Source organism: Rhodobacter maris (genome assembly GCF_900217815.1).
In the GTDB taxonomy this organism is placed as follows: Bacteria; Pseudomonadota; Alphaproteobacteria; order Rhodobacterales; family Rhodobacteraceae; genus Rhodobacter; species Rhodobacter maris.
Genome location: NZ_OBMT01000002.1, coordinates 338894 through 386672, shown reverse-complemented (window position 1 = coordinate 386672; position 47779 = coordinate 338894). Strand labels below are relative to the sequence as shown.

General features: G+C 65.6%; 40 protein-coding genes and 1 tRNA gene (1 of these 41 only partly in view). 18 read left to right on the top strand and 23 right to left on the bottom strand.

The window, feature by feature from the left end; genetic code table 11:
* Positions 1–134 precede the first annotated feature (134 nt).
* The 4 genes from CRO22_RS05960 to CRO22_RS05945 all read right to left on the bottom strand — a co-directional run bounded on the left by CRO22_RS05960 (position 135) and on the right by CRO22_RS05945 (position 1925).
* Positions 135–425, bottom strand: a complete 291-nt coding sequence (locus CRO22_RS05960; protein ID WP_097069199.1) for a HigA family addiction module antitoxin — start codon at positions 423–425, stop codon at positions 135–137.
* Positions 426–438: 13 nt separating this feature from the next.
* Positions 439–720, bottom strand: coding sequence for a type II toxin-antitoxin system RelE/ParE family toxin (locus tag CRO22_RS05955; RefSeq protein WP_097069198.1), 282 nt, complete (start codon positions 718–720; stop codon positions 439–441).
* 172 nt (positions 721–892) lie between these two features.
* Positions 893–967, bottom strand: a tRNA-Asn gene (locus tag CRO22_RS05950).
* 70 nt (positions 968–1037) lie between these two features.
* Positions 1038–1925, bottom strand: a complete 888-nt coding sequence (locus tag CRO22_RS05945) for an MBL fold metallo-hydrolase (protein WP_176518555.1) — start codon at positions 1923–1925, stop codon at positions 1038–1040.
* Between the two features lie 40 nt (positions 1926–1965).
* Here CRO22_RS05945 and CRO22_RS05940 point away from each other — a divergent pair, with 40 nt between their 5' ends.
* The 6 genes from CRO22_RS05940 to CRO22_RS05910 all read left to right on the top strand — a co-directional run bounded on the left by CRO22_RS05940 (position 1966) and on the right by CRO22_RS05910 (position 11992).
* Positions 1966–3306, top strand: coding sequence for an ATP-binding protein (locus CRO22_RS05940; RefSeq protein WP_097069197.1), 1341 nt, complete (start codon positions 1966–1968; stop codon positions 3304–3306).
* Between the two features lie 891 nt (positions 3307–4197).
* Entirely contained in the window at positions 4198–6621 is a 2424-nt protein-coding gene (lon, locus tag CRO22_RS05930; protein ID WP_097069195.1) for an endopeptidase La, read from the top strand.
* A 392-nt stretch (positions 6622–7013) separates the two neighbouring features.
* Positions 7014–8072 (top strand): hypothetical protein, encoded by a 1059-nt coding sequence (locus tag CRO22_RS05925; protein ID WP_141399417.1) that lies wholly within the window; start codon positions 7014–7016, stop codon positions 8070–8072.
* A 154-nt stretch (positions 8073–8226) separates the two neighbouring features.
* Positions 8227–9369 carry an ABC transporter ATP-binding protein gene (locus tag CRO22_RS05920; RefSeq protein WP_217991875.1) on the top strand — a complete coding sequence of 381 codons (1143 nt, stop codon included), beginning with the start codon at positions 8227–8229 and terminating at the stop codon, positions 9367–9369.
* The gene (locus CRO22_RS05915) at positions 9366–10316 is read left to right on the top strand and encodes an ABC transporter substrate-binding protein (RefSeq protein WP_097069193.1); all 951 of its coding nucleotides are present in this window, start codon (positions 9366–9368) and stop codon (positions 10314–10316) included. The genes CRO22_RS05920 and CRO22_RS05915 overlap by 4 nt, the downstream gene beginning before the upstream one ends.
* Positions 10316–11992 (top strand): ABC transporter permease, encoded by a 1677-nt coding sequence (locus tag CRO22_RS05910; protein ID WP_097069192.1) that lies wholly within the window; start codon positions 10316–10318, stop codon positions 11990–11992. Before CRO22_RS05915 ends, CRO22_RS05910 begins: the two co-directional genes overlap by 1 nt.
* Before the next feature lie 3 nt (positions 11993–11995).
* Here the strand turns inward: CRO22_RS05910 and CRO22_RS05905 are convergent, their stop codons facing one another.
* Both CRO22_RS05905 and hisA read right to left on the bottom strand, forming a co-directional pair.
* A complete protein-coding gene (locus CRO22_RS05905) occupies positions 11996–13447 on the bottom strand; it encodes an endonuclease (protein ID WP_141399416.1) in 1452 nt (483 codons plus the stop codon).
* A gap of 229 nt (positions 13448–13676) precedes the next feature.
* Entirely contained in the window at positions 13677–14396 is a 720-nt protein-coding gene (gene hisA / locus CRO22_RS05900) for a 1-(5-phosphoribosyl)-5-[(5-phosphoribosylamino)methylideneamino]imidazole-4-carboxamide isomerase (protein ID WP_097069190.1), read from the bottom strand.
* 137 nt (positions 14397–14533) lie between these two features.
* Here hisA and CRO22_RS05895 point away from each other — a divergent pair, with 137 nt between their 5' ends.
* The 5 genes from CRO22_RS05895 (at position 14534) to CRO22_RS05875 (ending at position 18202) form a co-directional block, all read left to right on the top strand.
* Positions 14534–14917, top strand: coding sequence for a DUF2147 domain-containing protein (locus CRO22_RS05895; RefSeq protein WP_097069189.1), 384 nt, complete (start codon positions 14534–14536; stop codon positions 14915–14917).
* Between the two features lie 121 nt (positions 14918–15038).
* Complete coding sequence (locus CRO22_RS05890) at positions 15039–16685, top strand: FMN-binding glutamate synthase family protein (protein ID WP_176518554.1); 1647 nt, start codon at positions 15039–15041, stop codon at positions 16683–16685.
* A gap of 65 nt (positions 16686–16750) precedes the next feature.
* Positions 16751–17512, top strand: a complete 762-nt coding sequence (gene hisF, locus CRO22_RS05885; protein ID WP_097069188.1) for an imidazole glycerol phosphate synthase subunit HisF — start codon at positions 16751–16753, stop codon at positions 17510–17512.
* Positions 17509–17820, top strand: coding sequence for a phosphoribosyl-ATP diphosphatase (locus CRO22_RS05880; RefSeq protein WP_097069187.1), 312 nt, complete (start codon positions 17509–17511; stop codon positions 17818–17820). The genes hisF and CRO22_RS05880 overlap by 4 nt, the downstream gene beginning before the upstream one ends.
* 79 nt (positions 17821–17899) lie before the next feature.
* Entirely contained in the window at positions 17900–18202 is a 303-nt protein-coding gene (locus CRO22_RS05875) for a DUF1330 domain-containing protein (RefSeq protein ID WP_394341482.1), read from the top strand.
* A gap of 7 nt (positions 18203–18209) precedes the next feature.
* Here the strand turns inward: CRO22_RS05875 and aroC are convergent, their stop codons facing one another.
* The 8 genes from aroC to CRO22_RS05835 all read right to left on the bottom strand — a co-directional run bounded on the left by aroC (position 18210) and on the right by CRO22_RS05835 (position 28036).
* On the bottom strand, positions 18210–19310 hold the full coding sequence (gene aroC / locus CRO22_RS05870) for a chorismate synthase (protein ID WP_097069186.1): 1101 nt from the start codon (positions 19308–19310) through the stop codon (positions 18210–18212).
* A gap of 129 nt (positions 19311–19439) precedes the next feature.
* Entirely contained in the window at positions 19440–20420 is a 981-nt protein-coding gene (locus CRO22_RS05865) for an ABC transporter substrate-binding protein (protein WP_097069185.1), read from the bottom strand.
* A gap of 56 nt (positions 20421–20476) precedes the next feature.
* Positions 20477–21322 (bottom strand): ABC transporter permease, encoded by an 846-nt coding sequence (locus tag CRO22_RS05860; RefSeq protein WP_097069184.1) that lies wholly within the window; start codon positions 21320–21322, stop codon positions 20477–20479.
* Positions 21319–22182, bottom strand: a complete 864-nt coding sequence (locus CRO22_RS05855) for an ABC transporter permease (protein ID WP_097069183.1) — start codon at positions 22180–22182, stop codon at positions 21319–21321. Before CRO22_RS05855 ends, CRO22_RS05860 begins: the two co-directional genes overlap by 4 nt.
* Before the next feature lie 162 nt (positions 22183–22344).
* Positions 22345–23124, bottom strand: a complete 780-nt coding sequence (locus CRO22_RS05850) for an ABC transporter ATP-binding protein (RefSeq protein WP_097069182.1) — start codon at positions 23122–23124, stop codon at positions 22345–22347.
* A gap of 15 nt (positions 23125–23139) precedes the next feature.
* Entirely contained in the window at positions 23140–24591 is a 1452-nt protein-coding gene (gene hydA, locus CRO22_RS05845) for a dihydropyrimidinase (protein WP_097069181.1), read from the bottom strand.
* A gap of 632 nt (positions 24592–25223) precedes the next feature.
* Positions 25224–26474 carry a Zn-dependent hydrolase gene (locus tag CRO22_RS05840; protein WP_097069180.1) on the bottom strand — a complete coding sequence of 417 codons (1251 nt, stop codon included), beginning with the start codon at positions 26472–26474 and terminating at the stop codon, positions 25224–25226.
* 236 nt (positions 26475–26710) lie between these two features.
* The gene (locus CRO22_RS05835; RefSeq protein ID WP_097069179.1) at positions 26711–28036 is read right to left on the bottom strand and encodes an aspartate aminotransferase family protein; all 1326 of its coding nucleotides are present in this window, start codon (positions 28034–28036) and stop codon (positions 26711–26713) included.
* A 172-nt stretch (positions 28037–28208) separates the two neighbouring features.
* Between CRO22_RS05835 and CRO22_RS05830 the strand changes: the two genes are divergently transcribed.
* On the top strand, positions 28209–28889 hold the full coding sequence (locus tag CRO22_RS05830) for a TetR family transcriptional regulator C-terminal domain-containing protein (protein ID WP_097069178.1): 681 nt from the start codon (positions 28209–28211) through the stop codon (positions 28887–28889).
* A gap of 42 nt (positions 28890–28931) precedes the next feature.
* On the opposite strand, the gene CRO22_RS05825 is transcribed toward CRO22_RS05830, so the two are convergent.
* Positions 28932–29390, bottom strand: coding sequence for a GNAT family N-acetyltransferase (locus tag CRO22_RS05825; RefSeq protein ID WP_097069177.1), 459 nt, complete (start codon positions 29388–29390; stop codon positions 28932–28934).
* Positions 29391–29619: 229 nt separating this feature from the next.
* Here CRO22_RS05825 and CRO22_RS05820 point away from each other — a divergent pair, with 229 nt between their 5' ends.
* A complete protein-coding gene (locus CRO22_RS05820; RefSeq protein ID WP_097069176.1) occupies positions 29620–31383 on the top strand; it encodes a cation:proton antiporter domain-containing protein in 1764 nt (587 codons plus the stop codon).
* Here CRO22_RS05820 and CRO22_RS05815 read toward each other — a convergent pair.
* Complete coding sequence (locus CRO22_RS05815) at positions 31370–32110, bottom strand: hypothetical protein (protein WP_097069175.1); 741 nt, start codon at positions 32108–32110, stop codon at positions 31370–31372. The two genes, CRO22_RS05820 and CRO22_RS05815, sit on opposite strands and share 14 nt — an antisense overlap.
* 86 nt (positions 32111–32196) lie before the next feature.
* Here CRO22_RS05815 and CRO22_RS05810 point away from each other — a divergent pair, with 86 nt between their 5' ends.
* Together CRO22_RS05810 and CRO22_RS05805 are read left to right on the top strand one after the other, a co-directional pair.
* The gene (locus CRO22_RS05810; protein ID WP_097069174.1) at positions 32197–34542 is read left to right on the top strand and encodes a glycoside hydrolase family 3 N-terminal domain-containing protein; all 2346 of its coding nucleotides are present in this window, start codon (positions 32197–32199) and stop codon (positions 34540–34542) included.
* Positions 34539–35759, top strand: a complete 1221-nt coding sequence (locus CRO22_RS05805; RefSeq protein ID WP_097069173.1) for a glucoamylase family protein — start codon at positions 34539–34541, stop codon at positions 35757–35759. Before CRO22_RS05810 ends, CRO22_RS05805 begins: the two co-directional genes overlap by 4 nt.
* Here CRO22_RS05805 and CRO22_RS05800 read toward each other — a convergent pair.
* From CRO22_RS05800 to CRO22_RS05775, 6 genes are all read right to left on the bottom strand, one after another.
* Positions 35727–37520: an ABC transporter ATP-binding protein/permease gene (locus tag CRO22_RS05800; protein WP_176518553.1), complete on the bottom strand. Its 1794-nt coding sequence runs from the start codon at positions 37518–37520 to the stop codon at positions 35727–35729. The genes CRO22_RS05805 and CRO22_RS05800 overlap by 33 nt on opposite strands.
* Before the next feature lie 117 nt (positions 37521–37637).
* Positions 37638–38561 carry an FAD:protein FMN transferase gene (locus CRO22_RS05795; protein WP_097069171.1) on the bottom strand — a complete coding sequence of 308 codons (924 nt, stop codon included), beginning with the start codon at positions 38559–38561 and terminating at the stop codon, positions 37638–37640.
* The gene (locus CRO22_RS05790; protein WP_097069170.1) at positions 38542–40749 is read right to left on the bottom strand and encodes a PepSY domain-containing protein; all 2208 of its coding nucleotides are present in this window, start codon (positions 40747–40749) and stop codon (positions 38542–38544) included. Before CRO22_RS05790 ends, CRO22_RS05795 begins: the two co-directional genes overlap by 20 nt.
* A gap of 24 nt (positions 40750–40773) precedes the next feature.
* On the bottom strand, positions 40774–41241 hold the full coding sequence (locus tag CRO22_RS05785) for a DUF2271 domain-containing protein (RefSeq protein WP_097069169.1): 468 nt from the start codon (positions 41239–41241) through the stop codon (positions 40774–40776).
* 12 nt (positions 41242–41253) lie between these two features.
* Positions 41254–41712, bottom strand: a complete 459-nt coding sequence (locus CRO22_RS05780) for a hypothetical protein (protein WP_097069168.1) — start codon at positions 41710–41712, stop codon at positions 41254–41256.
* A gap of 145 nt (positions 41713–41857) precedes the next feature.
* On the bottom strand, positions 41858–42211 hold the full coding sequence (locus CRO22_RS05775; RefSeq protein ID WP_097069167.1) for a PepSY domain-containing protein: 354 nt from the start codon (positions 42209–42211) through the stop codon (positions 41858–41860).
* 129 nt (positions 42212–42340) lie between these two features.
* Between CRO22_RS05775 and CRO22_RS05770 the strand changes: the two genes are divergently transcribed.
* From CRO22_RS05770 to CRO22_RS05760, 3 genes are all read left to right on the top strand, one after another.
* Positions 42341–43000: a response regulator gene (locus CRO22_RS05770; RefSeq protein ID WP_097069166.1), complete on the top strand. Its 660-nt coding sequence runs from the start codon at positions 42341–42343 to the stop codon at positions 42998–43000.
* Positions 42997–44343, top strand: coding sequence for a sensor histidine kinase (locus tag CRO22_RS05765; RefSeq protein ID WP_097069165.1), 1347 nt, complete (start codon positions 42997–42999; stop codon positions 44341–44343). Before CRO22_RS05770 ends, CRO22_RS05765 begins: the two co-directional genes overlap by 4 nt.
* 184 nt (positions 44344–44527) lie before the next feature.
* Positions 44528–46807, top strand: a complete 2280-nt coding sequence (locus tag CRO22_RS05760) for a methyl-accepting chemotaxis protein (RefSeq protein ID WP_097069164.1) — start codon at positions 44528–44530, stop codon at positions 46805–46807.
* Positions 46808–46892: 85 nt separating this feature from the next.
* On the opposite strand, the gene serS is transcribed toward CRO22_RS05760, so the two are convergent.
* Positions 46893–47779, bottom strand: the 3' portion of a protein-coding gene (gene serS / locus CRO22_RS05755) for a serine--tRNA ligase (RefSeq protein WP_097069163.1). It continues 403 nt past the right edge of the window; 887 of the gene's 1290 nt are visible here — the last part of the coding sequence; its start codon lies beyond the right edge, outside the window; it ends in the stop codon at positions 46893–46895.

The window sequence follows — 47779 nt, the reverse complement described above, 5'->3', positions numbered from 1 at the left end:
TGACGCGGAAGCGTGGCGGCCCGGAGGGACACGCAGCCGCAGAAACTCCCGATCACGGAAGATCCTTCTCGTCGCCTGACTATTTCAGCAACCTGTTAACGATTGAGCGCCGATGCACACTTATGGCGATGTTCTCAAGCCGCCCGCATCGGCTGAATGAAAGACACATCGACCGTCTTGCGCGCGCGATCAAGATCATAGGCGCGCTGCAGGTTCATCCAGAACTCGGCGGTGTTGCCGAAGAACTTGGATAGGCGAAGCGCGGTGTCGGCGGTCAACGCTGTTTCGCCTTTCACAAGCCGTTCGATCCGCGTGCGAGGGACGCCGAGTTTTTTGGCAAGCGCGCCCGCGCTCAGATCGAGCGCAGACAGGAACAGTTCGTCCAGCACTTCGCCGGGATGCGACGGGTTCGCAAGTGTGATCATTTCTGTTCCCCTTTCAGTGGTAGTCCACAATCTCAACGTCTGCCGGGCCGGTCTCGGTCCACACAAAGCAAATGCGCCATTGCTTGTTGATTCGCACCGAGTGTTGTCCCGCCCGGTCGCCCTTGAGTTCTTCAAGGTTGTTTCCCGGCGGAAACCGCAAATCGTCAAGCACGGATGCCGCATGCAGTGCGGAAAGCATGGCGCGCGTTCGCTTCACCAGATCGCTTGGGAAGCCCTTGCCGTAGTGGCCATTCGCGGCATCTGTGGCCAGCTTTCCCTTGGTGCTCTGGATCATGCTGGAATGCGTATCATGGTATGATACATTTGTCAATGTTGGGGCACTATGCCTAACGAAACCGAACGCTCTAAAACGCGCAATCCGTTACCCCAGATGTTACCCCCGCGCAAAACGAGAGCAGCCCCCTTGCGGGGGCTTGCTCGTAAATCTCTGTATTTTCAGGGATTTTTGGCTCCGGCGGTAGGGATCGAACCTACGACCAATTGATTAACAGTCAACTGCTCTACCGCTGAGCTACGCCGGAACACGGGGCGGTGTATAGCGGGGGGGGCGGGGGGGCGCAAGAGGGGGGGGCGAACTTTTTTGCGCCCCGTTTACATCTCTGTCATGCGCCGGAACTGCGCCCTCGGGGCAAGCGCCGGGGCTGCGTTCACGCGGCCTGCGCGCGCCAGTTCCACCAGATGCGCGAAAACGTTGCGCTCGGCCGCCGCTCGCAGCGCAGCGGGTGTGTCGGTGTAGATCCGCGCGGTCAACTGCGCGGCATCGGCAGGCCCCTCAGCGAGCGCCGCGAGCACTTGTCGGGTGCGCAGATCCCGATGCGCGCGCAGCTCCGAAAGCCGTGCGGCTGGCGCCGTGACGGGATCGCCATGGCCGGGATAGAACACCTCCGCCCCCTCCGCCGCCAGCACATCGAGCGATTCGTAGTAATCGCCGAGGTCGCCGTCGGGGGGGGAGATGAGCGTGCTCGCCCAGCCCATCACCAGATCGCCGGTGAAGATCGCATCATTCATCCGGAAACTCAGATGGTTGCAGAAATGACCGGGCGTGAAGAGCGCGGTCACCGCCCAGTCGCCGATCGAGAGCCGCGCGCCGTGGCCAAGCGTCTGATCGGGGCGGAAGGCCGCATCCACCCCTTCGCCCCCCTCCGCGAGCCCCTGCGCGGCGAGCTGCTGCATCAGTTCCGAGCGGCCGGCATCGGCCGGGCCGAAGGCGAAGACGGGGGCCCCGGTTCCGAGAGCCAGCGCGCCGGCTGCGGCGGAATGGTCGAGATGGGCATGAGTGACAAGCACCGCCGCCACGCTTTCGCCCGGCGCAAGCCCTTCCATCAGGGCCGCAAGATGCGCCGGGTCATCCGGGCCGGGATCGAGCACCGCGACCCGACCGGTGCCGAGCACGTAGGTGTTGGTGCCGCGGAAGGTCAGCGGTGACGGATTGGGCGCCACGATGCGACGGATCCCTTCGGCCAGCGGCTCCAGTGCCATCTCTCTTCCCCTCGTCTTCTGCGCCCGCTAGGGTTCTGCCATGAAATTCGGCTGGCTGAAACATTTCCTGCCGCGCGGGCTTTATGGTCGCGCCGCGCTGATCCTCGTGCTGCCGGTCATCACGATCCAGCTCGTGGTTTCGGTTGTCTTCATCCAGCGTCATTTCGAACGGGTCACCCAGCAGATGACCAATTCGATGCTGCGCGAGATCGTGCTGGTGATCGAGCGCGCCGATGCCGCACCCGGGCTGATCGCGGCGCAGGCACAGATGGGCGAGCTCGAGCAGGCGCTCGACATGATGCTCGAACTACCCGCGCCGGGGCCGGTGCCTTCGGGGGATGCGCGCGATTTTACCGATTTCACCGGCAGGACGGTGACCACGACATTGCGGGCGGGGCTGCCGGGGCTGCGCGCGATCGACCTCACCGATGGGGGCCGGGTGCAGCTTTGGACCGAAACAAAGAACGGGTGGCTCTATATCCGCTTTCCGCGTGGCTGGGTTTCTGCCTCCAATCCGCATCAGCTCCTTGTGCTGATGGTGGCGGTCTCCGCCTTGATGACGGTGATCGCCTATCTCTTCCTGCGCAACCAGCTGCGCCCGATCCAGCGGCTGGCGCGCGCCGCAGAGGCTTTCGGCAAGGGGCAATCGTTGCCCTACCGCCCCACCGGCGCGCTGGAGGTGCGCGCGGCCGGGCGCGCCTTCATCGAAATGCGCGACCGGATCGAGCGGCAGATCGAGCAGCGGCGGCTGATGCTCTCGGGGATCAGCCACGATCTGCGCACGCCGCTCACAAGGCTCCGGCTCGGGCTCTCGATGTTGCCCGAGGAGGAGGAGACTCGCGACGAGATCACGGCGATGGCGCGCGATGTCACCGATATGGGCAAGCTGATCGACGCGTTTCTGAGCTACACCCGCGAGGAGGCGATTTCCGATGAGGCGGAGCGGATCGACATCGTGCCGCTGGTCGCGCAGGTGGTCGGGGACGCTGGACGTGCGGGCCATGACGTGCGTCTGAACGAGGCGCCGGAGAGGCCGATCCGGGTGACGGTGCGCCCAGATGCGCTGCGCCGCTCGCTTGAAAATCTGCTTGGCAATGCGGTGCGCTACGGCACCCGCGCCGAGGTGAGCCTGACAGTGCGCGCGCGCAGCCTGCGAATCGTGGTGGAGGATGACGGGCCGGGCATTCCGCCCGAGCGGCGCGAGGAGGCACTGCGTCCCTTTACCCGGCTTGATCCGGCGCGCAATCAGGATCGCGGGCAGGGGGTGGGGCTTGGTCTCGCGATCGCCGCCGATATCGCACGCGGCCATGGCGGCAGCCTGCAACTGGGGGAGAGTGACCGGCTGGGGGGGCTTGCGGCTGAATTGAGCCTTCCGCTCTAGCGGCTGCTCCGGCTAGTGGCGGCTTCGGCCGGTGACCGCGTGCTCGAGACGCCGGTTCAGAACAAAAGCACCAACAAACCGATCCAGAACGCCGCGCCCAGAGGGAGCGCGGGCAGGATCCACCATCCGCCCGGCCAGGCATTGTCCGCGTCGCGCTGAAGACTCTGCTCCCCGGCCTGGGAGGCAAACCCCCGTTGCCGGACAGATTGCGCCGCGGCGCTCGACAGGCCGAGGGGCGGGGTCAGGGGCGGGGTCAGGCTCGGAGGCATCTTTCTGGTTCCAGTTCTTGCAGCCCGGGCGATCCGCCAGGGAAAGTCTCGGGATCCGGCGGCGACCGCCGATGCAGGTCCAGCCGTGGCAAGCGCGGGAGAGGCGGCGCCATGGCTTCTGACAGGCCGGGCCGGGCTCGCGATACGCTCCGGCTCCAGAAGCTGGGGAGCATTGATTCGCAGACGCGATCCGATCCTGCGAGAATAACGCCATATTTCTTAATCAATCCTTGACATGCATCAGGAGCATGTCAATCGTTTTGATTGTGCTGATGGGGCCCATTGCATCTATAGGTGGTATTTTCTCCGCGCGCCGCTGCACTCCTTTGCGGCGGAGGCTGCACTTTTGACCTCTTGCGCGTTTCAGTCTCATCTGCAGTGCGCGAGGCGCCGGATCAACCGCTCGACCCTGCCTGGAGATCGACAGCATTGGAACGAAGCCGGGCTTGCGAGATGCGCATTTGTGCCGCACTTTGGGCTGGAATGTAACGCTCCGATGAAGCTCTGGCGAGCCGGCCGGGTCACTCCAGTTGAACTGCGCCTTTCCCCCTCCTAGATAGGGCAAAGGGAAAGAGCAGGCTGCCAAGGTGGGGTCCGTTCCTTTCGCCATAGAGGACAGAGAATGACCGACACCCTTCTGAAATCCCATCCGGTCCTGCCGCTGCGCGACATCGTCGTGTTTCCGCATATGATCGTGCCGCTGTTCGTCGGCCGCGAGAAATCCGTGCGTGCGCTCGAAGAGGTGATGGCGGACGACCGGCAGATCCTGCTGGCGAGCCAGCTCGATCCGTCTGTCGATGAACCGACGACCGAGGGCATTTTCCGCACCGGCGTTCTCGCCAATGTGCTGCAACTGCTCAAACTGCCCGATGGCACGGTGAAAGTGCTCGTCGAGGGAAAGACGCGGGTGAAGATCACCGAATTCATCGCCAATGAGGCGTTCTTCGAGGCCGAAGCCGAGCCGCTCGCAGAAACCGAGGGCGATGTGGCGACGATCCGCGCGCTTCTGCGCTCGGTCGCGGAAGAATTCGAGCGCTACGCCAAGATCAAGAAGAACATCCCCGAAGAGGCGATGACGGCGGTGGCAGAGACCACCCAGGCTGACAAGCTCGCCGATCTTGTCTCGGGGCATCTCGGCCTCGATGTGCGCCAGAAACAGGAACTGCTGGAAACGCTCGACATCTCCGCCCGGCTGGAAAAGGTCTACGGGCTGATGCAGGGCGAGGTCTCTGTCCTGCAGGTCGAGAAAAAGATCAAGAGCCGCGTCAAATCCCAGATGGAGAAGACGCAGCGCGAATATTACCTCAACGAGCAGATGAAGGCGATTCAGCGCGAGCTGGGCGACGGCGAGGACGGCCAGAACGAGATCAACGAGCTGGAAGAGAAAATCGCCGCCACGAAGCTCTCCAAAGAAGCGAAGGAAAAGGCCGAGGCGGAGCTGAAGAAGCTGCGCTCGATGAGCCCGATGTCGGCCGAAGCCACGGTGGTGCGCAACTACCTTGACTGGATGCTGAGCCTGCCCTGGGGCGTCAAGAGCCGGGTGAAAAAGGATCTGATCGCCGCCGAGAAGGTGCTCGATACCGATCATTACGGCCTCGAAAAGGTCAAGGAGCGGATCGTCGAATATCTCGCGGTGCAGGCGCGCTCGGACAAGCTCAAGGGCCCGATCCTCTGCCTCGTCGGCCCGCCCGGTGTCGGCAAGACCTCGCTTGGCCGCTCGGTCGCGCGGGCGACGGGGCGCGAATTCATCCGCATCTCGCTTGGCGGCGTGCGCGATGAAAGCGAGATCCGCGGCCACCGGCGCACCTATATCGGCTCGATGCCCGGCAAGATCATTCAGGCGCTGAAAAAAGCCAAAACCACGAACCCGCTGATCTTGCTCGATGAAATCGACAAGATGGGGCAGGATTTCCGCGGCGACCCGGCCTCGGCGATGCTTGAGGTGCTCGACCCGGAACAGAATGCGACCTTCGTTGATCACTATCTGGAGGTCGAATACGACCTCTCGAACGTGATGTTCCTCACCACGGCGAACAGCTACAACATGCCGGGCCCGCTGCTGGACCGGATGGAGATCATCAGCCTCGCCGGCTACACCGAGGACGAAAAACGCGAGATCGCGAAGCAGCACCTGATCCCCAAGCAGATCAAGGCGCATGGGCTGAAAAAGGGCGAGTTCACGCTCACCGATGACGGGCTCAATGACATCATCCGCTACTACACCCGCGAGGCCGGGGTGCGGAACCTTGAGCGCGAGATCGCCAAGCTCGCCCGCAAGGCGGTGACGGAGATCATCAAGGCGAAAGGCACGGTGAAGTCGATCACCGTCGATGCGGCCAAGGTGGGCGAGTATCTCGGCGTGAAACGGCACCGCTACGGGCTTGCGGAGGCCGAAGATCAGGTGGGCGTGGTCACGGGCCTCGCCTGGACCTCGGTCGGCGGGGATCTGTTGCACATCGAGGCGCTCAAGCTGCCCGGCAAGGGCCGGATGAAGACCACCGGCAAGCTCGGCGATGTGATGAAGGAATCGATCGAGGCGGCATCGTCCTATGTGCGCTCGATCGCGCCCGAAATCGGGGTGAAACCGCCGAAATTCGAAAAGGTGGACATCCACGTTCACGTGCCCGATGGCGCCACGCCGAAGGATGGCCCGAGTGCAGGCCTTGCCATGGTCACTTCGATCGTCTCGGTGCTCACCGGCATTCCGGTGCGCAAGGATATCGCGATGACGGGCGAGGTGAGCTTGCGCGGCAATGCCATGCCGATTGGCGGGTTGAAGGAGAAACTGCTCGCGGCGCTGCGGGGCGGGATCAAGACCGTGCTCATTCCCGAGGAGAACGAGAAGGATCTCGCTGACATCCCCGACAATGTGAAAGAGGGGATGGAGATCATCCCGGTGACCCATGTCCGCGAGGTGCTCAAACGCGCACTGGTGCGCATGCCTGAGCCCGTCGAATGGGATGAGGCCGCCGAGGAAGCCGCGGCTGCCGCCGCCGCCGCCGCGGCCGTGGCGCGGCCCGAAGGGCAGGGTGCCGCCGCGCATTGAGCGGGTGAAAGCGCAAACCAAATAAGGGCGTGTCCAGACCGGGCACGCCCTTTGCGTTGTTGCCGACGGAGAATATTCCGGCTCGCCCCGGGCCGCGCGCCTTTTCAGCCCTTGGGGCCGCGAGCAGGTTCCGGGGGAGTTCAACCTTGACGCGCATGTTGCGCCTCATGTTCCCGCAAAGGGCGATTGCGCCGGACACCAAGGGACAGTATAAAATTGGGCATGACTGACGACAGGGCTTTTTGCCCGCGGCGCGCATAATTTGGCGGTGTCGGGCTTTCCGTCAGAATTTCAAGCGGCTTCGCCTCTGTGAAGCGACACGGAAACCGGCCCCGACGCGAATACATGTTTGAGATGATTGAATACAGGTGCGAGGCGAGGGAAGGGGAGCCATGCAGAAGTATTTATTCCTTCATATCGGAATGCCGAAATGCGCATCGACGACTATTCAGGCGAATCTGGAGGAAAATGCGCCGGCCCTGTCCGAACGCGGCTATTTCTACGGCAAGCTCCCCGGTGACGAGACGGTGGGGCAGGGAAACGGTACGATTCTGAACTATTTTGCCGAGAGCCGGAAATATGCGCAATTCAATGCGGCGGTGGAATATTTTTTGACACCCGAGAGCCATGTCATCCTCAGCGGAGAAAGTCTGGTGGCTCTCGCGCGCTCCGCAGATGTTCTTGAAATGATTTCAAAAAAAGCACACAGCAAGGGATTTCTGCTGAAGGTTCTTTGCGTGCTGAAACGACAGGATCTCTGGATCGAATCCGATTTCAAGCAGCATGTCAAAGGCAAGACGGCCTGGACTGCCCCGATCGAGAAACTGGTCGAGAGACGCGCCGAGAAAAGGACGCTCGACTACGACTTCCTTCTCGGAAACTGGACGCGGGCTGTTCCCGAAGAGAACATTCGCGTCCGGCCAGTGCCCGCGAACGGAGAAAATATCGACGTCGTCGCTGAAATTGCGGATTGGCTGTCTGTCGAGCGCAGCCTTTTTCAAGGCGAGACGGGGAGCCGGAATGTCTCTCCCGCCACGGCGCTGGTCGAACCGGCGCGGCAATTGAAAAAGTTCTGGATCAGCGCCGGGGATGATGTCACGACCGCGGCGGAAAAAGTTGCCGCCTTTCTGGAGTTTGGCCGCACGCTGGATCTGCCGAAGCGACAGTATATCCTGAGCCACGCGGCACGGCGGGAGATCCTGGACCGGTACCAAGCTGCCAATAGCAAGGTCGAAAAACGGTTCAACGGCGGCCGCAGCCTGTTTGATGACGTGATCGAAGCCGAGGATCACGACGCCACTTCGCTGAGCGAGGAGGCGGCGCAGATCCTTATCGAATATTTTGTCCGCAAGGGGGAGGGCGAAGCCCTCGGCCCCGCGGGCCCCGCGCGTGAGGCGCGGACGCTCATGAGCAGCACCCGCCAGCGGGTCAAAACGCTCTTCGGCGGCTGAGGCGCAGGTCGAACCGTCCCGGCTGGCCCCCGGCCCTCTCCGTCCGGGCCTGCGGATCTAACCCTCTGTAGTCACGCCGCGATTTCCCGGGGTGCAGCGTCATGGCGACGCAATGTCACGCAAGCGTCATGCAACGCCATTAGGGTCCGCGGCGATGAACCTTCGTGCGCAAGACATTCCCGGGCTGCCCCCGCCCGAGGTGCAGCCCGCCGCCTTCGAAATGGCGGGGATCGGCCTGCATCTGGGCGGTACGGCGATCTTGCAAGATGTCGATCTGCAGCTCCCCCCCGGGCGGGTGATGGCGCTTCTTGGTCCTTCCGGCTCGGGCAAGACCACGCTTTTGCGCCTCGTGGCCGGGCTTCTCGCGCCGGATCGCGGCACGATCCGGCTGGGCGGCCAGCTCGTCGCGCAAGCGGGCAGGGCGTTGCCGCCCGAGGCGCGCGGGCTTGGCATGGTGTTTCAGGATTACGCGCTCTGGCCGCATATGAGCGTTGCGGGCAATGTCGGCTTTCCGCTTGAGATGCGCCGCCTGTCCGCGGCGGAGCGTTCCCTTCGGGTGGCGCGCGCACTCGAGCGGGTCGGGCTGGGCGCCTTTGCCGACCGCCGCCCGGCTGAACTGTCGGGCGGCCAGCAGCAGCGCGTTGCGATTGCGCGCGCGATCGTGGCCGAACCGGCGCTTGTGCTGTTCGACGAGCCGCTGTCCAACCTCGACCGCGAGTTGCGCGAGAGCATGGTGGAGGAGATTGCGGGGCTGGTTGCCGAACTCGGGCTTACCGCGCTCTACGTCACCCACGATCATGCCGAGGCGTTTTCGCTCGCGGATACGGTGGCGGTGATGGAGGCTGGCCGGATCGCCCAGATCGCGGCCCCCGAGACATTGGTCGCCGATCCTGCCTCGGCCTCGATCGCGCGATTTTTGCGGCTGGGCGCGCTTTTGCCCGCACGGCGCGGCCCCGGTGGCTGGCATCTGGAGCGCGGCGCGCGCCTTGCTCCCGCCGCCGTGGCGCCCGGCGAGGCCGCCACCGTGCTTTTGCCCGCAACCGCGATCTGCCCGGTCGCGCCGGGCCCGGCAGCGATCGGTGCGCGGGTGATCCGCACGCTGTTCCGTGGTGACGGGCATCTGGCGACCCTCGCGCTCGAGGGCGGACACGAGATCCAGCTCCTGCTGCCGCGTCGCCCGGTGCCGGGCGAGATGCTGGGGCTGCGGATCTCCGAGCCGCAGCTGCGCTGGTTTCCCCCCGCGCCGCATCGATCCTTTCCGCATCCGTCTTCCCCATCAGAGAGGCTCTCTCCATGAAAAAACTGTTTGTTGCCACTGTGGCGCTTGCCGCCGGGCTCTCGGCCAATGCGGCCAGCGCCGATATCACCGTTTACACCGCTGGTCCTGCGAAGCTGATCGAGAACCTCTCGGTCGGTTTCACCGCGAAGACCGGGATCAAGGTCGATGTGTTCCAGGCCACCACCGGCAAAGTGATGGCACGGCTTGAAGCCGAGGCGGCCAATCCGGTTGCCGATGTGGTGATTTCGGCGAGCTGGGATACGGCGACGACGATGGCCGAGGAGGGCAAACTTCTGCCCTATACTTCGCCCAATGCCGCGCATGTGCCCGATTTCCTGAAGACCGACACCGCAGTCGCGCAAGGCATCTCGGCGCTTGCCATCGCCTGGAACCCGGCATCGGGCCTACCGAAACCCACCGACTGGGAAGATCTCGCCGCGCCCGCTTACAAGGATATGGTCACGCTGCCCGACCCCGCGAAATCGGGCTCGATGTTCGAGCTTGTTGCCGCGCTCGACGGTGCGCTCGGCGCGAAGATCTTTGATGATCTGTCCGCCAATGGCGCGATCATCGCGGGCGCCAACGCCGATGCGCTCAACCCGGTGATGCAGGGCGCGAAAGCGGCGGTGTTCGGCGCGGTCGATTACATCTCGATGGCAGCGGCTGCGAAAGGGGAATCGGTCGAGGTGATCTTCCCGGCCTCGGGCACTGTGATTGCAGCGCGCCCGGCAATGATCCTGCAAAGCGCGAAACAGCCCGAAGAGGCGAAGCAGTTCATCGACTACATGCTCTCCGAGGAGGGGCAGGAAATGGTGGCCGCCACCTACCTCATGCCCGCGCGCACCGATGTGGCGGCGAAGCGGCCGCGGATCGACGAGCTGAAACTGCTCGCTTTCGATCAGGCCGCAGCCTATGGCGCGCGCGCCGAAACGCTCAAGGCTTTCGCCAAGAGCTTCGGCAACTGATGCGGGGGCAAGGGGGCACGGCACAGGGGGTTTTGACGGCGCTTGCGCTGGCCCTTCTGAGCGTGATTGTCGCCGCCCCCTTCCTCTTCATCCTCGCGCAGGCGATCTTCCCCAAAATCGGCGCGGGCTCGTTTGCCGGGCCATTTTCCGCCATGGCAGACGTGCTGGGCTCCGGGCAGTTGCCGCGCGCCACGCTTAATACGCTGATCATGGGGGTCGGCACGGTTGCCGTTTCGGCTGCGCTCGCCGTGCCGCTCGCGGCGATCCGCGCGCTTTACCGGCTGCCCGGCGCGGCGCTTTGGGATCTTGTCTTTCTTGTGCCCTTCATGATCCCGCCCTATATCGCCACGCTCGGCTGGGTGATGACGGGCCAGCCGCGCGGCTATCTGGAACAGCTCACCGGCCAGAATATTGCCGGGCTGCTGTTCTCGGTCCCCGGCATCGTGATCATTCTGGGACTGCATTGTTTTCCCGTGGTCTATTTTGCCCTGTCGCGGAGTTTTGCCACTATTGGCGGGCGCTTTGCCGATGTCAGCCGGGTCTTCGGTGCGGGGCCCTTGCGCGCCTTTTGGCGCGTGACGCTGCCGCTCGCGCTTCCGGGTCTCGCGGCCAGCCTGATCCTTGTTTTCGCCATGGCGATCGAGGAATACGGCACGCCCGCGGTGCTGGGGACGCGGATCGGCTTTCGCGTGCTCGTAACCGGGATTGACGAGGCGATCGGCGACTGGCCTGTCGATCTGCCCGGCGCCGCGACGCTCGCGCTCGTGCTCGTGGGGCTTGCAACAGTGGCCTATCTCGCGCAGCGCCGCTTCGTCGCGAAAGGCGGGTTTGAGACCACGGGCGCCCGCCCGCTTTCTGCCACGCGCCGCCCGCTTGGCCAGGCCACGGTTCCGGCGCTTCTTCTTTTCGCCTGCGTCGCCTTCGTCTCAACAGGGGTACCGCTGCTCGCCGTGCTCGCCACCGCGCTCGCAAAAACCGTCTCGGGCGGGCTCGCGCCGGGCAACCTCGGCTTGCAGAATTTTGCGGCCGTCTTCGCCGCGGGGTCGAGTGCGCGGGAGGCGCTGGTCACGAGCCTTTCGCTGGGTCTCGTGGCCGCGCTCGCAACCGGGGCGCTTGGCGCTTTTTCTGCCTTCGTGGTGGTGCGCACGCGCGCCCGCGGCCGGGTCGCGGTCGATCTCCTTGCCGCGCTTCCCAATGCCGCGCCGGGTGTGGTGGTGGCGCTGGGCATGATCCTTTTGTGGAACCAGCCCTGGTGGCCCGTCACCCCCTACAACACGCTTTCGATCCTCGTTCTGGCCTATGTGCTGCTCCTTCTGCCGCAACCGGTGCGCTACACCACGGCGGCGCTCGCCCAGATCGCCCCCTCGCTCGATGCCGCTGCGCGGGTTGCGGGCGCTTCAGAACTCGCCATGGCGCGCCGGATCCTCCTGCCGCTCATCTTCCCGCATCTGATGGTGGCGATGCTTTTGGTGTTTGTCGTGGCCGCGCGCGAGCTTGTCGCCTCGCTTCTGATCCTGCCCGTGGGGCACCAGACCATTGCCACCTATATCTGGCGCCAGTTCGATCAGGGCTCGGTCGGGCTCGGCATGGCGATGGCGCTCGTGACGATCGGCCTCACCACGCTCTTGCCGCTTGCGGTACTGGTCGCGGCGCGGCGTACCGAAGACATCGGCTGAAGCTCACGCCCCCCCGCGCAGCGATTGCAGATAAGCATCGGCGAAATCGGTCTCGATCTCGACCCACATCGGCAAATGATCCGAGATCTGATGCGTGCGCCAGTCGCGATAATTCGCGTAGGCCTTGCCGACATCGAGCATGCGGGAGCGAAAATAGGCCTCGTCCTCGCCGCCGGGATCATCCACCCCTTCGCGGAACACATGCTTGAACACATCGAACACGCCCGCATCGGAAACCGAAATCCGCGTATGCGGGCTGAATCCGGGCGCGCCCGGCTTGCCGGTCCAGAAGGCCATCTGATCGTAAAACATGTTCCGCTGGACGTTGGTGCCCTCGGGGATCTCGCGGATCCGTTCGGGCACCAGAAAACCGTTGTCTTCCAGCGCCGCCATCGTGCCATGGGCGCGCGACTTGATGTTGAAATCTCCGAGCACCATGAAATAGCTCTCTGCATCCGAATTGCCCTCGGACTGTGCCTTTTTGGCAAGCGCGCGGGTGAGTGCGGCAATCTCCGCGGTGCGGCGCGCCATCGCGGGGGAGCCGTCGTCATTGTCGCCAAAGTAGATATGTACGGTGCAGAGCGCGAGCTTCATCCAGTCGGACTGAAAGTAGACGACAAAGGGTGTGCGCGCGAATTGCTGCGCGCCCAGTTCCATCTGGCGCGCAGGCCAGCGCAGTCGCACCGGGGCGGAGAAAGTGCGCAAACGCCCTTGATGCAGATCGAGCCGTTTCTCGGCAATGCGCTCGTTGCGGAGCGCGAAGGAAAACTCCGCCGGTGCGCCCTTGAAGGCGAGTTGCCCGCCCTCGGGGAGCACGATCTTTGTGCCCGCGGGCAGGTCAACAACCGCGGCCGGGTCGATCTCGTAGCGCCCGGGCGCGCGTTTTTCGGTGGGGATTTTCGCGGGTGGGGTAAGCTCTGCCCCCTCCGGCAGCTCAAGCTTGATCCCTTCGGGAAAGGTCAGATCGAAACTGTCAGGCAAAAACAGCCGGTCCGCATCGGAGAGGCTGATCTCCCCCGCCGTACCCTGGAACCGCACGCAGCTCGTGTCGTAAAGAAACACCATCCGCTCGCCATGCGCGCTTTGCGCCGTGTCGGAATCGGTCATGATCGCCTGCCAGTCGGACCCGAGGATCCGCATCAGCCGTTTGAGCGCGTGAAGATCGGCTCGCACCTCCTGCAAGGCCACGATGTTGAAAGCGGAGATCACCTCGGCGATGCAATAAAGCGCCTCGGGGAGGCGGTAACCGTAGCGCTCGCTGTCGAATTCGCGCAGGTTCCAGGTTGCGATCCGCAGCCGCCGCCGCGCCGGGTCGGGCGCGCGCGATGCGATGCCGAGGCGGTTGGCCTGCCGCAAGGCGCCACGTAGCCGCAACAGATCCTCGACCGTGCGCGCTTTCCAGCGCCGCGTGGCCGCATCGTCTCCCTCGCCAATCCGCAGCCCTGCATAATGCATCAACGGCCTCCCGATCCCGGGGCCGCGCGGGAGCGGCCCGCTGTTGTGCAAGAGAAACTCCATCCAGCTTGCCAGAATGGGGCGGCTCGGGCAAGTGACCGGCGCGGCTTGGGGCGTCTGCCCCCTTTGGTTGTGCCGACTGGTCCCCCTTGAGGATATTTGCGCAACGTCGAGGCAGCAGGCCTCTTCTCGTCGACTTTGCCTAAATATCTTGGGGGCAGCGCTCTCCTTACCCGCGCAGGGCCGCAAGCGCCGCCGTCAGATCGAGCGCGCCATCATAGATCGCGCGGCCCGAAATCGCGCCCGCAATCACGCCGGTATCGCGTAGCGCGATGAGATCGGGCAGCGAGGAGACGCCCCCCGAGGCGATCACCGGGATCGAAACCGCACGGGCAAGCGCCTCGGTCGCCTCGATATTGGGGCCGGTCATCGCGCCGTCGCGCAGGATATCGGTGTAGATGATCGCCGCCACCCCCGCATCTTCGAAGCTTTTCGCGAGATCCGTCACCATCACGTCGGTTTCCTCGGCCCAGCCTTTTGTGGCCACGCGCCCGCCGCGCGCGTCGATCCCCACCGCGACCTGCCCCGGAAAGGCTTTCGCCGCCTCGCGCACGAGGGCCGGATTTTCCACGGCCACGGTGCCAAGGATCACCCGCGCAAGCCCTTTCGAGAGCCAGCCCTCGATCGTCGCCATGTCGCGGATGCCGCCGCCGAGCTGGGCGGGCACGGTGATGCGCGCCAAGATCGCCTCGACTGCGGCGCCATTGACGGGCGCCCCCGCGAAAGCGCCGTTGAGATCAACGAGATGCACCCATGTGCAGCCCGCTGCCTCGAATTTCGCCGCCTGCGCCGCCGGGTCGGAGCCGAAGACGGTGGCCTTGTCCATCTCGCCATGCAGGAGCCGCACGCAGTTGCCATCCTTGAGGTCGATTGCCGGGTAGAGGATCATCGCAGGGCTCCTTTGGTTTGCCGCCTCATGCCACGCGCGGGGCCGCACGACAAGGCTTCGGTCAACGTCACGTCAGGCTTGCCGGGAATCGGCGCCTGTGGCGCAATGCCACGCGAGGATTGAGGGAGGAGAAACCAATGAAATTCATGCTTATCGCTGCTGCGTTCAGCCTCGTTGCGGGGGCGGCTCTGGCGGACCCGATCGAGGGGATGTGGCAGACCCAGCCCGATGACGGCGCCTATGCCCATGTGAAGATCGCGCCCTGCGGCGCCGCCTTCTGCGGCACGATCGTAAAATCGTTCAACGCCGAGGGCGAATATGCCTCGCCCAATGTCGGAAAGGAGATCGTGATCGACATGGTGCCCGCGGGCGAGGGCAAATATCAGGGCCGGGTCTGGCGGCCCTCCAACGACAAGATTTATCTGGGCAAGATCGCGCTTGCGGGCACTGCGATGAAGCTTTCGGGCTGTGTTGCAGGCGGGCTGATCTGCGCCAAGCAGAACTGGACGAAGCTGCCCTGAGCCGGGCCGGGGGGGCGCGCGGCGCCCCCTTGGCGCGACTGCGTGCTTGTGTCGCGGGCGGGCTCATGCTTTCAAAGGGGGATATGGCCCTTTCCGGGGTGCCAGCGGGAGCCGCTTTTCCATGACCTTCATGCGCTTGAATGTCCGATTTGTCCCCTTTGCCGCGGCGCTGCTGCTCACGCTTGTCAGTGCCATCGGGCTTTTGCTCACCCTCTCGATCTGGTGGCTTGGCGCCTTTTTGCTTGCGGCCGCCTTTGTTGTGATCGGGGTCTATGACCTGCGCCAGCCCCGCCACGCGATCTTGCGCAACTATCCGATCATCGGCCATCTGCGCTACATGATCGAAAGCGTCGGCCCCGAATTCCGGCAATATTTCTTTGAATCGGATCGCGACGAGGTGCCCTTCAGCCGCGAGATTCGCGGCCTCGTCTACCAGCGCGCCAAGGGGGTGGAAGACAAGCGCCCTTTCGGCACGGTCGAATCCGTCTATGCTTCGGGGTTCAACTGGCTCACCCATTCGATGGTGCCGAAAACCATCCGCGACACCGATTTTCGGGTCCGCATCGGCGGCCCGGATTGCACCCAACCCTATGATGCCTCGGTCTACAACATCTCGGCGATGAGCTTTGGCGCGCTCTCGGCCCATGCGATCTCCGCGCTCAACCGCGGTGCCAGGGCGGGTGGCTTTGCCCATGACACCGGCGAAGGCGGGATCAGTCGCTATCACCGCGAGGGCGGCGGCGATCTGATCTATCAGGTCGCCTCGGGCTATTTTGGTTGCCGCAACGACGATGGCACCTTTTCGGCGGAAAAATTCGCCCTTCAGGCCCGCGACCCACAGATCAAGATGATCGAGATCAAGCTCAGCCAGGGCGCCAAACCGGGGCACGGCGGGATGTTGCCGGCGTCAAAAATCTCGCCCGAAATCGCTGCGGCGCGCGGCATCCCGATGGGGCGCGATTGCATTTCTCCCGCGGCGCATTCAGCCTTTTCCACGCCGCGCGAATTCATGGCCTTCATCGCAGAGCTGCGCGCGCTTTCGGGGGGCAAGCCGGTGGGTTTCAAGCTCTGCATCGGGCACCGGCGCGAATTCATGTGCCTTGTGAAGGCGATGCTCGCCACCGGCATCTCTCCCGATTTCATCGTTGTCGATGGCAAGGAGGGCGGCACCGGTGCCGCGCCGCTCGAATTCGTCAACCGGGTCGGCATGCCGATGCTTGAAGGGCTGCATTTCGTCCACAACACCCTGCGCGGCGCGGGGCTCCGCAGTCGGGTCCGGATCGGCGCCGCGGGCAAGATCGTCTCGGCCTATGACATCGCCCGCGCCATGGCTCTGGGCGCCGATTGGTGCAATTCGGCACGCGGCTACATGTTCGCGATCGGCTGCATTCAGGCGCAATCGTGCCACACGAACCGCTGCCCCGCCGGAATCGCCACACAGGATCCCCGCCGCATGGAAGCGCTCGACATCGACGACAAAAGCGCCCGGGTCGCGCGGTTTCACAAGAACACGCTCCATGCGCTTGCCGAACTCGTCGGCGCGGCCGGCCTCTCCCACCCGTCGCAATTCCTGCCCTATCACTTCATGTTCCGCAGCAAGGACAACGCCTTTCAGGATGGCAACGAAGTGTTCGAAGATCTGCCCGAGGGCGTGCTGCTGACCGGATCGGATCATCCCGAGCTTCAGGTCTGGCTTGACCGCTGGAGCCGGGCGAGCGAGGAGACCTTTGTGGCCGAACGGATGCCGAAGAGCCGTTACGCCTCCTGAACACGAAGCCTTTTTCTTGGCTTCCGGTCCGGTGCTCGCTAGTAAGCGTGCAGAAGGAGTCTGACATGCTCAAGACGCGCATCATTCCCTGCCTCGACGTGGCCGATGGCCGTGTGGTGAAAGGCGTGAACTTCGTCAACCTGATCGACGCGGGCGACCCGGTCGAGGCCGCCAAGGCCTATGATGCCGCGGGCGCCGACGAGCTTTGTTTCCTCGACATCCATGCCACGCATGAAAATCGCGGCACGATGTTCGACCTCGTCACCCGCACCGCAGAGCAATGCTTCATGCCGCTCACCGTGGGCGGGGGGGTGCGCACGCATGAGGATGTGCGCGCGCTTCTGCTTGCAGGCGCCGACAAGGTCAGCTTCAACTCCGCCGCCGTCGCGAACCCCGATGTGATCGCCGAGGCCGCCGACCGGTTCGGCGCGCAATGTATCGTCTGTGCGATCGATGCGAAAACCGTGGAACCGGGCCGCTGGGAGATCTTTACCCATGGCGGGCGCAAGCCCACCGGCATTGATGCGGTCGAATTTGCCCGCACCGTGGTGGCAAAGGGCGCGGGGGAGATCCTGCTCACCTCGATGGACCGCGATGGCACCAAGGCGGGCTTCAACCTGGCCCTCACCCGTGCGATTGCCGATGCGGTCGATGTGCCGGTGATCGCCTCGGGCGGCGTGGGCACGCTCGATCACCTTGTCGAAGGCGTCACCGAGGGGCATGCGAGCGCCGTGCTCGCCGCCTCGATCTTCCATTTCGGCACTTACACGATTGGCGAGGCCAAAGCGCATATGGCCGCCGCCGGCATCCCGATGAGGCTTTCATGACCACGCTTTCCCGCCTTGCCGCCACGATCGAGGCGCGCAAGGGCGCCGACCCCGACAGTTCCTGGACCGCGAAGCTGCTCTCCAAGGGCCCGGAGAAATGCGCGCAGAAATTTGGCGAGGAAGCAATCGAAGCCTGCATGGCCGCAGCGAAGAACGACCGCGCGAACCTGGTCTATGAATCGGCCGATGTTCTCTACCACCTGCTCGTGATGCTCGCCGCGCGCGATGTGACGCTTGCGGAGGTTCTGGCCGAGCTTGAGCGCCGCGAGGGCACTTCGGGCCTCGCCGAGAAGGCATCGCGCGGCTGAACCTCGCGTTGCAGGCCCTTCATAAGTCTTGCCGAATCCCCTTTTTCCCCGCCACGCTGCGAGAAATGGGGAGGGGCGCATGAGTGATATACCGAAGGGCTACTGGATCGGCCATGTGACGGTCGAGGATGAGCAGGGCTATCAGGCCTACCGCACGGCCAATGCCGCGGCATTCGAGAAATACGGCGGCAGGTTCCTCGTGCGGGGCGGCGCGATGGAGGTGGTCGAGGGGGATCTGCGTCCGCGCACCGTGGTGATCGAATTTCCCTCGGTCGCGGCGGCGCGGGCCTGCTATCTCAGTCCCGAATACCAGCATGCGCTGGCCTTGCGCACGCCGGTTTCCGTAGCGGATCTCTGCATCGTCGAGGGCTGGCCCGGCTGAGCCGCGCTCAGCCGATCTCGCCGCGGACCCCGTCGGTCTGGGCGCGGTCCAAGAGCAGATGGTCGAGGATCACGCAGGCCATCATCGCCTCGGCCACCGGCACGGCGCGGATGCCGACGCAGGGATCGTGGCGGCCCTTGGTCACAACATCGACGGGCTCGCCCGCGGCATTGATCGAGCGGCGCGGCGTGAGGATCGAGGAGGTGGGTTTGACGGCAAAGCGCACCACGATCGGCTGGCCCGTGGTGATGCCGCCCAAAATGCCGCCCGCGTGGTTGGAGAGAAACTCCGGCCCCTCGGGCCCCATCACGATCTCGTCGGCATTCTCGGTGCCCATCAGCGTCGCCGCCGCCATGCCCTCGCCGATCTCGACGCCCTTGACGGCATTGATCGTCATCATCGCCGCGGCAAGGTCGCTGTCCATCTTCGCATAGATCGGCGCGCCAAGGCCCGCGGGGCAGCCCGTCGCCACCACTTCAACCGCGGCGCCGACCGAGTTTTGCGCCTTGCGGAGGCCCTCAAGGTAGTCGGTCCAGTCGGCAACGGCAGTGGCATCGGGCAGAAAGAACGGGTTGTTGAGGATTTCGTCCGCGTCGAAATTGGCCCGGTTCAGGTGCTTGTCGCCCATCTGCACCATGTAGCCGGTGATCGTGAGCCCCGGCACCAGCGCTTTCAGCACCGCCTGCGCCACGCCGCCCGCCGCAACCCGCGCCGCAGTTTCGCGCGCCGAGGAGCGCCCGCCGCCGCGATAATCGCGAATGCCATATTTCAGATGATAAGTGATATCGGCATGGCCGGGGCGAAAGGCCTGCGCGATTGCGCCGTAATCTTTCGAGCGCTGATCGGTGTTTTCGATCATCAGCTGAATGGGCGTGCCGGTCGAGCGCCCCTCGAACACGCCCGAGAGGATGCGCACCCGGTCGGGCTCCTGTCGCTGGGTCGTCATTTTTGACTGGCCGGGGCGGCGGCGGTCCAGAAACACCTGGATGAACTCTTCCGAGATTTCGATGCCGGGCGGGCAGCCGTCCACCGTGGCGCCCAGCGCCGGCCCGTGGCTCTCGCCCCAGGTGGTGACGCGGAAGATGTGACCGAAGGTGTTCATGCTCATGACCGTCTCCCTTTGGCTTTGCCATAAGCCAAGGGGGGGCGCGGATAAAGGCGGAATTTGGCGCAGGCGCGCGCGAGGCACAAAGCAAAAGGGCGCCCGAAGGCGCCCCTCGCAGGTCTTTGGCCGGGCTTATTGCAGCGCGGCGTCGGTGATTTCGAGCGTATAGGCTCCCTCGGGTTCCTTGGTGATCACCGGGTCCGACCCGCCGCCAAGCAGCGTCGCCACGGTGCGTTCGTAATCGGCCGGATCAAGCGCGCCGTTCGAGCCCGCGGTCAACTTCGCCACTTCGCCCATCATCCGCTTTTGATGGAGTTCGGTCTGCGCCCCGGTCTCGTCATTGTCGAGCACGATCATCGCCGCTTCATCCGGGTTCGCCTCGGCGTATTTCCAGCCCTTCATTGCGGCGCGGACAAACTTGACCATGGTTTCCTTGAAGGCCGGATCGGCAAGGCGATCCTGCATCACATAAAGCCCGTCCTCAAGCGTGGCGACGCCCTCGTCTTCATATTTGAAGGTCACGAGATCCTCGGGTTTGATCCCCGCGTCGATCACCTGCCAGTATTCGTTATAGGTCATCGTCGAGATGCAGGCGGCCTGCTTTTGCAACAGTGGATCGACGTTGAAGCCCTGTTTGAGCACCGTCACGCCGCCTTCCGAGCCATCGGTCGGGATGCCAAGCTTCGACATCCAGCTCAGGAACGGATATTCATTGCCAAAGAACCACACGCCAAGCGTCTTGCCCTTGAAATCGTCGGGCGAGGTGATGCCGGTTTCCTTCAGGCAGGTCAGCATCATGCCCGAATGCTTGAAGGGCTGGGCGATGTTGACAAGCCCCAGCCCCTTTTCGCGCGCGGCAAGCGCGGCGGGCATCCAGTCCACGATCACATCGGCGCCGCCGCCTGCGATCACCTGCTCGGGCGCAATGTCCGGCCCGCCGGGCAGGATTGTGACATCAAGGCCCTCATCGGTGAAATAGCCCTTCTCGGCGGCGACGTAATAGCCCGCAAATTGCGCCTGCGTCACCCATTTGAGTTGCAGCTTGACCTCTTCGGCGGAAACGCCGCCCGCCATCAGCGCGAGCGCCGCCGCCCCCAGCATCAGTTTTTTCATTCTCTCTCTCCTGTTGATCCCGGACTTGCCGCCCGGTTGATAAAATTCGTTTGCCCTCAATGGCCCCGTTGCGAGGGGTGCCAGAAGGTCGCCGCCTTTTCGATCATGGCGATCAACCCGTAAAAGCCCGACCCCGCAAGCGCCGCCACGGTGATCTCGGCCCAGACAAGCGGCAGGTCGAGTTGCCCCACCGCGGTCGAGATGCGGAACCCCATGCCGCGGGTGGGCGAGCCGAAGAACTCCGCCACGATAGCACCGATGAGCGCGAGCGTGGTGGCGATCTTGAGCCCGTTGAACAGAAAGGGCAGGGCGGCGGGTAGGCGCAGCTTCAAAAGCGCCTGAGGGTAAGAGGCCGACCATGTCGCCATCAAATCGCGGCTGAGCGCATCGGTCGCGGCGAGCCCCGCCACCATGTTGACGAGCACCGGGAAGAACACCATCACAACGACGACCGCGGCTTTCGATTGCCAGTCAAAGCCGAACCACATCACGAGGATCGGCGCGATGCCAACGATCGGGAGGGCGGCCACGAAATTGCCCACCGGCAGCAGGCCGCGTTGCAAAAACGGCGAGCGATCCACGGCAATCGCGACCAGCACCGCGGCCCCGCAGCCGATCAGATAGCCGGCGAGCGCGCCTTTCAGGATCGTTTGTGCAAAATCGCCCCACAGGAGCGGAAGATTGGCGCCGATCGCGGTCGCAATATCGCTGGGCGCGGGCAGGATCACCGGGCTCACCTCGAGCCCGCGCACAAGGCCCTGCCACAGCACGAGCAAGGTCACCCCGAAAAGCGCGGGGACGATGGCCCGCACGAGGCGCGATTTCGGAAAGCGGTTTGCCAGCACGCCATTCGTGCCCCAGGCGACGCCCCAGAAGAGGATGGCAACGAGGGCTTCGTTCATCGCGCCATCCCCTTTGCCTTGAGGGTGATCCGCTCGATCACGCCCACCGCGAGCACAAGGAGCGCGGCGAGGATTGCCGCACCAAAGAGCGCCGACCAGATCTGGATCGTCTGCCCGTAATAGCTGCCCGAAAGGAGCCGCGCGCCAAGGCCCTGCGTCGCCCCCGCGGGCAGCTCGGCAACAATCGTGCCCACCAGCGCGGCGGCGATGCCCACTTTCAACGACGCAAAGAGGTAAGGCATCGAGGCGGGAAGACGCAGCTTCCAGAACCCCTGCGCCTGCGAGGCACTGTAGGTGCGCAGCAAATCAAGCTGCATCGCATCGGGCGCGCGCAGCCCCTTCACCATGCCCACAAGGACGGGGAAAAAGCTCAGATAAGCGGCGATGATCGCTTTGGGCACCATCCCCTTGATCCCGAGCGAGGCGAGCACCACGATCACCATCGGCGCAATCGCAAGGATCGGGATCGTCTGGCTCGCAATCGCCCAGGGCATCACGCTCATGTCCATGGCGCGGCTATGCACGATGCCGATGGCGAGGAGGATGCCCGCAAAGGTGCCAAGCCCGAACCCCGCCATGGTCGCGGAAAAAGTCACCCAGGCATGGAACACAAGGCTGCGTTTCGAGGTGATCGCTTGGCCCGCGACCCCCTGCCAGAGCCCCACGGCCACCTGATGGGGTGCCGGCAGCACCGGGCGGTCCTGGCGCAGCGTATCGACCACCATCTCGGAAAAACTGACCTCAACGCCCGCGCGCGCGGCCTGATCATAGGTCCATTGGCTGTTGAGCCAGACCGCGCCGCCATACCAAAGCACGACAATCGCCGCGAGCACGCTCAGAATCGGAAGAATGGATTTCATCGCAACGCCTGCCCTTCGATTTTGCTCAAATATCCTCGGGGGTGAGGCGGGAGCAGGCAAGCTTCCAGTGGAAGCTTGCCCCGCCGAACGGGTTGCCCGTGGCAACCTCGGACGGAGGGGGGAAGACAGCCCCTCTGCGCCGCCCGAACGCTCGCGCCGCCCTCAATCATAGGCATGCCCCGCGCGCAGCCCCTCGCGCACGCGGTGCGCGATGGCGAGAAATTCCGCGCTGTCGCGGATTTCGAGCGGGCGCTCTTTGGGGAGCGGGCTCTCGATCACATCGGTGATCCGGCCCGGGCGCGGCGACATCACCACGATCTTCGTCGAGAGATAGACCGCCTCCGGGATCGAATGCGTCACAAAGCCGATGGTCTTGCCGGTCGCGGCCCAGAGCCGCAACAGCTCTTCGTTCAGCCGGTCCCGCACAATTTCGTCGAGCGCGCCGAAGGGCTCGTCCATGAGCAGGATATCGGCGTCAAAGGCGAGCGCGCGGGCGATCGAGGCGCGCTGCTGCATCCCTCCCGAAAGCTGCCACGGGAACTTCTTGCCAAATCCCTCCAGATCCACCAGCGAGAGCACTTTGCGCACTCTCTCCGCTTGCTCGGCCTGCGTATAGCCCATGATTTCAAGCGGCAGGCGCACATTTCCGGCAATCGTGCGCCAAGGGTAGAGCCCCGCCGCCTGAAACACATAGCCATAGCTGCGCGCCTTGCGCGCCTCGTCGGGCGAGATGCCGTTCACGGTGAGGCTGCCCGAGGTCGGCTGTTCCAGCGCCGCGATGCAGCGCAGGAAGGTGGTCTTGCCGCAGCCCGAGGGGCCGATGAAAGACACGAAATCTCCCCGCTCGATGGAGAGGGTCACATCTTTCAGAGCCTGCACCGGCCCGTCATTGGTTTCAAAGACGAGGTTGAGGTTCTTCGCGTCGATTACCGGGCTGCGCATCTGTTCTGCCGCCTCTCACACGCCCGAGGCCGGAATGCCCGCGCGCACCACGGGGCGCGGCGCGGTGAGCGCCTTCCAGCTCGAAAGCGCGCGGTTTTCCGCCCCCATCGGCGTGCGGGCAACAAATTCGCCGTGCCCCTCGGGCGCGGTCACCTTGCCCTCGGCAAAGGCGACCAGCCCGCGCGAGAGCGTGTAGCGCGGCAGGCCCGTCACAACCTTGCCTTCGAAGACGTTGTAATCGCTCGCGGATTGGTGGCTCTTGGCCGAGATCGTCTTGCGCGCTTCCGGGTCCCAGATGATCAGGTCGGCATCCGCGCCAACGAGCACCGCGCCCTTCTTGGGATACATGCCCATGATCTTCGCGATATTGGTCGAGGTCACGGCGACAAATTCGTTCATCGTGAGGCGGCCCGTGGTCACCCCCTCGCTCCAGAGCATCGGCAGCCGGTCCTCAAGCCCGCCGGTGCCGTTCGGGATCTTGGTGAAATCGCCGAGCCCATAGCGCTTTTGCGCGGTGGTGAAGGCACAATGGTCGGTCGCCACGCAAGAAAGCGTGCCCGAGGCCAGGCCCGCCCAGAGGCTGTCTTGATGCTTTTTGTTGCGGAACGGCGGAGACATCACGCGGCGTGCCGCATGGTCCCAGTCCTCGCTGAAATATTCGCTCTCATCGAGCGTCAGGTGCTGGATGAGCGGCTCGCCCCAGACCCGCTTGCCGTTCATCTTGGCGCGGCGAATGGCTTCATGCGCCTCCTCGCATGAGGTATGCACCACATAAAGCGGTACCCCCGCCATATCGGCGATCATGATGGCGCGGTTCGTGGCCTCACCCTCCACCTGGCTCGGGCGCGAATAGGCATGCCCCTCGGGGCCGGTGTTGCCCTCGGCCAGAAGCTTCGTCGACATCTCCGCGACGATGTCGCCGTTCTCGGCATGGACCATCGGCACCGCGCCGAGTTCGGCGCAGCGCTTGAAAGAGGCAAACATCTCGTCGTCGTTCACCATCAACGAGCCCTTGTAGGCCATGAAATGCTTGAAGGAGGTGATGCCGCGCGCGACCACCTTCTGCATCTCGTCAAACACCTGCTCGCCCCACCAGGTGACCGCCATGTGGAAGGAATAGTCGCAATGCGCGCGCGCGGCTTTGTTGTCCCAGACCTTGAGCGCGTCAAGGAGCCCCTCGCCCGGTGCGGGCAGCGCAAAGTCGATCACCATCGTCGTGCCGCCGGCGAGCGCCGCGCGGGTGCCACTTTCGAAATCATCGGCGGAATAAGTGCCCATGAAGGGCATCTCAAGGTGCGTATGCGGGTCGATGCCGCCCGGCATCACATAGCAACCGGTGGCGTCGAGCACTGTCTCGCCCGAAAGCCCCGCGCCGATGGCGACGATCTGCCCGCCCTCAATCAGCACATCGGCCTTGTAGGTCAGATCGGCGGTGACAATAGTTCCGTTCTTGATGACTGTGCTCATTTGGACCTCCCTTTCAGCAGTTTCTGCACAAGTCGGCCCAGTCGGCAAAGAGAACAAACACTGATAGCAGTGCGGTTCCCAGAGCGACGCGGAAGACCGTTGCCGAGTTCTTCAGAACGCGATCATTGTGCGCAATGTTACGATCATTTCTCTTGATTATGGCTGACAACAAATAGCCTTCATTCCGAGCGCCAACGTGCCCCGTAAGCGTTCTACTATCCCCACCGCTTCCGAATATTCTCGTCGGGCGTGCCGAGTAAAACGCCAAAGAGATAGCAGTAAGAAATCCGACGACCACGTAAGTCTTTCCCGCTCCTAATGTCGGTTCCTCGGTGTTTCCTATCAGGATTCCCAGTACAACGATCATCACGGACGCGAATGCAACGGCGCGTTGATCCGCAGAAGTCGTAAGCCTCTGTTGCTCCTCAAGATGTCTTTCTGTTTGCCGAAGGACTTCCATGAGAGCCTGAGTCTCGCTATAGTCGGATGCATATCGGTTGTAGATGAGGTTATCGGTCATGGCTGATAAGGATCAAACTCCGCCTCCGCCCCCTCCGGATATCCCGTCGGTGCCTTTGGTGAAAACGCCGACTCCGCCCCCACGCGATCGTTAAGCTTTCTCGACATTTTGCTCACTCGACCACCTCAGCCGTCTCGAGCACCGCATGGAGCAGCACATCGGTGCCCGCTGCCGCCCATTCGGGGCTGATGTCCTCGGCCTCGTTATGCGAGAGCCCGTCAACGCAGGGGCACATGATCATCGTGGTCGGCGCCACTTTCGCGGCCCAGCAGGCATCATGGCCCGCGCCGGAGACGATGTTGCGGTGCGTGTAGCCGAGCTTTTCGGCCGCCGCGCGCACGCGGCCCACAAGCTCCGGCGTGAAAGTGACGGGGGCGAAATGGCCCACCCGCTCGACCGCGCAGCCCACGCCCAGCTCGGCGCAAATGTCCGCCGCGCGCGCCTCGATCGTGTCGCGCATGCCGTCGAGCTTTTGTTGATCGACGGTGCGGATATCGACGGTGAAAACCACTTTCCCCGGCAGCACGTTGCGCGAATTGGGCGCGAAGGTCACTTGCCCCACGCCGCCCACCGCATCGGGCTGCGCCGCCATCGTCACCTCTTGCACCATCTCGAAGATGCGGCTCATCGCGAGGCCTGCATTCACCCGCATCGCCATCGGCGTCGAGCCGGTATGCGCCTCTTTTCCGGTCAGCGTGAATTCGAGCCACCACAGCCCCTGGCAATGGGTGACCACGCCAATGGTCTTTTCCTCCGCCTCGAGGATCGGCCCCTGCTCGATGTGGTATTCGAAATAGGCATGCATCTTGCGCGCGCCGACCTCTTCGTCCCCGACCCAGCCGATGCGGGCAAGCTCTTCGCCGAAGGTCTTGCCTTCGAGATCCTTGCGGCCATAGGCGTAATCGAGCGTATGCACGCCCGCAAAGACGCCCGAGGCCAGCATGGCCGGGGCAAAGCGCGCACCTTCCTCGTTGGTCCAGTTCGTCAGCACGATCGGGTGCTTGGTCTTGATGCCAAGGTCGTTCATGGTGCGGATTACTTCGAGCCCGCCCAGCACGCCGAGCACGCCATCATATTTGCCGCCCGTCGGCTGGGTGTCGAGATGCGAGCCGATATAAACGGGCAGCGCCTCCGGGTCGGTGCCCTCGCGACGCATGAACATCGTGCCCATCTTGTCGACGCCCATCGCCAGCCCCGCCGCGTCGCACCAGCGCTTGAAGAGCGCGCGCCCCTCGGCATCGGCATCGGTGACAGTCTGGCGATTGTTGCCCCCCGCGATCCCGGGGCCGATCTGGGCCATCTGCATCAGGCTGTCCCAAAGACGTGCGGAATCGATACGGAGGTTTTCTCCGGGTGCGGACATGGGTCTCTCCCTGTCGGTTGCGGGGCTTCGGCCCTCTTGCGACGAATCTTTTCTGACCGATTGGTCAGGGGAAACAGGCCATGTTCCGGCGCAACGGTCAATGGGGAGGGCGCGGCACTTCCTCCGGGGGCGCGGCTTTGGCTGGCGATTGCCTCATTTTTGGGCGCCCGCCCGCGGCGTGAAAAAGCCCCGGGGGAGACCCCCGGGGCATCGTGTCGCGGTGCGCGGCAGGGCGCTTATTCGAGTGTATCGAGCACGTCTTTCAGGGTGCCGATCAACTGGTCGATATGGGCTTTCTCGATGATCAGCGGCGGCGACATGGCGATGATGTCGCCCGTGGTGCGGATCAGGATGCCCTTCTCATAGGCCTTGAGGAAGGCGTCGAAGGCGCGCTTGGCCGGTGTGCCCGCAATCGGTTCAAGTTCCACCGCGCCGATCAGCCCCTCGTTGCGGATGTCGATCACGTGGCGCGTGCCCTTGAGGCTGTGCAGCGCCTCCTGCCAGTAGGGGGCAAGCTCTGCGGCGCGCTCGAAGAGGCCCTCTTCCTTGTAGGTTTCGAGCGTGGCGATGCCCGCGGCGGCAGCGACCGGGTTGCCCGAATAGGTGTAGCCGTGGAACAGTTCGATCATGTGCTCGGGGCCCTGCATGAAGGCGTCATGCACCTCGGCGGTGGTGATCACCGCCCCCATCGGGATGACCCCGTTGGTCAGGCCCTTGGCGGTGGTCATGATATCGGGCGTCACGCCGTAATGCTGCGCCGCGAAGGGGGCGCCCAGCCGCCCGTAACCGGTGATCACCTCGTCGAAAATCAGCAGAATACCGTGTTTCTTGGTGATCGCGCGCAGTTTTTCGAGGTAGCCCTTCGGCGGCAGCAGAACCCCGGTCGAGCCCGACATCGGCTCAACGATCACCGCGGCGATCGTATCGGCGCCGTGCAGCGCCACGATGCGCTCGAGTTCATCGGCGAGATGCGCGCCATGCTCCGGCTGGCCCTTGGTGAAGGCGTTCTGCGCGGGCAGGTGGGTGTGGGGCAGGTGGTCCACGCCCGCGAGCAGCGTGCCGAACATCTTGCGGTTGGTGACGATGCCGCCAACCGAGATGCCGCCAAAGTTCACCCCGTGATAGCCGCGCTCACGCCCGATCAGCCGGGTGCGCGATCCTTCGCCGCGGGCGCGGTGATAGCCGATCGCGAGTTTCAGCGCGGTCTCGACCGATTCCGAGCCCGAGTTGGTGTAAAACACATGCTCCATGCCCTCGGGCGCGATCTCGATGATCCGGTTGGCGAGTTCGAACGCCGCCGGGTGGCCCATCTGGAAGGCGGGGGCATAATCAAGCTCCGCCGCCTGCCGCGCGATCGCCTCGGAAATTTTCGGGCGGCAATGGCCCGCGTTGCAGCACCACAGCCCCGCAGTGCCATCGAGCACCTGCCGCCCCTCGGCGGTGGTGTAATGCATGTCTTTGGCGCCCACGAACATCCGCGGCGCTTTCTTGAACTGGCGGTTCGCCGTGAACGGCATCCAGAAAGCATTGAGGTCATTGGGCGTCTTGCGGTCGAGCGCCATGAGGGGTCTCCTGAGGGCGATGGGGCCGGTGGGCCGGGGCTGTGGCGGAATGCGCCGGGGTGGCTTGGACGGGGTGGTTTGACCACGCGGTCAGCAAGAGGCTAACATCGGTTGAGGCGGCGTCAAGCGGGCGCGGGCGGAAAGCGATCAACAGCGGGAGACCGGAACCGGCATGGCAGAAGACAAACCGAAAGCGCCCGAAGCGGAGGGAGCCGAGAATTCCGTCCCGGGGAGTAGCGGGGCCACGCCGCGCGGGCGCACGCGGATCCAGCAGCGCAACATCGAGGCAATTCTTGAGGCCGCGCTCGATGTCTTTTCCGCGCAGGGCTTTCGTGGCGCCACGCTCGATCAGATCGCGGCGGCGGCGGGGCTTTCGAAACCCAATCTGCTCTATTACTTCCCGTCGAAAGAGGCGATTCACATCGCGCTTCTGACGAGCCTGCTCGACATCTGGCTCGCGCCGCTGCGCGAGATGGAGGCCTCGGGCGATGCGAAGGCGGAAATCATGGGCTACATGCGGCGCAAGTTGCAGATGAGCCGGGAAATGCCGCGCGAGAGTCGTCTGTTCGCCAACGAGATCCTGCAGGGCGCGCCGCGGATGGGAGAGATGCTCTCGACCGATCTGAAGGCGCTTGTCGATGCGAAGGCGGCGGTGATCCGCGGCTGGGCGGCGGCGGGGCAGATCGCGCCGGTTGACCCCTATCATCTCATTTTTGCGATCTGGGCGCTCACTCAGCATTATGCCGATTTTGACGTGCAGGTACGCGCCGTGCTCGGCCCGGAGCACGACGACCCCTGCACGGAGGCCGAGCGCTTCCTGACGCCCCTTTTCGAGCGCCTTCTGGCGCCCTGAGGGGAGGCGCTCCGTTCACGCGGAACGCCCCCTCAGGGCGGGTCAAAGCGCGCGGGTCAGGATCACTGTCGAGATCGGGCAGGTGAGCCCGGCGAGGCGCGAGTGCAGCACCACCTGCGGCGCCTCGTAGCGCGCCACTTCGCGAAAGCCGCGATGGGTGAAGAAGGGGGCTGCGGCTGCGGGGCTCAACGCCCAGAGGTCTTGCGCCCCGGCGGCCTTTGCCGCCTCGATCAGCGCGGCGAGAACCGCACTGCCGAGCCCGGCGCGGCGCTGCCCCTCGGGCACGAGGATCGAGCGCAAAAGCGCGTGCCCCTCAAGCAGCATGATCCCGCCATAAAGTCGCCCGGCGCTCTCGGGCAGGGCAAAAGTGAAGAACTGCGACCCCGGCTCGGCCAGATCGGCCACCGGCAGCCGCGCCGCGGCGAGGGCTGCGCCCAGCGCGGGATCGGTGCCGGCGAGGGGCGTGGCGGTGAGCGGGGCAGAGGTGATCTGGTCGGGCATCGGCAGAACTCCTTCGGCGCAACGCGGGCGGAGGGACACAATGCTCCGAGTCTGATCCTGCGCGGCGCGCCGGTCAAGCATCGCGAGCCCGGCAGCCTTTCACCGGCAACCGGAAAAAGGCCATGGAATCAATGCCTCATAGCGGCCGCGGCAAGATGTCCGCAAGCATCTGACCCGGCTGGACACAATAGCCTCTCGCCCGTCGCGCGGCTTCGTGGTTGAAAGGACCATGACCGATGCGAGCCACCTTGGATTTTACCGCGAAACCCTGATCTTCCTTGGCACTGCCGGGGTCGTGCTGCCGCTGATGACACGCTTTCGCGTCTCGCCGGTGGTAGGCTTTTTGGTGGCGGGGCTGCTTTTGGGCCCCAACAGTGCCGGCCGGCTGACCGAATACCTTCCGTTCCTCGGCTGGTTCACGATTTCCTCGCAGGAAGCGGTGGACCAGCTTGCCGAACTTGGCGTGGCGTTTCTGCTGTTCAACATCGGGCTCGAGCTGTCGCTCGACCGGCTCTGGACGATGCGGCGCGTGGTGTTTGGGCTCGGCATGGCGCAGGTGGTGCTGACCACGGTGGCAATCGCGCTCACCGCCTGGCTCTTCGGCAACCCGATCGACGCGAGCCTCGTGATCGGCGCCTGTCTTGCGCTGTCCTCCACCGCCATCGTGCTGCAACTTCTGGCCGACCAGCGCCGCCTGACCACAATATCGGGGCGCAATATTTTCGGTGTGCTCCTCGCACAGGATCTTGCTGTCGTGCCGATCCTGTTCCTGATCGTTGTCTTCGGCGATGCCACGGCCGACGGGCATTCGGTCTCGGTGGGCCGGGTGCTGGGCGGGCTTGGCACAGCGCTCCTTCAGGCGGTGGCGGCGATCGGCCTCATTGTCGGCTTTGGCCGGTTGATCCTGCGTCGGCTGTTCCGGCAAGTCGCGCATACGCAAAACCGCGAGCTGTTCATGGCGACGATCCTCTTCGTCGTCGTCGGCACCTCCCTCGTGACCCGTTTTGCCGGTCTTTCCATGGCCCTGGGCGCCTTTCTTGCCGGGCTTCTGCTGGCAGAAACCGAATTCCGCCGACAGGTTGCAGTCGATATCGAGCCCTTCAAGGGGTTGCTTCTGGGCCTTTTCTTCATCTCGGTCGGCATGCGGATCGACCCCGCCGCCATCGCCGCCTATCCGGTGATGGTCGTGGTCTCGGTCGTCGGCATGACTGCGCTCAAGGCGGCGGTGATGGCGCCGCTGGCCCGCGCCTTCGGCATCCCCTGGCCGCGCGCGCTGGAAGCCGCGCTGCTGCTTGCCGGAGGGGGCGAATTCGCCTTTCTCGTCCTCAGCATGGCGGGCTCTAGCGGGCTTACTTCGCGCGAGGTCGAACAGTTCATGCTGCTTGTGGCCTCGGGCACGATGCTGCTCACTCCGCTTCTCGCCAAGATGGGCCGTCGCGTTGGCACAAGGGCGGGGGCGGCGACGGCCGGAGGCGATGCGGTGCTGCCCGACGCCACCTCGGGCCGGGTGCTGGTGGTGGGGCATGGGCGGGTCGGTCGGCTGATCGACGAGGTTCTGGCCGCCGAGAACTTCGATTGTCTGGTGATCGACCGCGACGCGGATCTGGTGCGCCGCGGCCGCGAGCGAGGGCGCGAGGTGGTGTTTGGCGATGCGGCGCGCGCAGGCTTCCTGCGCCGCTGCGGGTTGGCCGAGGCGCCTGCGGTGATCCTGACCATGCATGACCCGGCCGCGGCGGAAGCGATCGTGACCGCAGTGCGCGCGGAACGCCCCGATGTGCCGATCATCGTGCGCGCGCAGGATGCCGATCATGCGGTGCGGCTCTTTGCGCGCGGCGCGAGCCATGTGATCCCCGAAGCCTTCGAGACGAGCCTTGAATTGCTTGACCGCGCGCTCGGGGCGCTGGGCGTCGCGGAAGACCGTGCGCGGAGCCTTCTTGCGGATCGGCGCACGGAGATGATGCGGTTTTTGCGCCGCGAGGTCAGCGCAGACTAGCGCTTTCCCCGGGTGAAAACAGTTTTTGGCGCCGCCAGCCCCCGGCGCTGGCCGCAATCCGCAAAACGCGGCGCCGGTCCCCCGCGAGCGCCGCCTCGATCAGCCCGGACAGCGCGCCCTGTTGCTTCAAGTGCGGCACGAGCCCGGAATGGCTCTGGCCCGGAAAGATCAGCTGGTCGCAGTTCTTCCGGAACGGGAATCGCAGCGCATGGGGCAGATCGTCCTGCCCGCCATGAAAGAGCCAGGCATGGCCCGGATCAGGCAGGGGCGCGGTTTTCCACCGGAGGGGAGCGATGCGCCCGGTCCATTCTGCCCAGCGGGTCTCGCCGGGCACTGCCCCCGGGGCGATGGAAACCTGCGGCCCGAAGGCGAGCACCAGATCGACCGCGATCACTTGCGTCGCGACAAGCGCCGCAAAGGCCCCCATCGAGAGCCCGAGCGTGGTCACCCGCGCCACCTCCTGCCGCGCGCGCACCGCCCTGAGGCTTTCCGTCAGGGCCGCCTCGAAGCCCGGGTCATTCGCCCAGCTGCGGCTCGCATCCGCAACGAAAAGCGCCGGGCGCGGAAAGGCGGCCGTGCCCCGCCCGGTTGCGCTTGCCACAAACTCGGGAGCGGGCGGGCGCGCCGGGTCATGGCCCACCGAGGCGAAGGCGATCACCAGATCCGCCCCCCGTCCGGGCAGATAATCCACCGCGAAGGGGGGCTGGTCGAAGATCCGCTCAAACATCCTTCCCTCACGTGACCGTGGCCCGGGCCCGCTTGCGCCGCGCCCCGGCGCGGTCCACTCTCGCCCGAGGCGTGAGGAGGCAAACCATGTCCGAACCGGCTGCAATGACCCGTTTTCTTGATGATCTTCTGGCGCGGATGACGCTTGCCGACAAGATCGGTCAACTCAACTTTCCCCATGCTGCGGGCCTGCCGACGACCGGCGCCGCCAAGGGCGCCGATACCGAAACGTTGATCCGGCGCGGCCAGCTTTGCGGCACCTCGGCCGGGACGACGATCCCGGAGCGGCGACGGCTGCAGCGCATGGCGCTCGAGGAGGCGCCGCAGGGCATTCCCCTTTTTTTCGCCCGCGACTGTCTGCAGCGCTACATCACCTGCGGGCCGATTCCGCTCGCACTTTCGTGCAGTTGGAGCCCGGGGCTGATGCGCCGCATCGCCGCGATGACGGCGGCGGAGGCGCGCGCCGATGGCGTCAGCCTGACCTGGGCGCCGATGCTCGACATCTCCTACGACGCGCGCTGGGGGCGCGTGGCCGAGGGGCATGGCGAGCTGCCCTATCTCTCCGCCCGTCTCGCCGAGGCGCTGATCGAGGGCTATCAGGGCGCGGATAACAACATGGCCCGCCCCGACCGGATGATGACCACGCTGAAGCATTTCGCGGGGTACGGGCTCGCGGTGGCCGGGCGCGATTATGCCATTGTCGAGGCGAGCCCGGCCACGCTGATGCGCATCATGGAGCCGTTCCGGGCGGGCGTTGCGGCAGGCGCGGGCGCGGTGATGGTGGCCTTTTCCGCGCTCAACGACATTCCCGCAACCGCGCACCGCGTGCTGTTGCAAGACATCTTGCGCGAAAAGTTCGGTTTCGAGGGCATGATCGTGACCGATTTCACCGCGATCGACCCGGAGCTGATCCATCACGGCATTGCCTCCGATGCGCGTGCCGCCGCCTATCTTGCCTTCAAGGCGGGGGTGACGGTCGATCTGGTCTCGGGCGCCTTCCTGCGCCATCTTGCGGCCTTGGTCGAGGAGGGCCGCCGCGCCCCGCAGGCGCGCCCCTTCGGCCCGGTGACGGTGGCCGAAATCACCGCGCGCGCGCGTCAGGTGCTCGCCGCAAAATACCGGCTCGGACTTTTTGACGACCCCTATATGGGGCTCGATGAAGAGCGGCGGGCAAAAGTGATCCGCGCGCCCGAACATGTGGCGCTGGCGCGCGAGGCGGCGGCGCGCTCGCTCGTTTTGCTCAAGAACACGGGCGCGCTGCCGCTGAAGCGTCAGGGCACGCTCGCGCTGATCGGCCCGCTTGCGCATTCGCGCATCGACATGCAGGGCACCTGGGCGATCGACGTGAACCCGGCCGACAGCGTCACGCTGCTTGAGGGGCTGCGCGCGGCGGCGGGGCCAAATCTTGCCGTGGTCCATGCCAAGGGCTGTTCGATCGTCGAGGATCCGGACCTTGCCGCCCGGCTCAACATGCACAACCGCACCATGCCCTCGGTGCCGCCGGAAGAACGCCCGCTGACGGAAATGCTGGCCGAGGCGCGCACGCTTGCGGGCCAGGCCGACGCGGTGGTGCTGGCCCTTGGCGAGGCGAAGGAACATGCGGGTGAGAGCGCGACACGGCTCGACATCGCGTTGCCCGGGGCGCAGTCACGGCTGCTGGCCGAGGTGGCGGCGGTGGCGCAGGCGCGGGGCGTGCCGCTGATCGTTGTCGTTCTGGCGGGGCGGCCGCTTGCGCTTGCCGATGCCGCCGAGCTTGCCGATGCGCTGATCTGGACCGGGCATCCGGGCGCCGAGGGCGGCCCGGCGATCGCCGAGGTTCTGTTCGGCGACCGGTCCCCCGAAGGGCGGCTCTCGATGGCGCTGCCGCGCCATGTGGGGCAACTGCCGCTTCGGACCGAGGATCTGCCCTCGGGGCGCCCGCCCGGGGGGATCGGCGTCGATGTCGCGGGCGATCATGCGCTCGATGAGCATGGCCAGCACGTGTTTCGCAAATTCACCACTGCCTGCATCCTCGAAAGCCCGTTCACGCCGCTTTTTCCCGCGGGGTTCGGGCTCACCTACACGCGCTTCGCCCATGGAATGCCGGAGATTTCCTCGACCCGGTTGCAAGGCGCCGATGCAGTGCTCGAGATCGCGCTGCCGGTCACCAACACCGGTGCGCGGGCGGGGGTGGAACTGGTCACGCTCTGGCTGCGCGACCCGGTGGCGGAGATCTCGCGCCCGGTGCGCGAACTGAAGGGCTTCGCGCGGATCCCCCTTGCGCCCGGCGAGACGAAGCAGGCGCTGTTTCAGCTCACCGCGGAGCATCTCGCCTATGACCGCGGCACCGATCTCGGTGCGATGCGGCGCGACTGGGAGGGGGGCGAGTTTCGCCTGACGGTCGGGCCGCATGCGTTTGAGGGGCAGGAGATCTCGATCTGGTGGTCGAAATGAGAGGGGCGCGGCTCCTCGACCGGATCCAGGCCGAGACGCTGCGTTATTTCACCACCTTCGCCCATCCCGTCAGCGGCATGGCGCGCGAGCGGCTGGGCGATCCGGCCTTCGATCCTGTGGTGACGACGGGGGGCACCGGCTTTGGCCTGATGGCGCTGATCGTGGGGGCCGAGCGGGGCTTTGTGGCGCGCGACGCGGTGATCGCGCAGATCGCGCGCATCACCCATCATCTTGAGGCATCGCCGCGCTACCGCGGCGCCTTTCCACATTGGATGGACGGGACAAGTGGCACGACCATCGCCTTTTCGCCCCATGACGATGGTGGCGATATCGTCGAGACCGCTTTTTTGATGATGGGTATTCTGACGGCACGGCAATGGCTTGGCGCCGTCGATCCGGGGCTTGCGGCGCGTCTCGATGCGCTCTGGCGCGGGGTCGACTGGGCGGGCTTCTGCCCGCGGCCGGAGGCGATGCACTGGCACTGGAGCCCGACGCGTGGTTTCGGGCGGCTCGCGCTTGGCGGTTGGCACGAGGCGCTTGTGACCTTCCTCCTCGCGGCGGGCGCGCCCGAGCATCCCATCGACCCTGCGGCCTATCATCTGGGCTGGAAAGGGAGCGCGAGCTTTCGCAACGGTCAGACGTATCATCGCATCCGCCTGCCGCTCGGGCCAGAGGCGGGCGGGCCGCTTTTCTTTGCGCATTACAGCTTCATGGGGCTTGATCCGCGCGGGCTGATCGAGGGCGGCATCGATTATTTCGCGCAAAACCGGGCGCAGGTGCGCATCAACCTTGCCCATTGCCGCGCCAATCCGGGCGGTTTTGCGGGCTATGGCCCGGCCTGGGGGCTCACCGCCTGCGACGGGCCGGATGGCTACAATGCCTTTTCGCCCACAAACGATCATGGCGTGATCGCGCCAACCGGGGCGCTTGCCTCAATGCCCTATCTGCCCGGTCCGGCGCTGGCTGCCGCGCGCCATTACGCGAGCCACAGGGGCGGCGCGCTCTGGGGGGCCTGCGGCTTTTATGATGCCTTCTGCGACAGCCGCGACTGGGTGGCCCAAAGCCATCTGGCCATTGATCAGGGGCCGATCGTGGGCATGATCGAAAATGCCCGCTCGGGGCTTTTGTGGCGGCTTTTCATGTCGGCGCCCGAGGTGCGACTGGGCCTTGACAGGCTTGGCTTTTCAAGCCCCTGGCTCGGAGCCCGCGACCTCTGAGGCGGTCCCTTGTGGAGCTTCCGTAACAATCGCCACCTCCCGCGGGAAGACCCCGGGCGGGGTCGCGCCATTGCCGATGTCGAGCATCCCCATGTCCTTCAGCTCGCCATGGAGAAGCGTGAGCACATGGGCGAGCGCGTCCGGGTCGAGGCTGATCAGCGCGTCATCCATCACGAGCCAGTCGGGCCGGTGCAGCGCGACGCGGGCAAAGGCGAGGCTCTGCTTGTCGCTCTCGCCCAGATTGCGCGCCCAGTGGTGCTCTTCCTCAAGCTGGGAGGAGAGGCCCGCGAGCCCCACGGCTGCGAGCGCAGAGACCATTCGCTCGCGCGGAAAACTTTCGGCCGCATCGGGATAGGCGAGCACATCGCACAGCCGCCCCGGCGGCAGATAGGCGCGGGTGGGAATGAACTGCACCCGTTCGGGCGCGGGCAGGGCAAGGCAGCCCTCTCCCTCTTCGGCAAGCCCCGCAATGGCCCGGAACAGAAGCGTTTTTCCTGATCCGGAGCTGCCGCGCAAAAGCATCCGCTCACCCGGGGCAAGGCGGATATGATCCTCGGACAGGCGTACGGTGATCTGCGGCGTGGCGATGCGCAGGCCGGAGATCTCGATTCCGCCGGAGCTGATCGCGCGGGTGATATTGCCCTGTGCCGCGGTGCAATCCACCCCTTCCAGCCGGTCGAGCGCGCGCTGGAAGGCGATGACGCGGAACAGCGTCGCGCGCCAGGTGGCGATGGAAGCGAAATTGTTGATGAACCAGCGCAGCGACCCCTGCACCTGGTTGAAGGCGCCCACCACGAGCATCAGCTCGCCAATCGTCATGTCTGTGCTGAAATAGAACGGGGCAGCCGCGACGATCGGGGCAATCTGTGTCAGCCAGCCCGAGCCGGCGGTGACCCAGGTCAGCCCCACTGTCGCGCGGATCACCGATTTCAGCATCACCACGAGCCGCGCGAAGGCCGCCTCGATCCGGCGTGCCTCGGCCGCCTCGCCGCGCGCGAGCGTGACCTTTTCCGCTGCCTCGTTCACCCGCACGATTTCGAAGCGGAAATCCGCCTCGCGCGCCGCGCTTTCGGCTGTCATCGGCACAAGGCGGCGGCCGACGCGCCAGCTGAGCCAGGAGGCGAGCCCGGCATAGGCCAGCGCGCACCAGACCATGAAGCCGGGGATCACGTAGGTGTGACCGCTCAGTGTGATCGTCAGCCCCTCGGAATGATGCCAGAGCACCCCGATGAAGGAAAAAAGCAGCAGCGAGGCCTGAAAGAGACCGACTCCGAGCGCGACGGTCAGATCGGCCAGAAGGTCGATATCGGCCTGAAGTCGCTGGTCGGGGTTTTCGCCGATCCGTCCTGCGCGGGCGAGCGCGAGCGCCTTGCCGGGCACGAGCCAGCTCGCCAGAACCGAGGCCACAAGGCCACGCCGCAGACTGAGCTTCAGCGTGCGGTCGATCCAGGTCTGCGAGACGTTGAGCACCAGAAGCAGCCCCGCCAGAATGCCGAAAACGCCCAGTTGCGTCAGAAAGGCCGCGAAATCCTTGCGCGTGAGCGCATCGTAGAAGGGTTGGTTCCAGGCGTTGAGCTGGATCTGCATGAAGGCGGTGAGCCCGATCACCACGACGATACCGCCGATCAGGCCCATCAGAGCGCGGCCCTGATGGTCGCGCCGCAGGAGCCGGGCAAAATCGCGCAACTGGCCGATGAAGCCGGCATCGGGCCGGTCTTCCGGGGCGAGGTCTTGCGACTTGAGGCTGGAAGGGCTGCTCATCAGAACCTTGTGGCGCGGTTTGGGGCAGCAAAGCGCCATTCCGGGGTGGGTGCAAGCGCGGCGTGGTGCCGCGAGGGGCCCGCCTGTCCGGTTTCGCACGGGGCGGTGAGCGAATAGTTAAGCCCTGCTCGCCGCGGCCCGGTCTTCAAGCGCCACCACTTCGGCCCCGAGGCGTGCGGCGAGCGCCTTGCCGCGCGTGGCGCCAAGCACCATCACCGCACTCGCAATTGCGTCGGCGCGCATGCAGCTTTGCGCGAGCACGGTGACGGAGGCGGGGCTTTTGAGCAATGGCGCGCCGGTGGCCGGGTCCATCGTATGGGCAAGGTGGCGGTCGCCGAGAGTGACGAAATGACGGTAATCGCCCGAGGTGGCAAGTGCCATATCCTTGATCTCGAACATGGAATGGATGGCTCGGGTGCCGATTTCCGGCTTTTCCAGCGCCACGGTCCAGCCGCGCCCGTCGGGCTGGGCGCCGAGCGCGGCAAGCTCGCCGTCGATTGCCGCGAGCGCATGGCTGAGCCCGTGCGCTTTTGCCTCGCGGATCAGCCGGTCCACCCCGTAGCCCTTGGCGATGCCGCACATATCGAGCGTGATCTCGGCAGTTTTGCGCGCGCAATTGCGGCCTAGGGCAAGCTCAAGCACCTCAAAGCTCGGGCGGCGCAACTTGGCGCGCGCGGCGCGGATTGCGGCCTCATCGGCAGGCACCGGGCCAAAGCCCCAGGCGCGCACCGCATCCCCCATGCCGATCTCGAAGGCGCCCTGCGAGGCGCGGCCGATCTCGAGCGCGGTTTCGAGCACCTCCATCAGCGCCGGTGGCAGTGGGTGCCAGACCCCGACCGGGGCGCGGTTGAACCGCATCAGATCGCTGTCCGGGGTCCAGGTCGACATCTGCCGGTCGACCTCGTCGACGGTGGCCTGAAACCCGGCCTGAAGGGGGACAAGGTCGGTGCCGGGAGGCGCGAAGAGCACCACGGACCAGCGTGTGCCCATGGTCGGGCCGCTGAGCACCTGACGGGTGAGATCAGTAGACATCTTCGACATAACGCCCCTTTTCCTTCAGGCTGGCCGGGCTCTCGCCCACACGCGCGGCGATCTCGCTCAACGCGTCGCGCACCGCCTCCGCCATCTCGCGCCCGCCGCAAACCATGATCTGCGCGCCGCCCTTGATCAGCTTCGCGACAGCCTCGGCATCAGCCCGAAGCGCATCCTGCACATAGCTGCGCGCTTCGCTGCGCGAAAAGGCGGTGGTGAGGCGGGTGAGTTGCCCCGATTGCTGCCAGAGCGCGCAATCTTCGCCGTAAAGCAGGTCGCTTTGCGGGCTGCGCGCGCCAAAATAAAGATGCATCGGCCGGTGGCGGCGATTGGCGCGCAAGAACCCGGCCAGCGGCCCGATGCCGGTGCCCGCACCGATCAGGATCACCGGCTTGCGGCCCGGTTGCGGGCGGAAGCCCGGGTTGCGGCGCAAAAAGCCTTCGATCCGGTCCCCGGGGGCAAGGTCGGTGAGTTGCCCCGAGCACAGCCCGCCCGGATGCCGACGCACGCAGATTTCCAGAAATCCGTCACGCGCCGAGGAGGCGAGTGAGTAGAACCGGGGCACCTCGGAGCCGCGCGGCAGGATGCCGATCAGATCGCCCGCTTCGAAGCAGGAAAAGCCTTTTCCGGCGAGGCGGTGCAGCAGGGTGTAGCTTGGGAGCGCGAAGCGCAGGATGGTGGTCGGCGCCTGCACCTCGGCGCCATAGTCGCGCCGGGAGACAAGCGTGAGCGCCTCCGTGCTGGGTCGCTCGGGCAGGTGGGTGAGGTCGAGCGGCACCCCGATGGCGGCGCCGAAATCGCGCGACCAGCGGGTGAAATCCTGCGCCGATTGCCGGTCCACCCGGCCCATCGGCATCATCTCGGCCCAGCCTGCGGTGCGGGCCGCCGCGACGAGCGTTTCGGCATAACCGCAAAAGGCGGGGAAGGAACGGTCGCCAAAGCCGAGCACGGCGAAGGGTGCCTTCGGGGGTGTTTTCAGGCGCGCGATGCGCTCGGCCACGCCGCGGGCGGCGGTCGGCGCCTCGCCCTCGCCATAGGTGGCGGCAAGGATCGCAAAGCGCTCCGCATGGGGGAAGCGCGCCGGATCGAAGCGCGAAAGCGCGCCGGTATGAACGGCCAGCCCCGCCGCGGTGAGGCCTTTGTGGAGCGTGCGGGCAAAGCCCCAGGTCGAGCCCCCCTCCGAGGCGACAAGGATCACGGTTTGCGCCTTCATCGGGGCGGCATTGGCCTTGATCCGGCTGCCATAGGTCTGGGCGCTGCGCCATTGGGTGAAGCCCGTCCAGCCGAGCACCGGCACCGCCAGCGCCATCAGCCCGAGGATGAGCCCGAGCGTTTCCGCGCCCTGCCCGGTGTGCAGCATCACCATCACCTCAGTCACGCGTTCGAAAAAGCCCGGCGTGGTGAAGGAGAGCATCTGCCCGGTGCCGGGGTCGATCCGCGCGGCGCCGCCATCGGTGGTGAGTTTGAAGCTGTCTCCCGGCAGGTCGGAAGAAGGAAAAGAGAGCTCTTTCAGCGCGCTCGCCGGAGTTTCAGCGAAAAGCGGGATCTCGGCAAGGGGCAGGGGAGCAAGGCCGGGGAGAGCGCTTTCAGGCGCTGGATCCGTGGCCCCGTCCGGGATCAGCGAGAACACCGAGGCGGTCATCCAGAGCCCAGTGACCGAAGAAAGCACGAGCCCGCCAATGGCAAAACGCGCAAGCTCGGTATGAAGGCGGCTTGCAAGGGGGCCGCGGGCGCGGGCGAACCAGCGGTTCCAGCCACCCATGCGGCGGGCGACGAGGAACGCCCCCGAGACGGAGAGCAGGAGCATCAGCCCCGCCCCGACCGCGGCGGTGATCCGCCCGCCGTCGCCCAGCATCAGCTTGCGGTGCAGGTCGGTCAGAAACCTCAGGCCAAACGCCGGATCGGGGCTGCCGATCTCGGCGCCGGTCGCCGGGTCGATCACTGCGGCGCCGGGGGTGCCGCCCTCGAACCACCAGGCCACCACGCGCCCCGAAGGCGCGCGGCGGATCTGTTCGATCCCCGGATGGGCCGTGGCGACGCGCGTTGCGAGATCGGCCACCGAGAGGTTGCTCTCCGCCTGCGGCACGGCGAGCCGCTCCGCCATCGGGTAAAGCGAGAGCGCCGCGCCGGTGACGGCGAGCAGGAGCACAAGCACAAGGGCCAGAAGCCCGGGCCAGCGGTGGAAAAATCGCAACACGGATCTGCCCTCCGGATCAGGGGGTTACTTGGACACCGTCACGCTTTGCACGTAGCGTTTGCCGGGCATCTTCTGGCCGAGATTGGCCGAGGTGAGCGGGATCACCACATCATTGGGCTGGTCCGACATTTTCTCGACAGAGCTGTCGACATGGAGCACATAGCCCGCGTCGAAGAGCGCATCCTGCAGATCGAGGGTGATCGTCAGGTTCCGCCCGGCGCCGACCGAGGCGCCGGTGATGCCATCGACCTGCGCGGTATTGCCCCCCGTGGCCGCATACCAGCCGCTCAGGTGCTGGTAATATTTCGCCTTGCCACCCGCCATCCAGAGGCTGCCCAGATAGGCGCCCGAGGCATCGGTGACATAATAGGCGAGATAGGCGCCGTCGCCGCCGTAATTCGTCATCTGCGTGGTGAACGTGACGGGGGTGGCCGCGGCCATGGCGGGCACGAGTGCGGTGGTGAGTGCGAGCGGGGCGTATAGCGGTTTCATGGTTCTGACCTCTCAGTTCGATTGCACTTGCGGCTTGGTGCCGGGGGTGAAGAGCCCGTTCGCCGGGGCATCGGTCGTGCCCGCGGCCGCGGGGCTCTGGGCGCAGTTCGTGGCGCCGGGCGGGCAATTGCGGCCATCGTGATCGCCGTGGTGGCCGTGGCGGCCCCCGTGGTCGTCATCATCATCATCGTCATCGTCATCATCGAACATGCCGAAGAACCAGCCGCCGTGGCCATGGCCATCGGCGAGCCGCACCGGCGCCGTGGACGTGGTGACCGGCGCGGGGGCGGGGCGGTTTGCGAAGAGGAGGTTGGCCGAGGTCTCGGTAGCCGGGGCGGGGGCAGGGGCGGGGACGGAAAGCTGCGCCGCGGTCCCGGGGAGGGCGGCATCGATCGGAGCGGCGGAAAGCGCGCCGAAGATGCTCGTGGTGGCAAGCGCGGCAAGGGCAAAGAGGGGAAGAGCGGATTTCATCGCATGTCCTTTCAGTGTCAAAGGGGGCAGGCAACAGGCTCCCGCCCGCCGGAATCGGCAGGAGAAAACCCGGGAGAGGGGAGGCGCGCAGCGGTCCGACCAAGGAAAGCCGCTGCGCGCCGGTCAGGGCGCGGGGGCGCCCGTCTCAGTCGGGGGGCGCGTGTTTCTGACGCCTGCCCGATTTCTGATCTTCTTCGTCATCGTCGTCGTCGCCGCCGTGGCGCCGATGCGGCACGCCCTGACGCAGCACCGCAAGCGAGCCCGGGTCGAGCCGCATCCAGAGCCGCTGGCCGGAGGCATCGACGGCATCGACTTCGTAACACCCATCGTCGATCTTGATGCGCACCACGCTCAGCCCCGCGCCTTCAAGCGCCGCCTGCACCGCCTCGCGCGGTTGCCAGTCGGTCATCGGCACGTTGCAGCGCGCCATCTCATGCGCGCTGGCCGGCGCCGCCGCCAGCGCGGCGAGCAAGAGCGGCAGGGAGAGCTTCGTCGTCATGGTGTCCTCCGATCAGGATGAGGATGTTCTGACCTGCGAATCTGACACCAACCTGACCCCGGCAAAATTATCCGTTCAGCTTGCCGTCAGCTTCGGGCGCGATAGGGTGGGGGCAATCGGGAGGTTCGGATGCGCATCCTCATCGTGGAAGACGACGCCGTTCTCGGTGCGGCCGTGCGCGACCAGCTCGCGGCCGATGGCCATTCCGTCGACTGGGTGACCCGGCTCGATGCCGCTGCCGAGGCGATGGCGGTGGCGCATCACGACCTGATCGCGCTCGATCTGATGTTGCCCGACGGGCGTGGCATTCCTTTTCTCAAGCACCTGCGTGCGGCAGGGGCGCTGACGCCCGTGATCATTCTGACCGCCCTCGATCAGGTCTCCGACCGGATCGAGGGGCTCAATGCGGGGGCGGACGACTATCTTGTGAAGCCCTTCGATCTGAGCGAGCTCTCCGCACGGGTGGGCTCGGTGGCGCGTCGCTATGTCGGAAACCCCAACCCACTGATAAAAATTGAAGATCTTGAGGTGGATCTGGCCGGGCGGAGGCTTGCACGGGCGGGGCGGGCGGTGCCGCTCACCGCGCGGGAATGGGCGCTCCTCGAGGCGCTCCTGAGCCGCCCGGGCCAGATCTTTTCGAAAGCGGCGCTCGAGGAGCGGCTTTATTCCTTCGACGACGAGATCGGCTCGAACACGCTCGAAGTCTTGGTGAGCCGGCTGCGCAAGAAGCTCGGCCCGGGGTTGATCGAAACCGAACGCGGCCTTGGCTACCGGCTGCGCAAGCCATGAAGGGCTGGTCGCTGCAAACCCGGCTCGCGCTCGCGCTGGGCGCGCTGGTGGTGACCTTGTGGGCGGCGGGGGCGGCGTTTACCGCGCATCGGCTGCTCGCCCGGGTGGATGCCGTCTTCGATGCGGAGATCGAGGCGACGGCGGAGCGGATCCTGCCGCTTGCGGTGACCGAGGTGCTTGGCCGCGAAGAGGGCGAAACCGGCACGCAAATCCTGCCGCTTCTGCGCGATGACAGCGGCGAGCAGCCGATGATCTATATCGTGCGCGCCTCGGGCGGGGAGGTGCTGATGCTGTCGCATGGCGCCACCGAGACAGATTTTCCGCCCTATGCGGGGCCGGGCTTCCGCACTGCGCGGGGGCTGCGGATCTATGAGGATGCCGCGCTGCGCGGCGCGGTGACGATTGCCGTGGCCGAACCCGTTACGCATCGCCGGGCGCTCCGGCGCGAGCTTATGGTCGGGCTATTCGCGCCGCTCGCGGTGCTTTTGCCGCTGACTCTTGCGGGGATCGTGGCGCTGACGCGACTCGGCTTTGCGCCGCTGCGCCGGTTCCGGCTTCGGCTCGGGCGCCGCTCGGGCGCCGATCTCGCTCCGGTGCCGCTTGATGATCTGCCCGCCGAGGCGCTGCCGCTTGCCGAGACGATCAACCGCCTGCTGGCGCGGCTCTCGGCCGCTTTCGAGGCCGAGCGCGGCTTTGCGGCCAATGCCGCGCATGAGTTGCGCACGCCGCTTGCGGGCGCGATCGCGCAGGTGCAGCGGTTGCGTGCCGAGACCGCCGAGCCCGGAACCGCCGCGCGCGCGGGCGAGATCGAGACGGTGCTTAAACGGCTGACACGGCTCTCCGAAGGGCTGATGAGCCTTGCGCGCGCCGAGGGCGGGCAATTGCGACGGCCCGGGCGATGCGATCTGGCTGTGGTGCTGCGGCTCGTGGCGGAGGATGCGGCGCGGCTTGCGGGCGGGGCCGAACTGCGCCTCGATCTGCCGCAGGCCGGGATGCTCTCGGATCTCGACCCGGATCTGTTCGGCATATTGGCGCGCAACCTGATCGCCAATGCGCTGCGCCACGGCACGCCGGGCGCGCCGATCCGGGTCCGGCTTGAGCCGGAGGGGCGGCTCGTGGTCGAGAATGACTGCGCGGCCCTGCCGCCAGCGGATCTGGCACGAATCGCGGCACGGTTCGAGCGCGCCGCGGGCGCCGGGGCAGAGGGAGCGGGGCTCGGCCTCGCGATTGCCCGCGCGATCGTGGAGCGGGCGGGTGGCGGGCTCGATCTTGCCTCCCCGATTCCGAGAGCGGCGCAGGGCTTCCGGGCGAGCGCGCATTTCCTGCCCGATCAGCCGCAGTAAGGCGCCAACCCGACGCCCCCCGCCGGTCAGGAAAAGTTAACCTGAACAGACTTTTACACTGTGATCACGATTGCGGCGCAGGGTCGCAGCCGGGCCGAATCTCGGCCCGAACCGGGTGATCTTTACAGGATATTTCCGTTTTCGGAGAACTCTGCGCGCAACATTTTCCGCGAAGAGGTCGACCGTGATCAATCCTTTCCGAACCGTCTCGGGCAAGCTCGTGCTTGTCACCGGCGCGGCGATTGCCGTGATCTTGCTCAGTTACACTGCCTATAACGGCTGGCGCACCTCGGTGCGGGTCAATGAACAGGTGATCGAACTGGCCAGCACGCAGGCGCGCAATGCTTCGAACGAAATCTCCCAGCAGCTCACCGAAGCCACCTCGGCTGGGGCGGCGCTGGCCGGGATGATCGAAGGCATGCTGGCGAAAGAACCCGTCTCCACCGATGCGCTGATCGCCATGCTCGAGACCGTGCCCGAGCATTACGACACGCTGTTCTCGGCCTGGATGTCGGGTCTGCCCGACGGTTCCACCGACCCTTATCTGACCGGCGAGAGCGGGCGCAATGCCGCGGGGGTGTTCACTCCTTACTGGACCAAAGCCGCTGCCGGCGGGCTCGATTTCTCGACCTTCGACATCGACGAGACGCAGATGTGGTTCAAGGGGCCGGTGACCAGCGGCGAGAGCCTGCTGACTGAACCCTATGTTGCCAACGAGGGCTACATGATCACCTCCGTCTCGGTGCCGGTGCGCGTCGAGGGCAAGGTGGTCGGACTGGTCGGCGTCGATATCACTCTCAAGGCGATGACCGACATGCTGGCGACGCTGAAGCCTTTCGAGGGCAGCCGCATGACGCTTGTCGATGGGGGCGGCAAATGGGTGGCGAACCCCGATCCGGAGCTTTTGACAAAACCCTACGAGGGTCAGGGCGCCAATGAAGTTCAGGCGGCGCTCGCCGATGGCGAGATGCGGGTGATCTCCGGGTTCGACGGGGGCGCAAAGCGGATCGTCTATCCGTTCCGCGCACGCGGGGCCAATGTCACCTGGGCTGTCATTTTTGATGTGCCGGGAGACGTGTTCGCGGCGCCCGTGCGCCATGATGTGCTCACCACCTCGCTTGGCGGGCTCCTGATTCTGCTGATGGCGGTGGGCTCGAACTTCCTGGCATCGACGCTGATGGTGCGCCGACCGCTCGCGAGGATGCTTTCGACTGTCGACGGGCTTGCCCTGGGCGAGTGCGACACGCCGGTGACCGGGGTGGCGCGGCGTGACGAGATCGGGGCGATGGCGCGGGCCGTGGAAACGTTGCGGCAAAGGCTGCTCGAACGGCGCGCGCTTGAGGCGGAGCAGAAGCGCTTGCAGGCCGAGACCGAGGCGGCGCGGGAGCGACGTGACCAGCAGGAAGAGGCGATCCGCGTCGAGCGCGAGGCACGTCAGGCCGAGGATGCGGCGCGCGAGCAGCGTCAGCGGGTCGAGGCCGAGGCGCAACGCGCGCAGGAAGAAGCGGTGCGGGCCGCGCATGAGGCGGAGCAGGGCGCGGTGGTCGAAACACTCGCCACGGGCCTGCGCGGTCTTGCGGCGGGCCGGCTCGATGTGGCGATCGAACGGCGTTTTCCCGAGGGCTACGATCAGCTGCGGCAGGATTTCAACGAGACGGTGAGCCGGCTTTCGGAGCTGATCGGCGCGATCCGCGCCACCACCTCGGGCATCGTGGGCGGGGTGCAGGAGATCACCGGCGCGGCGTCGAACCTGTCGAGCCAGACCGAATCTTCGGCGGCAACACTGGCAGAGACGGCGGCGGCGCTGAACGCGCTGACCAATTCGGTACAGGCGGCGGCGCAGAATGCGCGCCGGGTCGATGGCGCGATGCGGACAGCCACCGACGAGGCACAGAATTCGAGCCGGGTGGTTGACGAGACAGTGGCGGCGATGGGGGCGATTCAGGACTCCTCGGCACAGATCTCGCGCATTACCTCGGTGATCGACGATATCGCCTTCCAGACCAACCTTCTGGCGCTGAATGCGGGCGTCGAGGCCGCGCGGGCGGGCGAGGCCGGGCGGGGCTTTGCCGTGGTCGCCTCGGAGGTGCGGGCTCTGGCCCAGCGGGCCTCCGAAGCGGCGAGCGAGATCAATGCGCTGATCTCTGATTCGGGCGCGCAAGTGAGCAATGGCGTGACACTCGTTGGCCGGGCGGGCGCGGCGCTTGAGGCGATCGTGAAGTCAATCGACCAGATCTCCGGCCATGTGCGCGAGATCGCCGCTTCCGCCGATGAGCAGGCCTCGGGGATTGCCGAGATCAACACCGCCATGGGGCAGCTTGACCGGGCACAGCAACAGAATGCAGCCGGGTTCGAGGAAACGGCGGCGGCCTGCATGGGGCTGAACGAGCAGGCGCAGGGTCTGGGTCAGTTGATGGCGCAGTTCCAGGTGGGGGGCGCCGCCGGCAGGGCGGAGGCCGCCTGAAGCCTCGCCTCAGGCAAAGAAAAGGGCGGGCCTGCTGGCCCGCCCGTTCCGTTTCACCCCGGCGGGGCCGACGGGAAAGCTTCGGTCAGACCAGCTTGCCGTCGACGAGCCGCGTTTTGCCACCAAGATAGGGGTGGAGCGCGGCGGGCAGGGTGACCGAGCCGTCTTCCTCCTGCCCGTTTTCGAGCACGGCGATCAGGCAGCGTCCGACCGCGAGCCCCGAGCCGTTCAGCGTGGCGACGAAATCGGGCTTGCCGCCCGCCGCGGGCTTGAACCGGCCGTTCATCCGCCGCGCCTGAAACTGGCCGCAGGTCGAGACCGAAGAGATCTCGCGATAGGTGTTCTGCCCCGGCAGCCAGACTTCGAGATCATGGGTTTTCTGCGCGCCGAACCCCATGTCGCCGGTGCAGAGCACGATGCGCCGATAGGGCAGGCCGAGCCGCTCCAGCACCGCCTCGGCGCAGGTCGTCATGCGCTCATGTTCGGCCAGCGCCTGATCGGGATGGCAGATCGTCACCATCTCCACCTTCTCGAACTGGTGCTGACGCAGCATGCCGGAGGTGTCCTTGCCCGCCGAGCCGGCCTCGGAGCGGAAACAGTTGGTATGCGCCGTCATTCGGCAGGGCAGCGCTGCCTCGTCCCAGACCTCGCCCGCGACCATGTTCGTCAACGTCACTTCCGAGGTCGGGATGAGCCACCAGCCATTCGTCGTCTCATAGCTGTCTTCGGCGAATTTCGGCAATTGCCCGGTGCCGAGCATCGCCTCGGCGCGCACCAGAACCGGGGTGATCGTTTCGGTCAGATCATGTTCGCTCACATGCAGATCGAGCATGAATTGCGCGAGCGCCCGGTGCACCCGTGCCACACCCGACTTGAGCACGACGAAACGCGCGCCCGAAAGCTTCGCCGCGGTCTCGAAATCCATGGCCGCGCCCACGGCGGAAAGCGCGTAATGCTCTTTCGGTGCGAAAT

Coding starts and splice junctions, on each gene's coding strand:
- CRO22_RS05805 (WP_097069173.1), top strand. CDS start 34,539: ATGAGAGGGGCGCGGCTCCTCGACCGGATCCAGGCCGAGACGCTGCGT.
- CRO22_RS05780 (WP_097069168.1), bottom strand. CDS start 41,712: ATGAAATCCGCTCTTCCCCTCTTTGCCCTTGCCGCGCTTGCCACCACG.
- CRO22_RS05920 (WP_217991875.1), top strand. CDS start 8,227: ATGAACCTTCGTGCGCAAGACATTCCCGGGCTGCCCCCGCCCGAGGTG.
- CRO22_RS05865 (WP_097069185.1), bottom strand. CDS start 20,420: ATGAAAAAACTGATGCTGGGGGCGGCGGCGCTCGCGCTGATGGCGGGC.
- CRO22_RS05825 (WP_097069177.1), bottom strand. CDS start 29,390: ATGCCCGACCAGATCACCTCTGCCCCGCTCACCGCCACGCCCCTCGCC.
- CRO22_RS05775 (WP_097069167.1), bottom strand. CDS start 42,211: ATGACGACGAAGCTCTCCCTGCCGCTCTTGCTCGCCGCGCTGGCGGCG.
- CRO22_RS05810 (WP_097069174.1), top strand. CDS start 32,197: ATGTCCGAACCGGCTGCAATGACCCGTTTTCTTGATGATCTTCTGGCG.
- CRO22_RS05815 (WP_097069175.1), bottom strand. CDS start 32,110: ATGTTTGAGCGGATCTTCGACCAGCCCCCCTTCGCGGTGGATTATCTG.
- CRO22_RS05820 (WP_097069176.1), top strand. CDS start 29,620: ATGACCGATGCGAGCCACCTTGGATTTTACCGCGAAACCCTGATCTTC.
- lon (WP_097069195.1), top strand. CDS start 4,198: ATGACCGACACCCTTCTGAAATCCCATCCGGTCCTGCCGCTGCGCGAC.
- CRO22_RS05895 (WP_097069189.1), top strand. CDS start 14,534: ATGAAATTCATGCTTATCGCTGCTGCGTTCAGCCTCGTTGCGGGGGCG.
- aroC (WP_097069186.1), bottom strand. CDS start 19,310: ATGAGCATGAACACCTTCGGTCACATCTTCCGCGTCACCACCTGGGGC.
- CRO22_RS05910 (WP_097069192.1), top strand. CDS start 10,316: ATGCGGGGGCAAGGGGGCACGGCACAGGGGGTTTTGACGGCGCTTGCG.
- CRO22_RS05960 (WP_097069199.1), bottom strand. CDS start 425: ATGATCACACTTGCGAACCCGTCGCATCCCGGCGAAGTGCTGGACGAA.
- hydA (WP_097069181.1), bottom strand. CDS start 24,591: ATGAGCACAGTCATCAAGAACGGAACTATTGTCACCGCCGATCTGACC.
- CRO22_RS05945 (WP_176518555.1), bottom strand. CDS start 1,925: ATGGCACTGGAGCCGCTGGCCGAAGGGATCCGTCGCATCGTGGCGCCC.
- CRO22_RS05890 (WP_176518554.1), top strand. CDS start 15,039: ATGACCTTCATGCGCTTGAATGTCCGATTTGTCCCCTTTGCCGCGGCG.
- CRO22_RS05905 (WP_141399416.1), bottom strand. CDS start 13,447: ATGCATTATGCAGGGCTGCGGATTGGCGAGGGAGACGATGCGGCCACG.
- CRO22_RS05940 (WP_097069197.1), top strand. CDS start 1,966: ATGAAATTCGGCTGGCTGAAACATTTCCTGCCGCGCGGGCTTTATGGT.
- CRO22_RS05830 (WP_097069178.1), top strand. CDS start 28,209: ATGGCAGAAGACAAACCGAAAGCGCCCGAAGCGGAGGGAGCCGAGAAT.
- CRO22_RS05765 (WP_097069165.1), top strand. CDS start 42,997: ATGAAGGGCTGGTCGCTGCAAACCCGGCTCGCGCTCGCGCTGGGCGCG.
- CRO22_RS05770 (WP_097069166.1), top strand. CDS start 42,341: ATGCGCATCCTCATCGTGGAAGACGACGCCGTTCTCGGTGCGGCCGTG.
- CRO22_RS05855 (WP_097069183.1), bottom strand. CDS start 22,182: ATGAAATCCATTCTTCCGATTCTGAGCGTGCTCGCGGCGATTGTCGTG.
- CRO22_RS05915 (WP_097069193.1), top strand. CDS start 9,366: ATGAAAAAACTGTTTGTTGCCACTGTGGCGCTTGCCGCCGGGCTCTCG.
- CRO22_RS05785 (WP_097069169.1), bottom strand. CDS start 41,241: ATGAAACCGCTATACGCCCCGCTCGCACTCACCACCGCACTCGTGCCC.
- CRO22_RS05925 (WP_141399417.1), top strand. CDS start 7,014: ATGCAGAAGTATTTATTCCTTCATATCGGAATGCCGAAATGCGCATCG.
- CRO22_RS05860 (WP_097069184.1), bottom strand. CDS start 21,322: ATGAACGAAGCCCTCGTTGCCATCCTCTTCTGGGGCGTCGCCTGGGGC.
- CRO22_RS05850 (WP_097069182.1), bottom strand. CDS start 23,124: ATGCGCAGCCCGGTAATCGACGCGAAGAACCTCAACCTCGTCTTTGAA.
- CRO22_RS05880 (WP_097069187.1), top strand. CDS start 17,509: ATGACCACGCTTTCCCGCCTTGCCGCCACGATCGAGGCGCGCAAGGGC.
- CRO22_RS05875 (WP_394341482.1), top strand. CDS start 17,900: ATGAGTGATATACCGAAGGGCTACTGGATCGGCCATGTGACGGTCGAG.
- CRO22_RS05795 (WP_097069171.1), bottom strand. CDS start 38,561: ATGTCGAAGATGTCTACTGATCTCACCCGTCAGGTGCTCAGCGGCCCG.
- hisF (WP_097069188.1), top strand. CDS start 16,751: ATGCTCAAGACGCGCATCATTCCCTGCCTCGACGTGGCCGATGGCCGT.
- CRO22_RS05835 (WP_097069179.1), bottom strand. CDS start 28,036: ATGGCGCTCGACCGCAAGACGCCCAATGACCTCAATGCTTTCTGGATG.
- CRO22_RS05955 (WP_097069198.1), bottom strand. CDS start 720: ATGATCCAGAGCACCAAGGGAAAGCTGGCCACAGATGCCGCGAATGGC.
- CRO22_RS05840 (WP_097069180.1), bottom strand. CDS start 26,474: ATGTCCGCACCCGGAGAAAACCTCCGTATCGATTCCGCACGTCTTTGG.
- CRO22_RS05800 (WP_176518553.1), bottom strand. CDS start 37,520: ATGAGCAGCCCTTCCAGCCTCAAGTCGCAAGACCTCGCCCCGGAAGAC.
- hisA (WP_097069190.1), bottom strand. CDS start 14,396: ATGATCCTCTACCCGGCAATCGACCTCAAGGATGGCAACTGCGTGCGG.